This window comes from Streptococcus sp. 3167 (assembly GCF_013277175.1).
In the GTDB taxonomy this organism is placed as follows: domain Bacteria; phylum Bacillota; class Bacilli; order Lactobacillales; family Streptococcaceae; genus Streptococcus; species Streptococcus pseudopneumoniae.
Genome location: NZ_VMML01000008.1, coordinates 1 through 50,237 on the forward strand (window position 1 = coordinate 1; position 50,237 = coordinate 50,237).

44 protein-coding genes and 1 pseudogene are annotated in these 50,237 nt (G+C 39.8%); 39 read left to right on the top strand and 6 right to left on the bottom strand.

Annotation, left to right across the window (positions count from 1 at the left end):
* From HT678_RS01200 to HT678_RS01285, 19 genes and pseudogenes are all read left to right on the top strand, one after another.
* Positions 1-849, top strand: an 849-nt coding sequence (locus tag HT678_RS01200; RefSeq protein WP_172924525.1) for an Rpn family recombination-promoting nuclease/putative transposase, incomplete at its 5' end; no start/stop codon positions are given.
* Positions 850-1,997: 1,148 nt separating this feature from the next.
* A complete protein-coding gene (locus tag HT678_RS01205) occupies positions 1,998-2,450 on the top strand; it encodes a YhcH/YjgK/YiaL family protein (protein WP_000587463.1) in 453 nt (150 codons plus the stop codon).
* An 18-nt stretch (positions 2,451-2,468) separates the two neighbouring features.
* A pseudogene (locus HT678_RS01210) lies at positions 2,469-3,802 on the top strand (sugar ABC transporter substrate-binding protein).
* A gap of 78 nt (positions 3,803-3,880) precedes the next feature.
* Entirely contained in the window at positions 3,881-4,765 is an 885-nt protein-coding gene (locus HT678_RS01215) for a sugar ABC transporter permease (RefSeq protein ID WP_172924527.1), read from the top strand.
* Entirely contained in the window at positions 4,765-5,598 is an 834-nt protein-coding gene (locus HT678_RS01220) for a carbohydrate ABC transporter permease (protein ID WP_172924528.1), read from the top strand. The genes HT678_RS01215 and HT678_RS01220 overlap by 1 nt, the downstream gene beginning before the upstream one ends.
* Positions 5,599-5,829: 231 nt before the next feature.
* Positions 5,830-6,933 carry a Gfo/Idh/MocA family oxidoreductase gene (locus HT678_RS01225; protein ID WP_023940404.1) on the top strand — a complete coding sequence of 368 codons (1,104 nt, stop codon included), beginning with the start codon at positions 5,830-5,832 and terminating at the stop codon, positions 6,931-6,933.
* A 179-nt stretch (positions 6,934-7,112) separates the two neighbouring features.
* Complete coding sequence (locus HT678_RS01230) at positions 7,113-7,811, top strand: N-acetylmannosamine-6-phosphate 2-epimerase (RefSeq protein ID WP_001135655.1); 699 nt, start codon at positions 7,113-7,115, stop codon at positions 7,809-7,811.
* A gap of 19 nt (positions 7,812-7,830) precedes the next feature.
* Positions 7,831-9,348: a PTS transporter subunit EIIC gene (locus HT678_RS01235; RefSeq protein WP_031222794.1), complete on the top strand. Its 1,518-nt coding sequence runs from the start codon at positions 7,831-7,833 to the stop codon at positions 9,346-9,348.
* Positions 9,349-9,471: 123 nt separating this feature from the next.
* Positions 9,472-10,800 (top strand): ABC transporter substrate-binding protein, encoded by a 1,329-nt coding sequence (locus HT678_RS01240; protein WP_023936033.1) that lies wholly within the window; start codon positions 9,472-9,474, stop codon positions 10,798-10,800.
* Positions 10,801-11,050: 250 nt separating this feature from the next.
* Positions 11,051-11,917, top strand: a complete 867-nt coding sequence (locus HT678_RS01245) for a sugar ABC transporter permease (protein ID WP_161802645.1) — start codon at positions 11,051-11,053, stop codon at positions 11,915-11,917.
* 15 nt (positions 11,918-11,932) lie between these two features.
* Entirely contained in the window at positions 11,933-12,772 is an 840-nt protein-coding gene (locus tag HT678_RS01250) for a carbohydrate ABC transporter permease (RefSeq protein ID WP_001192006.1), read from the top strand.
* 226 nt (positions 12,773-12,998) lie between these two features.
* The gene (locus HT678_RS01255; protein WP_138705212.1) at positions 12,999-13,451 is read left to right on the top strand and encodes a YhcH/YjgK/YiaL family protein; all 453 of its coding nucleotides are present in this window, start codon (positions 12,999-13,001) and stop codon (positions 13,449-13,451) included.
* A gap of 326 nt (positions 13,452-13,777) precedes the next feature.
* Positions 13,778-14,122: a hypothetical protein gene (locus tag HT678_RS01260; RefSeq protein ID WP_025170608.1), complete on the top strand. Its 345-nt coding sequence runs from the start codon at positions 13,778-13,780 to the stop codon at positions 14,120-14,122.
* Between the two features lie 33 nt (positions 14,123-14,155).
* On the top strand, positions 14,156-14,350 hold the full coding sequence (locus HT678_RS11385; protein ID WP_001810112.1) for a hypothetical protein: 195 nt from the start codon (positions 14,156-14,158) through the stop codon (positions 14,348-14,350).
* Positions 14,351-14,432: 82 nt separating this feature from the next.
* Entirely contained in the window at positions 14,433-15,077 is a 645-nt protein-coding gene (locus HT678_RS01265; protein WP_023940409.1) for a YesL family protein, read from the top strand.
* 169 nt (positions 15,078-15,246) lie between these two features.
* Entirely contained in the window at positions 15,247-16,164 is a 918-nt protein-coding gene (locus tag HT678_RS01270) for a dihydrodipicolinate synthase family protein (protein ID WP_172924529.1), read from the top strand.
* Positions 16,165-16,181: 17 nt separating this feature from the next.
* Positions 16,182-17,066 (top strand): ROK family protein, encoded by an 885-nt coding sequence (locus HT678_RS01275; RefSeq protein ID WP_023933715.1) that lies wholly within the window; start codon positions 16,182-16,184, stop codon positions 17,064-17,066.
* Positions 17,067-17,162: 96 nt separating this feature from the next.
* A complete protein-coding gene (locus tag HT678_RS01280) occupies positions 17,163-17,450 on the top strand; it encodes a hypothetical protein (RefSeq protein ID WP_000150673.1) in 288 nt (95 codons plus the stop codon).
* A complete protein-coding gene (locus HT678_RS01285) occupies positions 17,440-17,790 on the top strand; it encodes a type II toxin-antitoxin system RelE/ParE family toxin (RefSeq protein ID WP_000384969.1) in 351 nt (116 codons plus the stop codon). Before HT678_RS01280 ends, HT678_RS01285 begins: the two co-directional genes overlap by 11 nt.
* A 61-nt stretch (positions 17,791-17,851) precedes the next feature.
* On the opposite strand, the gene HT678_RS01290 is transcribed toward HT678_RS01285, so the two are convergent.
* Positions 17,852-18,703 (bottom strand): MurR/RpiR family transcriptional regulator, encoded by an 852-nt coding sequence (locus HT678_RS01290; protein ID WP_000360337.1) that lies wholly within the window; start codon positions 18,701-18,703, stop codon positions 17,852-17,854.
* Positions 18,704-19,006: 303 nt separating this feature from the next.
* Between HT678_RS01290 and pbp2b the strand changes: the two genes are divergently transcribed.
* The 17 genes from pbp2b (at position 19,007) to HT678_RS01375 (ending at position 39,174) form a co-directional block, all read left to right on the top strand.
* On the top strand, positions 19,007-21,064 hold the full coding sequence (gene pbp2b / locus HT678_RS01295) for a penicillin-binding protein 2B (protein ID WP_079251558.1): 2,058 nt from the start codon (positions 19,007-19,009) through the stop codon (positions 21,062-21,064).
* Between the two features lie 10 nt (positions 21,065-21,074).
* A complete protein-coding gene (gene recR / locus HT678_RS01300; RefSeq protein ID WP_000966761.1) occupies positions 21,075-21,671 on the top strand; it encodes a recombination mediator RecR in 597 nt (198 codons plus the stop codon).
* Between the two features lie 175 nt (positions 21,672-21,846).
* Positions 21,847-22,890, top strand: coding sequence for a D-alanine--D-alanine ligase (locus HT678_RS01305; RefSeq protein ID WP_000814626.1), 1,044 nt, complete (start codon positions 21,847-21,849; stop codon positions 22,888-22,890).
* Between the two features lie 83 nt (positions 22,891-22,973).
* Positions 22,974-24,347 (top strand): UDP-N-acetylmuramoyl-tripeptide--D-alanyl-D-alanine ligase, encoded by a 1,374-nt coding sequence (murF, locus tag HT678_RS01310; protein ID WP_023940415.1) that lies wholly within the window; start codon positions 22,974-22,976, stop codon positions 24,345-24,347.
* Positions 24,334-24,945 (top strand): NUDIX hydrolase, encoded by a 612-nt coding sequence (locus tag HT678_RS01315; RefSeq protein ID WP_000804584.1) that lies wholly within the window; start codon positions 24,334-24,336, stop codon positions 24,943-24,945. Before murF ends, HT678_RS01315 begins: the two co-directional genes overlap by 14 nt.
* Positions 24,946-25,035: 90 nt before the next feature.
* Positions 25,036-25,740 (top strand): TIGR02206 family membrane protein, encoded by a 705-nt coding sequence (locus HT678_RS01320; RefSeq protein ID WP_023940416.1) that lies wholly within the window; start codon positions 25,036-25,038, stop codon positions 25,738-25,740.
* A gap of 219 nt (positions 25,741-25,959) precedes the next feature.
* A complete protein-coding gene (ftsA, locus tag HT678_RS01325) occupies positions 25,960-27,333 on the top strand; it encodes a cell division protein FtsA (RefSeq protein WP_050107773.1) in 1,374 nt (457 codons plus the stop codon).
* A 16-nt stretch (positions 27,334-27,349) separates the two neighbouring features.
* The gene (gene ftsZ, locus HT678_RS01330; RefSeq protein WP_000144272.1) at positions 27,350-28,609 is read left to right on the top strand and encodes a cell division protein FtsZ; all 1,260 of its coding nucleotides are present in this window, start codon (positions 27,350-27,352) and stop codon (positions 28,607-28,609) included.
* A 4-nt stretch (positions 28,610-28,613) separates the two neighbouring features.
* Positions 28,614-29,285: a YggS family pyridoxal phosphate-dependent enzyme gene (locus HT678_RS01335; protein ID WP_050389749.1), complete on the top strand. Its 672-nt coding sequence runs from the start codon at positions 28,614-28,616 to the stop codon at positions 29,283-29,285.
* A gap of 9 nt (positions 29,286-29,294) precedes the next feature.
* The gene (locus HT678_RS01340) at positions 29,295-29,834 is read left to right on the top strand and encodes a cell division protein SepF (protein WP_000053381.1); all 540 of its coding nucleotides are present in this window, start codon (positions 29,295-29,297) and stop codon (positions 29,832-29,834) included.
* The gene (locus HT678_RS01345) at positions 29,834-30,097 is read left to right on the top strand and encodes a YggT family protein (RefSeq protein WP_023940419.1); all 264 of its coding nucleotides are present in this window, start codon (positions 29,834-29,836) and stop codon (positions 30,095-30,097) included. The genes HT678_RS01340 and HT678_RS01345 overlap by 1 nt, the downstream gene beginning before the upstream one ends.
* Positions 30,094-30,879: an RNA-binding protein gene (locus tag HT678_RS01350; protein WP_023940420.1), complete on the top strand. Its 786-nt coding sequence runs from the start codon at positions 30,094-30,096 to the stop codon at positions 30,877-30,879. The genes HT678_RS01345 and HT678_RS01350 overlap by 4 nt, the downstream gene beginning before the upstream one ends.
* An 8-nt stretch (positions 30,880-30,887) precedes the next feature.
* Complete coding sequence (locus HT678_RS01355) at positions 30,888-31,769, top strand: DivIVA domain-containing protein (RefSeq protein ID WP_001123177.1); 882 nt, start codon at positions 30,888-30,890, stop codon at positions 31,767-31,769.
* 252 nt (positions 31,770-32,021) lie between these two features.
* Positions 32,022-34,814 carry an isoleucine--tRNA ligase gene (gene ileS / locus HT678_RS01360; RefSeq protein ID WP_172924530.1) on the top strand — a complete coding sequence of 931 codons (2,793 nt, stop codon included), beginning with the start codon at positions 32,022-32,024 and terminating at the stop codon, positions 34,812-34,814.
* A gap of 145 nt (positions 34,815-34,959) precedes the next feature.
* On the top strand, positions 34,960-35,652 hold the full coding sequence (locus HT678_RS01365; RefSeq protein ID WP_000240129.1) for a phosphoglycerate mutase: 693 nt from the start codon (positions 34,960-34,962) through the stop codon (positions 35,650-35,652).
* A gap of 110 nt (positions 35,653-35,762) precedes the next feature.
* Complete coding sequence (locus HT678_RS01370) at positions 35,763-36,464, top strand: ABC transporter ATP-binding protein (RefSeq protein ID WP_050971298.1); 702 nt, start codon at positions 35,763-35,765, stop codon at positions 36,462-36,464.
* Position 36,465: 1 nt separating this feature from the next.
* Positions 36,466-39,174 carry an FtsX-like permease family protein gene (locus HT678_RS01375; protein WP_172924531.1) on the top strand — a complete coding sequence of 903 codons (2,709 nt, stop codon included), beginning with the start codon at positions 36,466-36,468 and terminating at the stop codon, positions 39,172-39,174.
* Between the two features lie 209 nt (positions 39,175-39,383).
* Here HT678_RS01375 and tpx read toward each other — a convergent pair whose 3' ends face one another.
* From tpx to HT678_RS11390, 5 genes are all read right to left on the bottom strand, one after another.
* On the bottom strand, positions 39,384-39,875 hold the full coding sequence (gene tpx, locus HT678_RS01380) for a thiol peroxidase (RefSeq protein WP_000256028.1): 492 nt from the start codon (positions 39,873-39,875) through the stop codon (positions 39,384-39,386).
* A gap of 122 nt (positions 39,876-39,997) precedes the next feature.
* Complete coding sequence (gene psaA, locus HT678_RS01385; protein WP_000733056.1) at positions 39,998-40,927, bottom strand: metal ABC transporter substrate-binding lipoprotein/adhesin PsaA; 930 nt, start codon at positions 40,925-40,927, stop codon at positions 39,998-40,000.
* Positions 40,928-40,958: 31 nt separating this feature from the next.
* Entirely contained in the window at positions 40,959-41,807 is an 849-nt protein-coding gene (locus HT678_RS01390) for a metal ABC transporter permease (protein WP_000559786.1), read from the bottom strand.
* Complete coding sequence (locus HT678_RS01395) at positions 41,804-42,526, bottom strand: metal ABC transporter ATP-binding protein (protein WP_172924532.1); 723 nt, start codon at positions 42,524-42,526, stop codon at positions 41,804-41,806. Before HT678_RS01395 ends, HT678_RS01390 begins: the two co-directional genes overlap by 4 nt.
* 472 nt (positions 42,527-42,998) lie before the next feature.
* Positions 42,999-43,904: a ThiF family adenylyltransferase gene (locus tag HT678_RS11390; RefSeq protein WP_240153446.1), complete on the bottom strand. Its 906-nt coding sequence runs from the start codon at positions 43,902-43,904 to the stop codon at positions 42,999-43,001.
* A 376-nt stretch (positions 43,905-44,280) separates the two neighbouring features.
* Here HT678_RS11390 and pepO point away from each other — a divergent pair, with 376 nt between their 5' ends.
* From pepO to HT678_RS01420, 3 genes are all read left to right on the top strand, one after another.
* Positions 44,281-46,173: an endopeptidase PepO gene (gene pepO, locus HT678_RS01410; RefSeq protein WP_172923688.1), complete on the top strand. Its 1,893-nt coding sequence runs from the start codon at positions 44,281-44,283 to the stop codon at positions 46,171-46,173.
* 182 nt (positions 46,174-46,355) lie between these two features.
* Positions 46,356-46,979: a recombinase family protein gene (locus tag HT678_RS01415; protein ID WP_000078994.1), complete on the top strand. Its 624-nt coding sequence runs from the start codon at positions 46,356-46,358 to the stop codon at positions 46,977-46,979.
* A gap of 427 nt (positions 46,980-47,406) precedes the next feature.
* Positions 47,407-50,037 carry an LPXTG cell wall anchor domain-containing protein gene (locus HT678_RS01420; protein WP_172924533.1) on the top strand — a complete coding sequence of 877 codons (2,631 nt, stop codon included), beginning with the start codon at positions 47,407-47,409 and terminating at the stop codon, positions 50,035-50,037.
* Positions 50,038-50,237: the final 200 nt, after the last annotated feature.

The following is a 50,237-nucleotide window of genomic DNA, read 5'->3' on the forward strand; positions in this document are numbered from 1 at the left end:
ATTTTGGAGGGAAGTAACATTCACGTCTTGCCTTCCCTGCCCTACTCGGCGCAGGATTTCTATACCAGTATAGACGTCTTGGCGGAGTTGGATAATGGCACTCAAGTAATCATTGAAATCCAAGTCCATCATCAGAATTTTTTCATCAATCGTTTATGGGCTTACCTGTGCAGTCAGGTCAATCAAAATCTTGAAAAAATTCGCCAGCAAGAAGGCAATACTCACCAGAGCTACAAACACATCGCACCAGTATACGCTATTGCAATTGTGGATAGTAATTATTTTCAAGATGATTTGGCTTTCCACAGTTTTAGCATGCGAGAGGACACGACAGGTGAGGTCTTAACCATCACAAATAACGGTCAGGAAAACCATCTGGTTAAGATGGCTTTCTTGGAACTAAAAAAATACAGAGAAACCAGCAAAGACAAGGTTCGTAAACCATGGTTAGAGTTTTTCGGGAATAAACCCTTTACCCAGCAGCCCGAGCGAGCCATCAGCCAAGCAGATCAACTGCTGGACTACAAGAGCTGGTCCGAGGAGGATAGGAAAATGTTTAGTGAACAACGCAGGCGAGAAGAACAAGCCTTATTAGCACAGGACTATGCTTTGGAGCAAGCTGAGGAAAAAGGTTTAGAGAGAGGTCTTGAACGTGGTCGCGCAGAGGGGATTGAACAAGGCATCGAAAAAGGTTTAGAACAAGGACTTGAACGTGGGAAAGTTGAAGGAAGTTTGTCTATGCTACTAAATCTAGTTCGTCAAGGTCTTCTGACTTCCGAGATTGCCAGTAAGCAGTTGGGAATGACTGTCGCTGAGTTTGAAGTATTATTGAAAGACCATCATAAATAAGAATGTTGAATCTCAAATTCAAGTTAGGCAGAGAGAAGAAATTTTCAGAGAGATTTGCGATCCAACTATTTTTTAGGACAATCATTGCTTCACCTCTCGATGAAGGCAACTTTTTTAGAAGTCGTTTTTTTAGGTAAGAGGATTGACTTTAGGAAATCATCTACGAGTCAGTTTTTTTAAGTCCTCATATAGAGACTCTAGGCATAAAATCTTAAAAATCACAAACACGCATAGTATCAGGTAATTAAAAAAACTTGATATTATGCGTTTTATAGTGCATTGAATCTATATTAGGACACAACAATTCTTAAATCATTGTTAGAAATTGGTTTGAATTTTCCAATCAATTTGTTCGATTTTTACATCATTGCATTATATCATGTGACTATTAACCTTGTTTTCTCCTAAAATTGACTTTCTTGTTTTCTTATCTTGTCCACTCGAAACAAGTATTGTAAGAATTTGATTATTTTTGAAAGTACTTTTAATATATTTGATATAGTTAAAAAAGATTTGAAACTAAATTCCAAATTAGAAAAAGACTTGAAATACTAAAAAAAAAAAGTATACTCTAATTGGAAACGGTAACAAAACTAATTTAGAGAATGAAATATAGAGTATTTCTCTCTTAAAAGTTTTTGGTGAAACGAGATGTAGAAAGGAGATTTAGCCAAAGAGTCTATTAGTGCTAGAATAATAGATTAGAATTATTTTAGAAAAACGAAGTGAGCAGCTTATAAATTCAAGTCCCCAAATAGATTCATACTAGTATCTTTTGCAAAAAATAAAGGGCGGACTTCCTTCATGAATATCAATTTCATCTATAAGGAAGGTAGCTCATTGAACTAACTTATTTATTCTGTTTGTCGCTAGAAAAATCAGACCTCCTTGTGAAGATTGAGGAGATACTGAATGAAAATCAAAGAAGAAACTAGCAAGCTAGCAGTAGATTGCCCAAAACACCGCTTTGAGGTTGTAGATAAGACTGACCTATATAATCCAAGGTGAAGCGACTGTGGTTTGAAGAGATTTTCAAAGAGTATAGGTTAGAGAGTGTAGTGTTTTTATGTCCTTCTAGTAGAAAATGCTAGACAGAAGAATGGGGAACTTGGATAGGAAAAATAGATTGAGAAAGGAGGTTAGAAGAGATGATTATTACAAAAATTAGCCGTTTAGGAACTTATGTGGGAGTAAATCCACATTTTGCAACATTAATAGATTTTCTAGAAAAAACAGGACTAGAAAATTTAACAGAAGGTTCGATTGCTATCGATGGTGATCGATTGTTTGGGAATTGCTTTACTTATCTAGCAGATGGTCAAGCAGGGGCTTTCTTTGAAACACACCAAAAATATTTGGATATTCATTTAGTTTTGGAAAACGAAGAAGCCATGGCTGTTACGTCGCCGAAAAATGTAAGCGTTACCCAAGAGTATGATGAAGAGAAGGATATTGAATTATACACAGGGAAAGTGGAACAGTTGGTTCATTTGAGAGCTGGCGAATGCCTCATCACTTTTCCAGAAGATTTACATCAACCCAAGGTTCGTATAAATGATGAACCTGTGAAAAAAATTGTCTTTAAAGTTGCGATTTCTTAATGTAGAAAGGGAAGAACGATGAAAAAAATGAGAAAGTTTTTATGTCTAGCTGGAGTTGCGCTAGCAGCCGTTGCCTTGGTAGCTTGTTCAGGAAAGAAAGTACAACTAGTACTGAACCACCGACAGAATTATCTGGTGAGATTACAATGTGGCACTCCTTTACTCAAGGACCACGTTTAGAAAGTATTCAAAAATCAGCAGATGCTTTCATGCAAAAGCATCCAAAAACGAAAATCAAGATTGAAACATTCTCTTGGAATGACTTCTATACTAAATGGACTACAGGTTTAGCAAATGGAAATGTGCCAGATATTAGTACAGCTCTTCCTAACCAAGTAATGGAAATGGTCAACTCAGATGCTTTGGTTCCGCTAAATGATTCTATCAAGCGTATTGGACAAGATAAATTTAACGAAACTGCCTTAAATGAAGCAAAAATCGGAGATGATTACTACTCTGTTCCTCTTTATTCACATGCACAAGTCATGTGGGTTAGAACAGATTTGTTAAAAGAACATAATATTGAGGTTCCTAAAACTTGGGATCAACTCTATGAAGCTTCTAAAAAATTGAAAGAAGCTGGAGTTTATGGCTTGTCTGTTCCGTTTGGAACAAATGACTTAATGGCAACACGTTTCTTGAACTTCTACGTACGTAGTGGTGGAGGAAGCCTCTTAACAAAAGATCTTAAAGCAGACTTGACAAGCCAACTTGCTCAAGATGGTATTAAATACTGGGTTAAATTGTATAAAGAAATCTCACCTCAAGATTCTTTGAACTTTAATGTCCTTCAACAAGCTACCTTGTTCTATCAAGGAAAAACAGCATTTGACTTTAACTCTGGCTTCCATATCGGAGGAATTAATGCCAACAGTCCTCAATTGATTGATTCGATTGATGCTTATCCTATTCCAAAAATCAAAGAGTCTGATAAAGACCAAGGAATTGAAACCTCAAACATTCCAATGGTTGTTTGGAAAAATTCAAAACATCTAGAAGTTGCTAAAGCATTCTTAGAAGCACTTTATAATGAAGAAGACTACGTTAAATTCCTTGATTCAACTCCAGTAGGTATGTTGCCAACTATTAAGGGGATTAGCGATTCTGCAGCCTATAAAGAAAATGAAACTCGTAAGAAGTTTAAACATGCTGAAGAAGTAATTACTGAAGCTGTTAAAAAAGGTACTGCTATTGGTTATGAAAATGGACCAAGTGTACAAGCTGGTATGTTGACTAACCAACACATTATTGAACAAATGTTCCAAGATATCATTACAAATGGAACAGATCCTATGAAAGCAGCAAAAGAAGCAGAAAAACAATTAAACGATTTATTTGAGGCTGTTCAGTAGATGTAAAAGACTAGAAAATAGGTGGGCTAGTGAGCTGAAAAGCTCTAGCCCAATCTTGTAAAAGAAGGGAGAAGGAGAATGGTTAAAGAACGTAATTTAACTAGCTGGATATTTGTTTTGCCAGCTATGATTATCGTAGGATTACTCTTTGTTTATCCGTTTTTCTCGAGTATTTTTTATAGCTTTACCAATAAGCATTTGATTATGCCTAATTATAAATTTGTTGGTTTGGCTAACTATAAAGCTGTGCTATCAGATCCCAACTTCTTTAATGCGTTCTTTAATTCAATTAAGTGGACCGTTTTCTCATTAGTTGGTCAAGTTTTAGTAGGGTTTGTATTGGCTTTAGCTCTTCACAGAGTACGCCACTTCAAGAAATTATATAGGACCTTATTGATTGTTCCTTGGGCATTTCCTACCATCGTTATTGCCTTCTCTTGGCAGTGGATTCTAAACGGGGTTTATGGCTACTTACCTAATCTAATCGTAAAATTAGGTTTAATGGAACATACACCTGCATTTTTGACAGATAGTACATGGGCATTCCTATGTTTGGTGTTTATCAACATTTGGTTTGGAGCACCAATGATTATGGTTAATGTGCTTTCAGCTTTGCAAACAGTACCAGAAGAACAATTTGAGGCTGCTAAGATAGATGGTGCTTCAAGTTGGCAGGTGTTCAAGTTTATCGTCTTTCCACATATTAAAGTGGTTGTAGGACTTCTAGTTGTTTTGAGAACTGTATGGATCTTTAATAACTTTGACATTATCTACCTCATTACTGGTGGTGGACCAGCCAATGCTACAACGACGCTTCCAATTTTTGCTTACAACCTGGGCTGGGGAACTAAATTGTTGGGTCGTGCTTCAGCAGTTACAGTATTGCTCTTTATCTTCTTGGTGGCGATTTGCTTTATCTACTTTGCTATCATCAGTAAGTGGGAAAAGGAGGGTAGAAAATAATGAAGAAGAAATCCAGTATTTATTTAGATATTCTCTCACATGTACTTTTAGTTGGTGCGACCATCGTTGCAGTTTTCCCATTGGTATGGATTATCATATCTTCTGTCAAAGGGAAAGGGGAATTAACTCAGTATCCAACACGATTTTGGCCTGAACAGTTTACATTAGATTATTTCACTCATGTTATCAACGATTTGCACTTCATTGATAACATTCGAAACAGTTTAATCATTGCCTTGGCTACAACCCTTATTGCGATTATTATTTCTGCTATGGCAGCCTATGGTATTGTTCGATTCTTCCCTAAATTGGGAGCAATCATGTCGAGACTACTCGTCATTACCTACATTTTCCCACCAATTTTGTTAGCAATTCCCTATTCAATTGCCATTGCTAAAGTTGGGTTAACAAATAGTTTATTTGGCTTGATGATGGTTTATCTATCTTTTAGTGTTCCATATGCAGTTTGGCTCTTAGTTGGATTTTTCCAAACAGTTCCAATTGGAATTGAAGAAGCGGCTAGAATTGATGGTGCAAATAAATTTGTTACGTTTTATAAAGTTGTGCTACCGATTGTAGCACCAGGTATTGTAGCAACAGCTATTTATACATTTATCAATGCTTGGAATGAATTCCTGTATGCCTTGATTTTGATTAACAATACAGGAAAGATGACAGTAGCAGTAGCCCTTCGTTCACTTAATGGTTCAGAAATACTAGACTGGGGAGATATGATGGCAGCGTCTGTTATTGTAGTTCTTCCATCAATCATTTTCTTCTCTGTCATCCAAAATAAGATTGCAAGTGGATTGTCAGAAGGATCTGTGAAGTAATACTCAATGAAAATCAAAGAGCAAACTAGCCGCAGGCTGCTCAAAGTACAGCTTTGAGGTTGCAAATAAAACTGACGAAGTCAGCTCAGAACACGTTTTTGAGGTTGTAGATGAAGCTGACGAAGTCAGTAACCATACGCACAGTAAGGCGACGTTGACTCGGTTTGAAGAGATTTTTGAAGAGTATAAGTTAAAATTAGAAAGTTTATTCAATAATAAAGGAGAAAAAACATGGTTAAATACGGTGTTGTTGGAACAGGGGATTTTGGAGCTGAATTGGCTCGTTATATGCAAAAGAATGATGGAGCAGAGATTACTCTTCTCTATGATCCAGATAATGCAGAAGTAATTGCAGAAGAATTGGGAGCAAAAGTAGCAAGTTCCCTAGATGAGTTGGTTTCTAGCGATGAAGTAGATTGTGTTATCGTCGCAACTCCAAATAATCTTCATAAAGAACCAGTTATCAAGGCCGCACAACATGGTAAAAATGTTTTCTGTGAAAAACCAATTGCGCTTTCTTATCAAGATTGTCGCGAGATGGTAGATGCATGTAAAGAAAACAATGTGACCTTTATGGCAGGACATATTATGAACTTCTTCAATGGTGTCCATCATGCAAAAGAACTCATTAATCAAGGAGTTATCGGAGACGTTCTATATTGTCACACAGCTCGTAATGGTTGGGAAGAACAACAACCGTCAGTATCATGGAAAAAAATTCGTGAAAAATCAGGTGGTCACTTGTATCACCACATCCATGAGTTGGATTGCGTTCAATTCCTTATGGGGAGCATGCCTGAAACTGTAACCATGACAGGTGGAAATGTGGCCCATGAAGGTGAACATTTCGGTGATGAAGATGATATGATTTTTGTCAATATGGAATTTTCTAGTAAGCGTTTTGCCTTGTTAGAATGGGGTTCAGCTTATCGTTGGGGTGAACATTATGTCTTAATCCAAGGAACCAAAGGTGCCATTCGCTTAGACTTATTCAACTGTAAAGGAACTCTTAAGCTAGATGGACAAGAAAGTTATTTCTTGATTCACGAATCGCAAGAAGAAGATGATGATCGGACTCGTATCTATCATAGTACAGAGATGGATGGAGCAATTGCTTATGGTAAACCAGGTAAACGTACTCCATTATGGCTATCATCTGTCATTGATAAAGAAATGCGCTATCTGCATGAGATTATGCAAGGAGCTCCAGTATCAGAAGAATTTGCAAAACTTTTGACAGGTGAAGCTGCCCTAGAAGCAATTGCTACTGCAGATGCTTGTACCCAGTCTATGTTTGAAGATCGCAAAGTAAAATTGTCAGAAATTGTAAACTAAATTTTGGTATTCTCCTATTATAGGTCGACTTGCTCCTCTGAAAGTACTTTTAGAGGAGCTGTTTGACTTGGCTAGTTTTTGAAACTGAAATCTATTATACTACAAACTCTTGAAAGCGTTTTAATTTTAAGGTATAATAATCTCATAGAAATAAAGAAAAAAGAAAGGGAGGAAAGAGGATGCCACAGATTAGTAAAGAAGCCTTGATTGAACAAATCAAAGATGGAATCATCGTTTCTTGTCAGGCTCTTCCTCATGAACCGCTTTATACAGAAGCGGGAGGGGTGATTCCCTTGCTGGTCAAAGCGGCTGAGCAAGGTGGAGCAGTCGGTATCCGAGCCAATAGTGTTCGCGATATCAAGGAAATTAAGGAAGTCACCAAACTTCCGATTATTGGGATAATCAAACGAGATTATCCGCCACAAGAACCCTTCATCACGGCTACTATGAAAGAAGTTGATGAATTGGCAGAACTGGACATCGAGGTGATTGCTCTGGATTGTACCAAGCGTGAACGCTACGATGGTTTGGAAATTCAAGAGTTCATTCGTCAGGTCAAGGAGAAATATCCTAACCAGCTCTTGATGGCGGACACCAGTACTTTTGAAGAAGGATTGGCAGCGGTCGAAGCAGGAATTGACTTTGTCGGAACAACCTTATCAGGCTACACATCCTACAGTCCAAAAGTGGATGGTCCAGATTTTGAACTCATCAAAAAACTCTGTGATGCCGGTGTAGATGTCATTGCAGAAGGAAAAATTCATACACCAGAACAAGCCAAACAAATCCTTGAATACGGAGTGCGAGGCATCGTTGTTGGTGGCGCTATTACTAGACCAAAAGAGATTACAGAACGCTTCGTTGCTGGTCTTAAATAAGATGTGAGGGGGGAGTTTTATATTTAAAGTTTTACAAAAAGTTGGAAAAGCTTTTATGTTACCTATAGCTATACTTCCTGCAGCAGGTCTACTTTTGGGGATTGGTGGTGCACTTTCAAACCCAACCACGATAGCAACTTATCCAATACTAGACAATAGTATTTTTCAATCGATATTCCAAGTAATGAGCTCTGCAGGAGAGGTTGTATTCAGTAACTTGTCACTACTTCTCTGTGTGGGATTATGTATTGGCTTAGCGAAACGAGATAAAGGAACCGCTGCGTTAGCAGGAGTAACTGGTTACTTAGTTATGACTGCAACGATCAAAGCTCTGGTAAAACTTTTTATGGCAGAAGGATCTGCAATTGATACTGGAGTTATTGGAGCATTAGTTGTCGGAATAGTTGCCGTATATTTGCACAACCGATATAGCAATATTCAATTACCTTCCGCTTTAGGATTCTTTGGAGGTTCACGCTTCGTTCCTATTGTTACATCGTTCTCTTCTATCTTAATTGGCTTTGTCTTCTTTGTTATTTGGCCACCTTTCCAACAACTTCTTGTTTCTACAGGTGGATATATTTCTCAGGCAGGTCCAATTGGAACTTTTCTATATGGATTTTTAATGAGACTTTCTGGAGCAGTAGGCTTACATCATATGATTTATCCTATGTTTTGGTATACTGAACTTGGTGGTGTTGAAACTGTTGCAGGACAAACAGTGGTTGGAGCTCAAAAAATATTTTTTGCTCAATTAGCCGATCCGGCTCATTCTGGATTATTTACAGAAGGAACAAGGTTTTTTGCAGGTCGTTTCTCAACAATGATGTTCGGTTTACCGGCTGCCTGTTTAGCGATGTACCATAGTGTTCCTAAGAATCGTCGTAAAAAATACGCGGGTTTGTTTTTTGGAGTTGCTTTAACATCTTTTATTACCGGTATTACAGAACCAATTGAATTTATGTTTCTATTCGTCAGTCCGGTTCTATATGTTGTTCACGCATTCCTTGATGGTGTCAGCTTCTTTATTGCAGACATCTTAAATATTTCAATAGGAAACACATTTTCAGGAGGTGTAATCGATTTCACTTTATTTGGAATTTTGCAGGGGAACGCTAAGACGAATTGGGTTCTTCAGATTCCATTTGGACTTATTTGGAGTGTTTTGTATTATATTATTTTTAGATGGTTCATTACTCAATTCAACGTTCTAACGCCAGGAAGAGGAGAAGAAGTAGATTCTAAAGAAATTTCTGAATCCGCAGATTCAACTTCAAATACTGCGGATCATTTAAAACAGGATAGCCTACAAATTATCAGAGCGTTGGGTGGATCAAATAATATAGAAGATGTAGATGCTTGTGTGACACGTTTACGTGTAGCTGTAAAAAAAGTTAATCAAGTTGATAAAGCACTTTTAAAACAAATTGGTGCAGTTGATGTCTTAGAAGTGAAGGGTGGCATTCAAGCAATCTATGGAGCAAAAGCAATCTTATATAAAAATAGTATTAATGAAATTTTAGGTGTAGATGATTAAGTACTTACTGACTTAATAAAAAATAGAGGAGAGTGATTGATGAGTAGGAAAAAATGAAAACGTATATAAATGCAAAGAACTCATTATCCAAGTTGGATACGCTTATAAAATAGGAGAATACAAATGAAATTTAGAAAATTAGCTTGTACAGTACTTGCGGGTGCTGCGGTTCTTGGTCTTGCTGCTTGTGGCAATTCTGGCGGAAATAAAGATGCTGGTAAATCAGGTGGTGACGGTGCCAAAACAGAAATCACTTGGTGGGCATTCCCAGTATTTACCCAAGAAAAAGCTGGTGACGGTGTTGGAACTTATGAAAAATCAATCATCGAAGCGTTTGAAAAAGCAAATCCAGATGTAAAAGTGAAATTGGAAACCATCGACTTCAAGTCAGGCCCTGAAAAAATCACAACAGCCATCGAAGCAGGAACAGCTCCGGACGTACTCTTTGACGCACCAGGACGTATCATCCAATACGGTAAAAATGGTAAATTGGCTGAGTTGAACGACCTTTTCACAGATGAATTTGTTAAAGATGTCAATAACGAAAACATCATACAAGCAAGTAAAGCTGGAGACAAGGCTTACATGTATCCAATTAGTTCTGCCCCATTCTACATGGCAATGAACAAGAAAATGCTAGAAGATGCTGGAGTGGCAAACCTTGTAAAAGAAGGTTGGACAACTGATGATTTTGAAAAAGTATTGAAAGCACTCAAAGACAAGGGCTACACACCAGGTTCATTGTTCAGTTCTGGTCAAGGGGGAGACCAAGGAACACGTGCCTTTATCTCTAACCTTTATAGCGGTTCTGTAACAGATGAAAAAGTTAGCAAATATACAACTGATGATCCTAAATTCGTCAAAGGTCTTGAAAAAGCAACTGGCTGGATTAAAGACAATTTGCTCAATAATGGTTCACAATTTGACGGTGGGGCAGATATCCAAAACTTTGCCAACGGTCAAACATCTTACACAACCCTTTGGGCACCAGCTCAAAATGGTATCCAAGCTAAACTGTTAGAAGCAAGTAAGGTAGAAGTAGTAGAAGTACCATTCCCATCAGACGAAGGTAAACCAGCTCTTGAATACCTTGTAAACGGATTTGCAGTATTCAACAATAAAGACGACAAGAAAGTCGCTGCATCTAAGAAATTCATCCAGTTTATCGCAGATGACAAAGAGTGGGGACCTAAAGACGTAGTTCGTACAGGTGCTTTCCCAGTCCGTACTTCATTTGGAAAACTTTATGAAGACAAACGCATGGAAACAATCAGCGGCTGGACTCAATACTACTCACCATACTACAACACTATTGATGGATTTGCTGAAATGAGAACACTTTGGTTCCCAATGTTGCAATCTGTATCAAATGGTGACGAAAAACCAGCGGACGCTTTGAAAGCCTTCACTGAAAAAGCGAACGAAACAATCAAAAAAGCTATGAAACAATAGTCCTTAGTTATTCTATAAAAAGTAGTTTTTAAAGAAGCTAAGAGTGTATACCCCCTTTTCCCTCTACACAGATAGTGTAAGAAAAGGGGGCTTTTGTTTAAAATGTAAGAAACTGTCACGAAATTAAAATGAAGTTCTTACATAAGCGAATCATAAAAAATTTCATTTTGATTTTAAAACAGTTCAAGAAAGTCAAAAAATTATTCTATTTGAAAGAGAGGTGCCGACTGTGAAAGTCAATAAAATTCGTATGCGGGAAACAGTGATTTCCTATGCTTTCCTAGCACCAGTGTTGTTCTTCTTTATTATCTTTGTTTTAGCACCAATGATTATGGGCTTCATCACAAGTTTCTTTAACTATTCTATGACTAGTTTCCAATTTGTGGGCTTAGATAACTATGTCCGTATGTTTAAAGATCCTGTCTTTGCAAAATCTCTGATTAACACAGTTATTTTGGTTATTGGATCTGTGCCAGTTGTTGTTCTATTTTCACTCTTTGTAGCATCGCAAACCTATCACCAAAATGCTATTGCCAGATCCTTCTACCGTTTTGTCTTCTTCCTTCCTGTTGTAACAGGTAGTGTTGCCGTAACGGTTGTATGGAAATGGATCTATGATCCATTATCAGGTATCTTGAACTTTGTGCTTAAATCAAGTCATATCATTACTCAAAACATTTCATGGCTTGGTGATAAGCACTGGGCATTGATGGCGATTATGATTATTCTCTTGACCACTTCAGTTGGTCAGCCCATCATCCTTTATATCGCTGCTATGGGGAATATTGATAATTCACTGGTTGAAGCGGCGCGTGTTGATGGTGCAACTGAGTTTCAAGTTTTCTGGAAGATTAAATGGCCAAGCCTTCTTCCAACAACTCTTTATATTGCAATCATCACAACAATTAACTCCTTCCAGTGTTTCGCCTTGATTCAGCTTTTGACATCTGGTGGTCCAAACTACTCAACAAGTACCTTGATGTACTACCTGTACGAAAAAGCCTTCCAATTGACAGAATACGGCTATGCCAACACAATTGGTGTCTTCTTGGCAGTCATGATTGCTATCGTAAGCTTTGTTCAATTTAAAGTACTTGGAAACGACGTAGAATACTAAAGAAAGGAGACAGTTATGCAATCTACAGAAAAAAAACCATTAACAGCCTTTACTGTTATTTCAACAATCATTTTGCTCTTGTTGACTGTGCTGTTCATCTTTCCATTCTACTGGATTTTGACAGGGGCATTCAAGTCACAGCCTGATACCATTATGATTCCGCCACAATGGTTCCCTAAAATGCCAACCATGGAAAACTTCCAACAACTTATGGTGCAGAACCCTGCCTTGCAATGGATGTGGAACTCAGTATTTATCTCATTGGTAACCATGTTCTTAGTCTGTGCAACCTCATCTCTAGCAGGTTATGTATTGGCTAAAAAACGTTTCTATGGTCAACGCATTCTATTTGCTATCTTTATCGCTGCTATGGCGCTTCCAAAACAAGTTGTCCTTGTACCATTGGTACGTATCGTCAACTTCATGGGAATTCATGACACTCTTTGGGCAGTTATTTTGCCTTTGATTGGATGGCCATTTGGGGTCTTCCTCATGAAACAGTTCAGTGAAAATATCCCTACAGAATTGCTCGAATCAGCTAAGATTGACGGTTGTGGTGAGATTCGTACCTTCTGGAGCGTAGCCTTCCCAATTGTAAAACCAGGGTTTGCGGCTCTTGCAATCTTTACCTTCATCAATACTTGGAATGACTACTTCATGCAGTTGGTAATGTTGACTTCACGTAACAATTTGACTATTTCACTTGGGGTTGCGACCATGCAGGCTGAAATGGCAACCAACTATGGTTTGATTATGGCAGGAGCTGCCCTTGCAGCCGTGCCAATCGTAACAGTCTTCCTTGTCTTCCAAAAATCCTTCACACAGGGTATTACTATGGGAGCGGTCAAAGGATAATACTCTGCGAAAATCGAATGCAAACTAGGTCAGCGTCACCTTGCCATACTTAAGTATTGCCTGCGGTTAGCTTCCTAGTTTGTTCTTCAATTTTCATTGAGTATAAGAGAATATAGAGTTATAAGTGTCTACAAAATGTTGGGTATTTGCTTACCATAAAGATTTTGTCAGACACTTATCAACTTAAGAATGGTTTTAGTTAACTATCAGAAACGAAGGAAAGAGTATGATTTTTGACGATTTGAAAAACATCACCTTTTACAAAGGGATTCATCCTAATTTAGACAAGGCTATCGACTATCTCTACCAACACCGTAAGGATTCTTTCGAATTAGGAAAGTATGATATTGATGGAGATAAAGTCTTTCTAGTTGTTCAGGAAAATGTCCTCAATCAAGCTGAAAATGATCAATTTGAACACCATAAGAACTATGCAGACTTGCATTTGCTGGTAGAAGGACATGAATATTCGAGCTACGGTTCACGTATCAAAGACGAGGCAGTAGCATTCGACGAAGCGAGTGACATTGGCTTTGTTCATTGTCATGAACACTCCCCACTCTTATTGGGTTATCACAATTTTGCGATTTTCTTCCCAGGTGAGCCACATCAGCCAACTGGCTATGCAGGCATGGAAGAAAAGGTTCGAAAATATCTCTTTAAAATTTTGATTGATTAAAAATAGGATGAATTGTTTTTTTGTAAAGCTTTGATAATACTCTACCATGAAATTGATCTTTGTGAGGTAGAGAAATGAGAATAAAATATTTAAAAATTGGTATCTTCTTGTCAGTCTGTTTATTGCTAATGAGTAATATTTTACCTTCAATTGTGTATGCGAATGAAGTCTCGCATATCCAAACTATACAGTCAGAAATGGATCGAATAGATGCAAAATTATCTCAAAATTACTTGCTAACTGAACAAGAAATTAAGGATTTGGTGGAAGATAGCAAAGGAGTCTATCCAGACATATCAGATGAACGTAAAATTGAATTGCTAGAAATGGTATCTTCTAAGTATGCTGCAAGAGCTAGTTTCTTAGATGGAAAGGGAATTACAGTTAATGAGATGGCTTGGATAATTAAGGGCATTGTGACTGGATTGATTGGTAAATACATAAAATTAGGTACTTATGCGGCTAAGTATGGTATTAGTATGGCGCGCTCGATCTTAAGTAGGGCAGCTGCAACTGCAGCAGCAAGAGTAGGATTATTGACCAAGATTTCTGGATGGATTTTACAAATAGCTGTGAATGTAGCTGATGTATATGGTAATTTTGCCTACAATATTGCTGCAGCTTGGGATGCACATGATAAAATCCCTAACAATGGTCGTATAAACTTTTAAAATGTGAGAATGAAAGCACTTTGTATTTTTTTATTGAAAGCACTTTGTATTTTTTTATTGAATATGTTAGCTTGGACAGTGCTTGCAATGATAATCCGTGGAGGGCTAGATGGATTTAATGAGCATACTTGGAGTACTATTTTAATTGCTTCGCTGTCCGGGATATATATAGATTATATGTCCATAGATAAAAGTAGAAAAAAGTCCAAAAGAAAAAAGAAAAAATAGATTTGTTCATGGTAGGGACTTATGAAAGCTTTACTGACAAAAAAGAAAACAGTTTACAAAGAAAAATGATGGAGGAGCAAACATGGCACAAAAAGGAGTAAGCCTTATCAAGGCAGCATTTGATACAGACAACTTTCTCATGCGTTTCAGTGAGAAAGTCTTGGACATCGTGACAGCCAATCTTCTTTTTGTCGTCTCTTGTTTGCCCATCGTGACGATTGGAGTGGCTAAAATCAGCCTCTACGAGACCATGTTTGAGATTAAGAAGAGCAGACGGGTGCCTGTTTTTAAAATCTATCTAAGATCTTTCAAGCAAAATCTGAAACTAGGTCTTCAGCTGGGTTTAATGGAGTTAGGAATTGTATTTCTTACCTTTTCAGATCTCTATCTTTTCTGGGGTCAAACAGCTCTGCCCTTCCAATTGCTGAAAGCCATTTGTTTAGGTATTCTGATGTTTCTTACTATCGTGATGCTGGCTAGTTACCCTATCGCGGCACGTTATGACCTATCTTGGAAAGAAATTCTTCAAAAAGGATTGATGTTGGCTAGTTTTAACTTTCCTTGGTTCTTCCTCATGTTAGCCATTCTTGTCCTCATTGTGATGGTTCTTTATCTGTCCGCCTTCAGTCTACTCTTAGGTGGCTCAGTCTTCCTACTTTTTGGGTTTGGACTATTGGTCTTTATCCAGACTGGATTGATGGAGAAAATTTTCGCAAAATATCAATAGGAGTCTTATTTCTGAAACTACTTTCAAAGGCTTCAAACGCTATTCTATAAGCTAGAAACTAAAATCTAAGTGTCTATAAGATATTGAAAGCCTTTTCGGTAAAGTGTATACTAAAGAAGTAAAGAAAGAATCTGCTTTAGCAGAAAATAAAAATAATAGGAGAAAATCTATGTCAGATTTGAAAAAATACGAAGGTGTCATTCCAGCCTTCTACGCATGTTATGATGATCAAGGAGAAGTAAGTCCAGAGCGTACACGTGCCTTGGTTCAATACTTCATTGATAAAGGTGTTCAAGGTCTTTATGTCAATGGTTCTTCTGGTGAATGTATCTACCAAAGTGTAGAAGACCGCAAGTTGATTTTGGAAGAAGTCATGGCAGTTGCTAAAGGTAAATTAACTATTATTGCCCATGTTGCTTGCAACAATACCAAAGATAGTATGGAACTGGCTCGCCACGCTGAAAGCTTGGGAGTAGATACCATTGCAACAATTCCACCAATTTACTTCCGCTTGCCTGAATACTCAGTTGCCAAATACTGGAACGATATCAGTTCTGCAGCTCCAAACACAGACTACGTGATCTACAACATTCCTCAATTGGCAGGGGTTGCTTTGACTCCAAGTCTTTATACCGAAATGTTGAAGAATCCTCGTGTTATCGGTGTGAAGAACTCTTCTATGCCAGTTCAAGATATCCAAACCTTTGTCAGCCTTGGTGGGGAAGACCATATCGTCTTTAACGGTCCAGATGAACAGTTCCTAGGTGGTCGCCTCATGGGTGCCAAAGCTGGTATCGGTGGTACTTATGGTGCTATGCCAGAACTCTTCTTGAAACTCAACCAATTGATTGCGGATAAAGATTTAGAAACAGCGCGTGAGTTACAGTATGCTATCAACGCTATCATTGGTAAATTGACTGCTGCACATGGAAATATGTACGGTGTCATTAAAGAAGTCTTGAAGATCAATGAAGGATTGAATATTGGTTCTGTTCGTTCACCATTGACGCCAGTAACGGAAGAAGATCGTCCAGTTGTAGAAGCAGCTGCAGCCTTGATTCGTGAAACCAAGGAGCGCTTCCTCTAATCCATAAGGAGGTATTTATGACACACTACGTTGCAATTGATATAGGTGGAACCAACATCAAGTATGGTTTGGTTGATCAAGAGGGGCAACTTCTTGAATCGCATGAAATGCCAACTGAAGCGTATAAGGGTGGACCTCATATCTTACAAAAAACCAAAGATATTGTAGCCAGCTATTTAGAAAAAGGCCCAGTAGCAGGTGTTGCCATTTCTTCTGCAGGAATGGTGGATCCTGATAAGGGGGAAATTTTCTACGCTGGACCTCAGATTCCAAATTATGCAGGAACCCAGTTCAAGAAGGAAATCGAAGAAAGCTTTGCTATTCCTTGTGAGATTGAAAATGATGTCAACTGTGCAGGTCTGGCTGAGGCAGTATCTGGTTCAGGTAAGGGAGCAAGTGTCACCCTTTGCTTGACCATTGGAACAGGTATCGGTGGTTGCTTGATTATGGATGGGAAAGTCTTCCATGGTTTTAGCAATTCGGCCTGTGAAGTCGGGTATATGCATATGCAAGATGGAGCTTTTCAGGATCTCGCTTCTACCACAGCCTTGGTGGAGTATGTAGCAACATCTCATGGAGAAGATGTTGATCAGTGGAATGGCCGACGCATTTTCAAGGAAGCCACTGAAGGCAATAAACTCTGCATGGAAGGTATTGACCGCATGGTAGACTATCTAGGAAAAGGTCTGGCAAATATTTGCTACGTTGCCAATCCAGAAGTGGTTATTCTTGGTGGTGGTATCATGGGGCAAGAGGCTATCCTCAAACCTAAGATCCGCACAGCCTTGAAAGAGGCTTTGGTACCAAGTTTAGCAGAAAAAACACGATTAGAATTTGCCCATCACCAGAATACAGCAGGTATGCTTGGTGCATATTATCATTTTAAGACAAAACAATCCTAGTTTGGCTCAGCCAAACTAGGATTTTCTAATCAAATTCCCTTGACTTTCTTTATAATTGTGAGATAATAAATAAAATATATAAAGGAATTATATAAAATGACTATAGCGAATTCAAGTAAGATTGTGACCTTCCAAGCTAATAGAGAATTAGTAAATGATGCCATGGAAGTGTTAAAAGAAAAAAATCTCTCTCTTTCATCAGCACTCAGATTATTTTTAAAGAATGTTGCCGTAACAAATGAAGTAGATTTACTGAGTGAAGAGGAATTAGAGAAGGAGTATTTGTTTAGACAATTACAAGCAGAAGTTCAAGAAAGTTATGCCAAGATTGAGGCTGGAAATTACTTGACAGATGAGGATGTCGTGACACGCTATGGATTATAAAAGATATAGGATTTTGTATTCTCCTAGAGTGATTGATAGTCTGGATAAAATATATCAGTATATAGCGGAGGAAATCGGTTCTGTAGAGGCTGCGAGACGAAAAGTAGCCAATATTAGAAAAGATATTAATCGGCTAGAAATTTTCCCCCAAGCTGGATTTGATGCTGATGAAAAATTTGGTAAGAAATTAGACCCTCGCTACCAAACGCGAGGATGGACCTTGAGTAAGGATTACATTGTATTGTATACAATTGTTGAGGATACCGTCAGACTTGCTTATTTACTCCCTTCAAAAAGTGATTACATGAAATTATTCAAGACTAAGTCAAGATATGACTAATTCATAATCTTGAAGAGGTATGTTTGGTGATGAATAAAAATCCTAGTTTGGCTTAGCCAAACTAGGATTTTCTGACACGTTTTTGTCTACGATAGCCGTTGAGTTTCTTATTTTCCCAGTAGCTATTAAAGATTTTTTCCTTGCTTTCGCGATTGATTTCCAAAAAGTAGGCATAAATCAAATCGATAAAGAAGAGCATAGGAAGTTGAGCGGATATTCGTTGGATATAGGAAGGCTGGCTGTGGGTGGCTACAAGAACAGTCTCTGTGTAGGCCTGGCTATCTTTATTGGGAACACTTGAAAAGAGTACAGTCTTTGCCCCCATCTCCTTGGCATCTAATAGACTATCTAAAATAGAAGGTGTTGTACCAGAAAGTGAGAAGCCCAGTACGAGACAATTTTCCTCCATAATGCTGGTTGTCCATGCAAAGCCATCTTGATCGGTCAAGGCTTCGCAGACCACACCCAGACGCATGAACCGCAATTTCATTTCACGGGCGACGAGGCCAGAACTCCCTGTTCCGAAGAAGTAGACACGCTCAGCATCTTCGATTAGCTGGGCAATTCGTTCTAGTTGGATTTCGTCAATCAAGTCTTGTGTTTGTTCCCTCATATTGCTATAACTTCTGAGGACTCGTTTGGTCAGTGGACTGTGCTTGGAGACTTGGTTGGCTTGATTTTCTGCCTGATGTTGGTATTGGAAAATAAATTCTCGGTAGCCAGTAAAGCCACACTTTTTAGCAAAGCGGGTCAAAGCAGCTTGAGAAATATGTAATTTTTGGGTGACTTGTTGAGAAGATAAATCATCTGTAATCGTTTCAGCTTGCAAAAAATAGCGAGCGATTTCTTGCTCTAGGTCTGTCATTTCTTCAAAATGTGAATCAATGATAGTTGCGATATCTGGTTTGTCCATAGGGAAAGCTCCTTTACATGAGTCATACTGGAAGACTAGATCAGGGAATAGTCACACTTCATTATAACACATAATATAAGGATAGATAAATAAAAACGCATCTCTGTTTTAAAAACGAAAAAGTCGAAAAAGCTTCTTACTTTTCCATAATTTTCTACTCAAATTGTGGTACAATTAAGAGTAAGATTTTAATTATACTCTTCGAAAATCTCTTCAAACTACGTCATCGTTGCCTTGCCGTACTCAAGTACAGCCTGCAGCTAGCTTCCTAGTTTGCTCTTTGATTTTCATTGAGTATTAGAAATGAGACTGATTTGTATGAGAAAATTTAACAGCCATTCGATTCCGATTCGGCTTAATTTATTGTTTTCAATCATCATTTTACTCTTTATGACCATTATTGGTCGTTTGTTGTATATGCAGGTTTTAAACAAGGATTTTTACGAAAAAAAGCTAGCATCAGCTAGTCAGACCAAGGTCACAAGCAGTTCTGCCCGTGGGGAAATTTATGATGCTAGTGGGAAACCTTTGGTAGAAAATACGCTAAAGAAGGTTGTTTCCTTTACGCGTAGCAATAAAATGACGGCTACAGACTTAAAAGAAACAGCTAAAAAGTTACTGACTTATGTGAGCATCAGCTCTCTAAATTTGACAGAACGCCAGCTGGCGGATTACTATTTGGCTGATCCTGAAATCTATAAACAGACAGTGGAGGCTCTCCCAAGCGAGAAACGCTTGGATTCAGATGGCAATCGCCTATCCGAATCAGAACTGTATAACAATGCGGTCGATAGTGTCCAAACGAGTCAACTAAACTATACAGAGGATGAAAAGAAAGAAATCTATCTTTTTAGTCAGTTAAATGCTGTTGGAAACTTTTCGACAGGTACCATTGCGACAGATCCTTTAAATGATTCTCAGGTGGCTGTTATTGCCTCTATTTCAAAGGAGATGCCTGGCATTAGTATTTCTACTTCTTGGGATCGAAAGGTTTTGGAAACTTCTCTTTCTTCTATAGTAGGGAGTGTATCCAGTGAAAAAGCTGGTCTCCCAGCGGAAGAAGCAGAAGCCTATCTTAAAAAAGGCTATTCTCTAAATGATCGTGTAGGAACCTCCTATTTGGAAAAGCAATATGAAGAGACCTTGCAAGGAAAACGCTCGGTAAAAGAAATCCATCTGGATAAATATGGTAATATGGAAAGCGTGGATACAATTGAGGAAGGTAGTAAGGGAAACAATATCAAGCTGACCATTGATTTGGCCTTCCAAGATAGCGTGGATGCTCTGCTGAAAAGTTATTTCAATTCCGAGCTAGGAAATGGAGGAGCCAAGTATTCTGAAGGTGTCTATGCAGTCGCCCTTAACCCCAAAACAGGTGCTGTTTTGTCTATGTCAGGACTCAAACATGACCTGAAAACGGGAGAGTTGACGCCTGATTCCTTGGGAACGGTAACCAATGTCTTTGTCCCAGGTTCGGTTGTCAAGGCTGCGACCATCAGCTCTGGCTGGGAAAATGGAGTCTTGTCAGGAAACCAGACCTTGACAGACCAGTCCATTGTCTTCCAAGGTTCAGCTCCCATCAATTCTTGGTATACTCAGGCTTACGGTTCATTCCCTATCACAGCAGTCCAAGCTCTGGAGTATTCATCCAATACTTATATGGTCCAAACAGCCTTAGGTCTTATGGGGCAAACCTACCAACCCAATATGTTTGTCGGCACCAGCAAGCTAGAGTCAGCTATGGGGAAATTGCGTTCAACCTTTGGTGAATATGGCTTGGGCTCTGCGACTGGGATTGACCTACCAGATGAATCTACTGGATTTGTTCCCAAAGAGTATAGCTTTGCTAATTACATTACTAATGCCTTTGGGCAGTTTGATAACTATACGCCCATGCAGTTGGCTCAGTATGTAGCAACTATTGCAAATGATGGTGTTCGTGTGGCTCCTCGTATTGTTGAAGGCATTTATGGTAATAATGATAAGGGAGGACTGGGTGACCTGATTCAGCAACTGCAACCGACAGAGATGAATAAGGTCAATATATCCGACTCCGATATGAGCATCTTGCACCAAGGTTTTTATCAGGTTGCTCATGGGACTAGCGGATTGACAACTGGACGTGCCTTTTCAAACGGTGCCTTGGTATCCATTAGCGGAAAAACGGGTACAGCCGAAAGCTATGTGGCAGATGGTCAGCAAGCAACCAATACTAATGCGGTGGCCTATGCCCCGTCTGATAATCCCCAAATCGCTGTTGCAGTGGTCTTTCCTCATAATACCAATTTAACAAATGGTGTAGGACCTTCCATTGCGCGTGATATTATCAATTTGTATCAAAAATACCATCCAATGAACTAGAAAGGAAATTATGCTTTATCCAACACCCATTGCCAAGCTGATTGACAGCTATTCTAAGTTACCAGGTATCGGGATTAAGACGGCTACGCGTTTGGCCTTTTATACGATTGGGATGTCTGATGACGATGTCAATGAATTTGCAAAAAATCTCCTTTCTGCTAAGAGAGAATTGACCTACTGTTCCGTTTGTGGACGTTTGACAGACGACGACCCTTGCTCTATCTGTACCGATCCGACTCGTGACCAGACAACGATTTTGGTGCTAGAGGATAGTCGTGATGTGGCAGCTATGGAAAATATCCAAGAATACCACGGGCTCTATCATGTCTTGCATGGCCTCATTTCCCCTATGAATGGTATCAGTCCAGATGATATCAATCTCAAGGGGCTCATGACTCGTCTGATGGATAGTGAGGTTTCAGAAGTAATCGTAGCAACCAATGCCACAGCAGATGGGGAAGCAACTTCCATGTATCTTTCCCGCTTACTCAAGCCAGCTGGGATCAAGGTTACGCGCTTGGCACGAGGTCTTGCTGTGGGAGCAGATATCGAGTATGCGGACGAAGTCACACTCTTACGGGCTATTGAAAATCGAACAGAGTTGTAAGTGTAGACAAATTTACGAACTCCATTCATTTATAAAAAATCAAGGAGGCTGAAAATCGTTCCTATCGGCCTCTTTTTGTATAGTGTGATGAGTAGGATCAGGTTCAAGTTTTAAAAAACCAAGCAAATATGATATACTAAAGAGCGAGTATTCTAGTAGAATTAGGACAAATAATATGAAACAAACGATTATTCTTTTATATGGTGGAAGGAGTGCGGAACGTGAAGTCTCTGTCCTTTCAGCTGAGAGTATCATGCGTGCGGTTAACTACGACCGTTTCACAGTCAAGACTTTCTTTATCAGTCAGTCAGGTGACTTTATCAAAACGCAGGAATTTAGTCAGACTCCAGGTCAAGAGGACCGTCTCATGACCAATGAAACCATTGATTGGGATAAGAAAGTTGCACCAAGTGCTATCTATGAAGAAGGGGCAGTGGTCTTTCCAGTTCTTCATGGTCCGATGGGAGAAGATGGCTCTGTTCAAGGATTCCTTGAAGTTTTGAAATTGCCTTATGTCGGTTGCAATATCTTGTCATCCAGTCTTGCCATGGATAAAATCACGACTAAGCGTGTGTTAGAATCTGCTGGCATTGCACAAGTTCCCTATGTGGCTATCGTTGAAGGGGATGATGTGACTGCTAAAATCGCTGAAGTGGAAGAAAAATTGACTTATCCAGTCTTCACTAAGCCGTCAAACATGGGTTCTAGTGTCGGTATTTCTAAGTCTGAAAATCAAGAAGAACTTCGTCAAGCTTTGGAACTTGCCTTTCAATATGACAGCCGTGTCTTGGTAGAGCAAGGGGTCAATGCCCGTGAAATCGAGGTTGGTCTCTTGGGAAACTACGATGTCAAAAGCACGCTACCAGGAGAAGTAGTCAAGGATGTTGCCTTTTATGACTACGATGCCAAGTATATTGATAACAAGATTACCATGGACATCCCAGCCAAAATCAGTGATGATGTGGTAGCTGTCATGCGTCAAAATGCAGAGACGGCCTTCCGTGCCATTGGAGGCCTCGGTCTCTCTCGTTGCGATTTCTTCTATACAGATAAGGGAGAGATTTTCCTAAACGAGCTCAATACCATGCCAGGTTTCACCCAGTGGTCAATGTATCCACTACTTTGGGACAATATGGGAATCAGCTACGCAGAACTAATCGAGCGTTTGGTTGACCTTGCCAAGGAAAGCTTTAACAAGCGCGAAGCGCATTTGCTATAAAATGAAAGAGAGGGTAGAAGCCAGAACCATCACTGCCAGGTGACTAGAGTTCTCGGGCTTCGACCCTTTTTAAAGGAGTAGAAATGAAATTAACAATCCATGAAGTTGCCCAAGCTGTTGGAGCTAAAAATGATGTTAGTCTTTTTGCGAACGCCCAGTTAGAAAAGGCTGAGTTTGACAGTCGATTGATTGGGACTGGAGATTTATTTGTGCCACTCAAAGGTGCGCGTGATGGTCATGACTTTATCGAAACAGCCTTTGAAAATGGTGCGGTAGCAACCCTGTCTGAGAAAGAAATCGCAAATCATCCCTACATTCTAGTAGACGACGTGTTGACTGCATTTCAAAAACTAGCTGCCTACTATCTTGAAAAAACGACTGTTGATGTCTTTGCTATTACGGGTTCAAATGGTAAGACAACGACCAAGGATATGTTGGCACATTTGCTGTCAACAATCTACAAAACCTACAAAACTCAAGGAAACTACAATAACGAGATTGGTCTTCCTTACACAGTTCTCCATATGCCTGAAGGAACAGAAAAGTTGGTTTTGGAGATGGGACAGGATCACTTGGGAGATATTCATCTCTTGTCTGAATTGGCTCATCCAAAGATAGCCATCGTGACCTTGGTTGGAGAAGCCCATTTGGCCTTTTTCAAAGACCGTTCGGAGATTGCCCAAGGAAAAATGCAAATTGCAGATGGCATGGCTTCGAATTCCTTGCTTTTGGCCCCAGACGACTCCATTGTAGAGGCCTACTTGCCAACTGATAAAAAGGTGGTTCGTTTTGGGCAAGGAGCAGAGTTGGAAATCACAGACTTGGTTGAGCGTAAGGACAGTCTGACCTTTAAAGCTAATTTCTTGGAACAAGCCCTTGATTTGCCAGTGACTGGTAAGTACAATGCCACTAATGCTATGATTGCTGCTTATGTGGCCCTACAAGAAGGAGTTTCAGAAGAACAAATTTGTCAGGCCTTCCAAAATCTTGAATTGACGCGTAACCGTACCGAGTGGAAGAAAGCAGCCAATGGAGCAGACATCTTGTCAGATGTTTACAATGCCAATCCAACTGCTATGAAGCTGATTTTAGAGACCTTCTCTGCCATTCCAGCCAATGAAGGGGGCAAGAAAATTGCGGTTTTAGCGGACATGAAGGAACTGGGTAACCAGTCAGTTCAACTCCATAATCAGATGATTTTGAGCCTTTCTCCAGATGTGCTGGATACCGTGATTTTCTACGGAGAAGACATTGCTGAATTGGCCCAACTTGCCAGTCAAATGTTCCCAATTGGCCACGTTTACTATTTCAAGAAAACAGAAGACCAAGACCAATTTGAAGACCTAGTCAAGCAGGTCAAGGAAAGCCTCAGTGCCAATGATCAAATCTTGCTCAAGGGCTCTAACTCTATGAACCTAGCCATGTTGGTAGAAAGTTTAGAAAATGAAACCAAGTGATTTTGTTAAGTATCTGCAAAGAATGATTGCCCTTACAGATACTGGCTTAACCTTTACAAAAGATCCTTTTGACTGTGAGCGCTACGAAGACTTGCGAAGTCTGTTATCTGAAATGTTGAATCAGGTATCAGACCTTGATGCAGACGAAGTGGCAGAACTCTTGAAACCGACCTCCGCTTATGCGACTCCCTTAATGGACGTCCGTGCTTGGATTGTTGAGGATGAGAAGATTTGTCTGGTTAGGGGACAAGGAGAGGATAGTTGGGCTTTGCCAGGTGGCTTTGGTGAAGTCGGCTATTCTCCAACTGAAAATATTCTCAAGGAAATTGAAGAAGAAACCGGTTTTAAAGCCAAAGTTGAAAGACTGCTAGCTGTTTTTGATACCAATCGTTTCCAACTACAGAGCAAACAATATGCAAAGTTTGTTTTTGAATGTAAGCTTCTCGATGGACAATTCCAAGAAAATCAAGAAATCGCTGACCTTCAATTTTTTGCAATTGACCAACTGCCGAATTTATCTGAAAAACGCATTACCAAGGAGCAAATCGAGATTCTTTGGCAGGTTTATCAAGGTCAGAGGGAGCAATATCTTGACTAAGAAGATGATTATCGTATTTCTAAATCCATTTTTGACAAATAGCATGGTATAATAATATGCAGGAAAATTTTGAATTATGAGGAAGACTAGATGAATTTATGGGATATTTTTTTTACAACTCAGCCAACAGAACCACCTAAATTTGACCTTTTTTGGTATGTTAGCCTATTTACGCTCTTAGCCTTGACCTTTTATACAGCCTATCGCTATCGTGAAAAGAAGGTTTACCAACGATTTTTCCAGATTTTACAGGCCGTTCAGTTGATCCTTCTTTATGGTTGGTACTGGGTCAATCATATGCCATTGTCAGAAAGCCTACCCTTTTACCATTGCCGTATGGCTATGTTTGTGGTACTCTTGCTTCCTGGTCAGTCCAAATATAAACAATACTTTGCATTATTGGGAACATTTGGGACATTAGCAGCCTTTGTTTATCCAGTGCCAGATGCTTACCCTTTTCCACATATCACCATTTTATCCTTTATCTTTGGTCATTTAGCACTCTTGGGGAACTCTCTAGTTTATCTATTGAGACAGTATAGTGCGAAATTGCTGGATGTGAAGGGAATTTTTCTCATGACCTTTGCCCTAAATGCCTTGATTTTTGTGGTCAATTTGGTAACAGGTGGGGATTACGGATTCTTGACAAAACCGCCATTGGTTGGAGATCACGGCTTAGTAGCTAATTATTTAATCGTTTCCCTGGCCTTGGCAGCGGCGATTGCGTTGACAAAGAAAATTTTGGAACTATTTTTAGAACAAGAAGCAGAAAAAATGATTGCAAAGAAAGCTTAGAAATGAGCTTTCTTTTTTGTACAATAGACAGATTGTTGACAAAGTTTACAGTGAATGAATTTCTGAACAGAAAAACTCAAAAATTGGCTGGGAAATTTAGGAAAAAAGCAAGCATGATTAAATTTTTTGTGTTATAATATTCTGTGAATAGCTATGCCTAAGTTTAGCTATGGAATAATACGAAGTGCGAAACTTGGAAGATAGAGAGGATGCGATGTAATGGCTAGAGAAGGCTTTTTTACAGGTCTAGATATTGGAACAAGCTCTGTCAAGGTGCTTGTAGCCGAGCAGAGAAATGGTGAATTAAATGTAATTGGCGTGAGTAATGCCAAAAGTAAAGGTGTAAAGGATGGAATTATTGTTGATATTGATGCAGCAGCAACTGCTATCAAGTCAGCCATTTCCCAAGCAGAAGAAAAGTCAGGCATTTCGATTAAATCAGTGAATGTCGGCTTGCCTGGTAATCTTTTGCAGGTAGAACCAACTCAAGGGATGATTCCAGTAACATCTGATACCAAGGAAATTACGGATCAAGATGTTGAAAATGTTGTCAAATCAGCTTTGACAAAGAGTATGACACCTGACCGTGAAGTCATTACCTTTATTCCTGAAGAATTTATTGTGGATGGTTTCCAAGGGATTCGTGACCCACGTGGCATGATGGGGGTTCGCCTTGAAATGCGTGGTTTGCTTTATACAGGACCTCGTACTATCTTGCACAATTTGCGTAAGACGGTTGAGCGTGCAGGTGTTCAGGTTGAAAATGTTATCATTTCACCACTAGCAATGGTTCAGTCTGTTTTGAACGAAGGGGAACGTGAATTTGGTGCTACAGTGATTGATATGGGGGCAGGTCAAACGACTGTCGCTACAATCCGTAATCAAGAACTCCAGTTCACACATATTCTCCAAGAAGGTGGAGATTATGTAACTAAAGATATCTCCAAGGTTTTGAAAACCTCTCGCAAATTAGCGGAAGGCTTGAAACTGAATTACGGGGAAGCCTATCCGCCTCTTGCAAGCAAAGAAACCTTCCAAGTAGAGGTTATTGGAGAAGTAGAAGCAGTCGAAGTGACGGAAGCCTACTTGTCAGAAATTATTTCTGCACGAATCAAGCACATCCTTGAACAAATCAAGCAAGAATTAGATAGAAGGCGTCTATTGGACCTCCCTGGTGGTATTGTCTTAATCGGTGGGAATGCCATTTTACCAGGTATGGTTGAGCTTGCTCAGGAAGTCTTTGGCGTCCGTGTCAAGCTTTATGTTCCAAATCAAGTTGGTATCCGTAATCCAGCCTTTGCGCATGTGATTAGTTTATCAGAATTTGCGGGTCAATTAACAGAAGTTAATCTTTTGGCTCAAGGAGCGATAAAAGGTGAGAATGACTTAAGTCATCAGCCAATTAGTTTTGGTGGGATGCTGCAAAAGACAGCTCAGTTTGTACAATCAACGCCTGTTCAACCAGCTCCTGCTCCAGAAGTAGAGCCGGTGGCGCCTACAGAACCAATGGCGGATTTCCAACAAGCTTCACAAAATAAACCGAAATTAGCAGATCGTTTCCGTGGCTTGATCGGAAGCATGTTTGACGAATAAAGAGGAAAAATAAATTATGACATTTTCATTTGATACAGCTGCTGCTCAAGGTGCAGTGATTAAAGTAATTGGTGTCGGTGGAGGCGGTGGCAATGCCATCAACCGCATGGTCGACGAAGGTGTTACAGGCGTAGAATTTATCGCAGCAAACACAGATGTACAAGCATTGAGCAGTACAAAAGCTGAGACTGTTATTCAGTTAGGCCCTAAATTGACTCGCGGTTTGGGTGCAGGAGGTCAACCTGAGGTTGGTCGTAAAGCTGCTGAAGAAAGCGAAGAAACACTGACGGAAGCTATCAGTGGTGCAGATATGGTCTTCATCACTGCTGGTATGGGAGGAGGCTCTGGAACTGGAGCTGCTCCTGTTATTGCTCGTATCGCCAAAGATTTGGGTGCTCTTACAGTTGGTGTTGTAACACGTCCCTTTGGTTTTGAAGGAAGTAAGCGTGGACAATTTGCCGTTGAAGGAATCAACCAACTTCGTGAGCATGTAGATACTCTATTGATTATTTCAAACAACAACTTGCTTGAAATTGTTGATAAGAAGACACCACTTTTGGAGGCTCTTAGCGAAGCAGATAACGTTCTTCGTCAAGGTGTTCAAGGAATTACCGATTTGATTACCAATCCAGGATTGATTAACCTTGACTTTGCCGATGTGAAAACGGTGATGGCAAATAAAGGAAATGCTCTTATGGGGATTGGTATCGGTAGTGGAGAAGAACGTGTTGTTGAAGCAGCGCGTAAGGCAATTTACTCTCCACTTCTTGAAACAACAATTGATGGAGCAGAAGATGTGATTGTCAACGTAACTGGTGGTCTCGACTTAACCTTGATTGAGGCAGAAGAGGCTTCACAAATTGTGAATCAAGCAGCAGGTCAAGGAGTGAACATCTGGCTCGGTACTTCAATTGATGAAAGTATGCGTGATGAAATTCGTGTAACAGTTGTCGCAACGGGTGTTCGTCAAGACCGCGTAGAAAAGGTTGTGGCTCCACAAGCTAGACCGACTACTAACTACCGTGAGACAGTGAAACCAGCTCATTCACATGGCTTTGATCGTCATTTTGATATGGCAGAAACAGCTGAATTGCCAAAACAAAATCCACGTCGTTTGGAACCAACTCAGGCATCTGCTTTTGGTGATTGGGATCTTCGCCGTGAATCGATTGTTCGTACAACAGATTCAGTCGTTTCTCCAGTTGAACGCTTTGAAGCCCCAACATCACAAGATGAAGATGAATTGGATACACCTCCATTTTTCAAAAATCGTTAAGTAAATGAATGTAAAAGAAAATACAGAACTTGTTTTTCGAGAAGTCGCAGAGGCTAGTCTGAGTGCTCATCGAGAGAGTGGTTCAGTCTCTGTCATTGCAGTTACCAAGTATGTAGATGTACCGACAGCGGAAGCCTTGCTTCCGCTAGGTGTTCATCATATCGGTGAAAATCGTGTCGATAAGTTTCTGGAAAAATATGAATCTTTAAAAGATCGAGATGTGACTTGGCATTTGATTGGTACCTTGCAAAGACGTAAGGTGAAAGATGTCATTCAATACGTTGATTATTTCCATGCCTTGGATTCAGTAAAGCTAGCGGAGGAAATCCAAAAAAGAAGTGACCGAGTCATCAAGTGTTTCCTTCAAGTAAATATTTCTAAAGAAGAAAGCAAGCACGGTTTTTCGAGAGAGGAACTGCTGGATATCTTGCCAGAGTTAGCCAGACTAGATAAGATTGAATATGTTGGTTTAATGACGATGGCACCTTTTGAGGCTAGCAGTGAGCAGTTGAAAGAAATTTTCAAGGCGACCCAAGATTTACAAAGAGAAATCCAAGAAAAACAAATTCCAAATATGCCTATGATCGAGTTAAGTATGGGAATGAGTCGTGATTATAAAGAAGCGATTCAATTCGGTTCCACCTTTGTTCGTATAGGTACAGCATTTTTTAAGTAGGAGAGAACCATGTCTTTAAAAGATAGATTCGATAGATTTATAGATTATTTTACGGAGGATGAGGATTCAAGTCTCCCTTATGAAAAAAGAGATGAGCCTGTGTTTACTCCAGTAAATTCTTCACAGGAACCGGCTCTCCCAATCACTCAAACTCCACAATCAGCTGGAACAAAGGAGAACAATATCACCAGACTTCATGCAAGACAACAGGAATTGGCAAATCAGAGTCAGCGTGCAACTGATAAGGTCATTATAGATGTTCGTTATCCTAGAAAATATGAAGACGCAACAGAAATTGTTGATTTATTGGCAGGAAACGAAAGTATCTTGATTGATTTTCAATATATGACTGAAGTGCAGGCTCGTCGTTGTTTGGATTACCTGGATGGGGCTTGCCATGTTCTAGCTGGAAGTCTGAAAAAAGTAGCTTCTACCATGTATCTGTTGACACCAGTGAATGTTATTGTGAATGTAGAAGATATTCGTTTGCCAGATGAAGATCAACAGGGTGAGTTTGATTTTGATATGAGACGAAATAGAGTACGATAATGATTTTTTTAATTCGTATGATTTATAATGCAGTGGATATTTACTCCCTGATTTTGGTAGCCTTTGCTGTCATGTCTTGGTTTCCAGGCGCCTACGAATCCAGTTTGGGTCGTTGGATTGTAGCGTTGGTAAAACCAGTGCTTGCTCCCTTGCAACGCCTGCCTTTACAGATAGTGGGCCTTGATTTATCTGTTTGGGTTGCGATTGTTTTGGTTCGATTTTTAGGAGAAAACCTAGTCCGTTTTCTGGCGATGATAGGATGAATAAAGGGATTTATCAGCATTTCTCCATAGAAGATCGTCCCTTTCTTGACAAGGGAATGGAATGGATAAAGAAGGTAGAAGATAGCTATGCTCCTTTTTTAACTCCTTTTATCAATCCTCATCAGGAGAAGCTATTAAAGATTTTGGCCAAAACCTATGGTCTTGCTTGTAGCAGTAGTGGGGAATTTGTCTCGAGTGAGTATGTTCGAGTTTTATTATACCCAGATTATTTCCAACCAGAGTTTTCAGATTTTGAAATATCTCTTCAGGAAATTGTGTATTCCAATAAATTTGAACATTTAACGCATGCTAAGATTTTAGGGACAGTCATCAATCAATTAGGGATTGAACGGAAACTTTTTGGAGATATCCTAGTAGATGAAGAACGGGCGCAGATTATGATTAATCAGCAGTTTCTTCTTCTCTTTCAAGATGGATTAAAGAAAATTGGCCGTATACCTGTTTCGCTGGAGGAACGTTCTTTCGCCGAGAAAATAGATAAGCTAGAACAGTATCGAGAACTGGATTTATCTGTGTCTAGTTTTCGATTAGATGTTCTTTTATCAAATGTTTTGAAACTATCTAGGAATCAAGCAAACCAGTTGATTGAAAAGAAACTTGTCCAAGTAAATTATCATGTGGTAGACAAATCAGATTACACTGTTCAAGTTGGAGATTTGATTAGTGTGAGAAAATTTGGTCGCTTGAGATTACTTCAAGATAAGGGACAAACGAAAAAAGAGAAGAAAAAAATAACCGTCCAGTTATTATTAAGTAAGTGAGGAATAGAATGCCAATTACATCATTAGAAATAAAGGACAAGACCTTTGGAACTCGATTCAGAGGCTTTGATCCAGAAGAAGTCGATGAATTTTTAGATATTGTGGTTCGTGATTACGAAGATCTTGTTCGTGCGAATCATGATAAAGATTTGCGTATTAAGAGTTTAGAAGAGCGTTTGTCTTACTTTGACGAAATGAAAGATTCATTGAGCCAGTCTGTATTGATTGCCCAAGACACAGCTGAGCGAGTGAAACAAGCAGCACATGAACGTTCAAACAATATCATTCATCAAGCAGAGCAGGATGCGCAACGCTTGTTGGAAGAAGCTAAATATAAGGCAAACGAGATTCTTCGTCAAGCAACAGACAATGCTAAGAAAGTTGCTGTTGAAACAGAAGAATTGAAGAATAAGAGCCGTGTCTTCCACCAACGTCTCAAATCTACAATTGAGAGTCAGTTGGCTATTGTTGAATCTTCAGACTGGGAAGATATTCTTCGCCCAACAGCTACTTATCTTCAAACCAGTGATGAAGCCTTTAAAGAAGTGGTTAGCGAGGTACTTGGAGAACCGATTCCAGCTCCAATTGAGGAAGAACCAATTGATATGACACGTCAGTTCTCTCAAGCAGAAATGGCAGAGTTACAGGCTCGTATTGAAGCAGCCAATAAAGAATTGGCTGAATTTGAAGCTCAGACTAAACAGGAAGTGGAAGCTCCAACTCCTGTAGTGGGTCCTCAAATGGAAGAAGAACCTGCTCATCCAGTTGGTCCAATGTATGAAGAGCCAGAAGTAGCTCCAGTACATCCTTCGGCTCCAACACCAGCTACAGAAACATTTGATTCAGCACCAGGATTTGAAGCACCGCAAGAATCCGTTACAATTTTATAAGAAATATTCTGAGAACAATATCTTATCCTTATATTTCCAGCGAGCAGGAGATGGTGTGAGTCCTGTAATCCCTATTGATAAGATTATCCTCTCAAAAACTCAAGTCTGAATGGAGTAAGATTTGACGTTCCCCACGTTACGGGATAAGAGGGAGAAAGACTAAATCTTTTTCCGAATAAAGGTGGTACCACGATTTTCGTCCTTTTTGGCAGTCGTGGTTTTTAATTTGTTATTATTTATAAAGGAGATACCATGAAACTCAAAGATACTCTTAATCTTGGTAAAACAGCTTTCCCAATGCGTGCAGGCCTTCCGACCAAAGAGCCAGTTTGGCAAAAGGAATGGGAAGATGCAAAACTTTACCAACGTCGTCAAGAATTGAACCAAGGAAAACCTCATTTCACCTTGCATGATGGCCCTCCATACGCGAACGGAAATATCCACGTTGGACACGCTATGAACAAGATTTCAAAAGATATCATTGTTCGCTCAAAATCTATGTCAGGTTTTTACGCACCATTTATCTCAGGTTGGGATACTCATGGTCTGCCAATCGAGCAAGTTTTGGCAAAACAAGGTGTCAAACGTAAAGAAATGGACTTGGTTGAGTACTTGAAACTTTGTCGCGAATACGCTCTTTCTCAAGTAGATAAACAACGTGAAGACTTTAAACGTTTGGGTGTTTCTGGTGACTGGGAAAATCCATATGTGACTTTGACTCCTGACTATGAAGCAGCCCAAATCCGTGTATTTGGTGAGATGGCTAATAAAGGCTATATCTACCGTGGTGCCAAGCCAGTTTACTGGTCTTGGTCATCTGAGTCAGCCCTTGCTGAAGCGGAGATTGAATACCATGACTTGGTTTCAACTTCCCTTTACTATGCCAACAAGGTAAAAGAAGGAAAAGGTGCCCTTGATACAGACACTTATATCGTTGTTTGGACAACGACTCCATTTACCATCACAGCTTCTCGTGGTTTGACGGTTGGAGCAGATATTGATTACGTTTTAGTTCAACCTGCTGGTGAAACTCGTAAGTTTGTCGTTGCTGCAGAATTGTTGACTAGCTTGTCTGAGAAATTTGGTTGGGCTGATGTTCAAGTGTTGGCAACTTACCGTGGTCAAGAACTCAACCACATCGTGACAGAACACCCATGGGATACTGCAGTAGATGAGCTCGTTATCCTTGGTGACCACGTTACCACTGACTCTGGTACTGGTATCGTCCATACAGCCCCTGGTTTTGGTGAGGACGACTACAATGTTGGTATTGCTAATGGTCTTGAAGTCGCAGTGACTGTTGACGAACGTGGTATCATGATGAAGAATGCTGGTCCTGAGTTTGAAGGTCAATTCTATGAAAAGGTAGTTCCAACTGTTATCGAGAAACTTGGTAACCTCCTTCTTGCCCAAGAAGAAATCTCTCACTCATACCCATTTGACTGGCGTACTAAGAAACCAATCATCTGGCGTGCAGTACCACAATGGTTTGCTTCAGTTTCTAAATTCCGCCAAGAAATCTTGGACGAAATTGAAAAAGTGAAATTCCACTCAGAATGGGGTAAAGTCCGTCTTTACAATATGATTCGTGACCGTGGTGACTGGGTTATCTCTCGTCAACGTGCTTGGGGTGTTCCACTTCCTATCTTCTATGCTGAAGATGGTACAGCAATCATGACTGCTGAAACTATTGAACACGTGGCTCAACTCTTTGAGGAACATGGTTCAAGCATTTGGTGGGAACGTGATGCCAAAGACCTCTTACCAGAAGGATTTACTCATCCAGGTTCACCAAATGGTGAGTTCAAAAAAGAAACAGATATCATGGACGTTTGGTTTGACTCAGGTTCATCATGGAATGGAGTTGTAGTAAACCGTCCTGAGTTGACTTACCCAGCAGACCTTTACCTAGAAGGTTCTGACCAATACCGTGGTTGGTTCAACTCATCACTCATCACATCTGTTGCCAATCATGGCGTAGCACCTTACAAACAAATCTTGTCACAAGGTTTTGCCCTTGACGGTAAAGGTGAGAAGATGTCTAAATCTCTTGGAAATACCATTGCTCCAAGCGATGTTGAAAAACAATTTGGTGCTGAAATCTTGCGTCTTTGGGTAACAAGTGTAGACTCAAGCAATGACGTACGTATCTCTATGGATATCTTGAGCCAAGTCTCTGAAACTTACCGTAAGATTCGTAACACTCTTCGTTTCTTGATTGCCAATACATCTGACTTTAACCCAGCTCAAGATGTAGTCGCTTACGATGAACTTCGTTCAGTTGATAAGTACATGACAATTCGCTTTAATCAGCTTGTGAAAACGATTCGTGATGCTTATGCAAACTTTGAATTCTTGACAATCTATAAGGCCTTGGTGAACTTTATCAACGTTGATTTGTCAGCCTTCTACCTTGATTTTGCCAAAGATGTTGTTTATATCGAAGGTGCCAAATCACTCGAACGCCGTCAAATGCAGACTGTTTTCTATGACATTCTTGTGAAAATCACCAAACTCTTGACACCAATCCTTCCTCACACTGCGGAAGAAATCTGGTCATACCTTGAGTTTGAAGCAGAAGACTTCGTTCAATTGTCAGAATTGCCAGAAGCGGAAACTTTTGCTAATCAAGAAGAAATCTTGGATACATGGGCAGCCTTCATGGACTTCCGTGGACAAGCTCAAAAAGCCTTGGAAGAAGCTCGTAATGCAAAAGTTATCGGTAAATCACTTGAAGCACACTTGACAGTTTATCCAAATGAAGTGGTGAAAACTCTACTCGAAGCAGTAAACAGCAATGTAGCTCAACTTTTGATTGTGTCTGAATTGACCATCGCAGAAGGACCAGCTCCGGAAGCTGCCCTTAGCTTCGAAGATGTCGCCTTCACAGTTGAACGTGCTGCAGGCCAAGTATGTGACCGTTGCCGTCGCACCGACCCAACAACAGCAGAACGCAGCTACCAGGCAGTCATCTGTGACCACTGTGCAAGCATCGTAGAAGAAAACTTTGCGGACGCAGTCGCAGAAGGATTTGAAGAGAAGTAAGGTTGTTGTCTGATACTAAGAAGGAAAAGGATTGCCAAACAGTCCTTTCCTTTTTGGTTTTGACTAGCTTTTTTGTGAAAAATTGTGTAGAATAGAATAGATAAACGAGGGGAAACCTCGGAAAATTTGAAGGAGAATCCATCTAATGGTAAAATTGGTTTTTGCTCGCCACGGTGAGTCTGAATGGAACAAAGCTAACCTTTTCACTGGTTGGGCTGATGTTGATTTGTCTGAAAAAGGTACACAACAAGCGATTGACGCTGGTAAATTGATCAAAGAAGCTGGTATCGAATTTGACCAAGCTTACACTTCAGTATTGAAGCGTGCGATCAAAACAACGAACTTGGCTCTTGAAGCTTCTGACCAATTGTGGGTTCCAGTTGAAAAATCATGGCGCTTGAACGAACGTCACTACGGTGGTTTGACTGGTAAAAACAAAGCTGAAGCTGCTGAGCAATTTGGTGATGAGCAAGTTCACATCTGGCGTCGTTCATACGATGTATTGCCTCCAAACATGGACCGTGATGATGAGCACTCAGCTCACACAGACCGTCGTTACGCTTCACTTGACGACTCAGTAATCCCAGATGCTGAAAACTTGAAAGTGACTTTGGAACGTGCCCTTCCTTTCTGGGAAGATAAAATCGCTCCAGCTCTTAAAGATGGTAAAAACGTATTCGTAGGAGCTCACGGTAACTCAATCCGTGCCCTTGTAAAACACATCAAAGGTTTGTCAGATGACGAGATCATGGACGTGGAAATCCCTAACTTCCCACCATTGGTATTCGAATTCGACGAAAAATTGAACGTAGTTTCTGAATACTACCTTGGAAAATAAAAAAATGTAAGTCTAGAATTGATTTCTAGGCTTTTTGTTTTTGTTCCCAGTTTCCAATGGCTTGAAAAAGCGATATAATGATAGTAAATATGAAAGAAAGAGAAACAGATATGGCTTATATTGAGATGAAACACTGTTACAAGCGTTATCAGGTTGGGGACACGGAGATTGTGGCCAATCGCGATGTGAATTTTGAGATTGAAAAGGGTGAATTGGTAATTATTCTAGGTGCATCTGGTGCAGGCAAGTCAACGGTTCTTAACCTTCTTGGGGGAATGGATACCAATGATGAGGGGGGAATCTGGATTGATGGTGCCAATATTGCAGATTATAGTTCCCACCAGAGAACCAATTATCGTAGAAATGATGTGGGGTTTGTTTTTCAGTTTTATAATCTAGTTTCCAATTTGACTGCTAAGGAAAATGTGGAGTTGGCTTCTGAAATCGTGACAGATGCTTTGGATCCTGAGCAGGTTTTGACAGATGTAGGTCTGGCTCATCGTCTCAATAATTTTCCAGCCCAGCTTTCTGGAGGGGAGCAACAGCGAGTCTCCATTGCACGCGCAGTAGCCAAAAATCCTAAAATCCTCCTTTGTGATGAACCGACTGGAGCCTTGGATTATCAGACAGGCAAGCAAGTCTTGAAGATTCTCCAAGACATGTCTCGTCAAAAGGGAGCGACGGTGATTATCGTGACTCACAATGGAGCTTTGGCGCCCATTGCTGATCGCGTGATTCATATGCACGATGCCAGTGTCAAGGATGTGGTGATGAACCAGCATCCTCAGGATATCGACAGTTTGGAGTACTAGCATGATGAAGCGAAAAACCTATTGGAAGGACTTAATTCAGTCCTTCACAGGCTCCAAGGGACGTTTTTTATCTATCTTGACCTTGATGATGTTGGGCTCTCTAGCCCTAGTAGGTCTCAAAGTAACTAGCCCCAACATGGAGGCGACAGCTAATGCTTATTTAACAACTGCTCAAACCTTGGATTTGGCAGTTATGTCTAATTATGGTTTGGATCAAGAAGATCAAGAAGAACTAAAACAGACGCAGGGCGCAGAGGTTGAGTTTGGCTATTTGACAGATGTGACTATGGAAAATGGGCAGGATGCCATTCGGCTGTACTCCAAACCAGAGCGAATTTCAACCTTTCAGCTAAGAGAAGGGCGACTTCCGCAGTCAGACCAGGAAATCGCTTTGGCAAGTCATCTGCAGGGTCAATACAGTGTAGGACAGGAGATTAGCTTTAAAGAAAAAGAAGGCAGTCATTCCTCTTTAAAAGACCATACATATACCATTACTGGTTTTGTGAATTCAGCTGAAATCCTTTCCCAGCGAGATATGGGCTATGCAGGAAGTGGAAGTGGGACTCTGACAGCCTATGGGGTAATTTTACCTAGTCAGTTTGATCAGAAAGTCTATAATATAGCACGCTTGAAATATCAAGATTTAGCAGGTTTAAATGCCTTTTCATCAGCTTATGAAGAAAGATCCAAGCAACATCAGGAAGACCTTGAACAAGCTTTATCAGATAATGGCAAGGCACGTCTGCAAGTCTTGAAAAAAGAAGGGCAAGAGTCTCTCGATAAGGGGCAAGAGACTCTTGACAAGGCTCAGGCTAATTTGCAGGAAGGCAAGCGTCGTTTAGCAGTTGCTCAAGCTCGTATACAGGCTCAGGAAAGTAAACTAGCCTTGTTTCCTCAAGCTCAGAGAGAGCAAGCTAGTGCTCAACTTACCCAAGCCAAGCAGGAATTGAGCAAGGAAGAAGATAAACTAAAGCAAGCTGAAGAGAATTTAGCTCAAGAAAAGGAAAAATTAGAAAAACATCAGCAAGTCTTGGATGAATTAGCTGAGCCCAAGTATCAAGTCTATAATCGTCAGACCATGCCTGGCGGTCAGGGCTATCTCATGTACAGTAATGCTTCAGCCAGTATTCGGGCAGTGGGCAATATCTTTCCTGTAGTACTTTATGCCGTAGCAGCTATGGTAACCTTTACAACTATGACTCGCTTTGTGGATGAAGAGCGAACACATGCAGGTATCTTTAAGGCCTTGGGTTATCGTAGCAAGGATATTATCACTAAATTTCTCCTTTATGGTCTAGTAGCTGGGACTGTCGGAACAGCTCTAGGTAGTATACTTGGCCATTATTTACTAGCTAGTGTGATTTCAAGTGTCATTACAAAAGGCATGGTGGTGGGAGAAACCCAGATTCAGTTCTATTGGACCTATAGCTTACTGGCTCTTGTCTTGAGTTGGTTGGCGAGTGTGTTACCAGCCTACTTGGTAGCTCGTAGGGAACTTCATGACGAAGCCGCCCAGCTTTTACTGCCTAAACCACCTGTTAAAGGAGCTAAAATCTTACTGGAGCGCATCGGTTTTATCTGGCGTCGTCTCAGTTTTACCCATAAGGTAACAGCCCGCAATATCTTTCGTTATAAGCAACGGATGTTGATGACGATCTTTGGTGTGGCTGGTTCTGTAGCCCTTCTCTTTGCAGGTTTGGGAATCCAATCCTCTGTGGCAGGAGTTCCGTCCAGACAGTTTCAACAAATCCAACAGTATCAGATGATTGTTTCTGAAAATCCTAGTGCGACCAATCAGGACAAGAAAGAGCTAGAAGGAGTGTTGAAAGGGCAGGACATCAAAGCCTATCAGAAAATCTATTCTAAAACGCTAGACAAGGATTTCAAAGATAAGGCTGGTCTTCAAACCATTACGCTTATGATGACAGAGAAGGAGGATTTGACTCCCTTTATTCATCTGCAAGACCATCAGCAAGAGTTGACATTAAAAGATGGAGTTGTCATCACAGCTAAACTCGCCCAGTTGGCAGGTGTCAAGCTTGGACAAACTTTAGAAATTGAAGGTAAGAAGCTAAAGGTCGCTGCCATTGCTGAGAACTACGTTGGGCACTTTATTTATATGAGTCAGGCTAGCTATGAGCAACTTTACGGACAGCTACCCCAAGCCAATACTTATCTGGTCTCGTTAAGGGATACCAGTGTTACTAGTATAGAAAGACAGGCAGGTTTACTTATGAATCAAGCTGCGGTGTCCAGTGTTGTCCAGAATGCTTCCGCTATTCGGCTCTTTGACTCCGTCGCTAGCTCACTCAATCAGACCATGACTATCTTAGTTATCGTGTCGGTTCTATTGGCTATTGTTATCCTCTACAATTTGACCAATATCAACGTAGCTGAAAGAATCCGTGAACTCTCCACTATCAAGGTTCTCGGTTTTCACAATAATGAAGTCACCCTCTACATTTATCGTGAGACGATTGTGCTGTCCCTTGTGGGAATCGTACTTGGTCTGGTATCAGGTTTCTATTTACACCAATTTTTGATTCAAATGATTTCACCTGCGACTATTCTCTTTTATCCACAGGTAGGTTGGGAAGTCTATGTAATTCCAGTGGCAGCAGTAAGCATCATTTTGACCTTGCTTGGTTTCTTTGTCAATCGCCATCTGAGAAAGGTTGATATGCTTGAAGCCTTGAAATCTGTAGAGTAATACTCAATGAAAATCAAAGAGCAAACTAGGAAGCAAGCCGTAGGTTGCTCAAAGCACCGCTTTGAGGTTGAAGATAAAGCTGACGTAGTTTGAAGAGATTTTCGAAGAGTATAAGGTAGTTGTTTTTATCTGATTGAACTTATATTTACTCGTAAACAAAAATCCTCCGTTTCAAAGAGCAGGGAACTCTTTGTGACAGAGGATTTTTTCTATAGGGCTTTAGCAGCTGCAATTGCGGCTTCGAAGTTTGGCTCAGAATTGATATTATCCACGTATTCAACGTAGCGAATCGTATTGTCAGTATCGAGGACAAAGACTGCGCGTGCTAATAGGTGCCATTCGTTGATCAAGAGGGCATAATCGCGCCCGAAAGAATGGTCAAAGTAGTCTGAAAGCATAATGGCATTGTCAAGGCCTTCAGCACCGCACCAACGTTTTTGAGCAAAAGGTAGGTCCATTGAAACAGTCAATACGACCGTGTTGTCCAGTCCAGCCAATTCTTCATTAAAACGACGTGTTTGAGTTGAGCAGATGCCTGTATCGATAGAAGGAACGACACTCAAGACTTTTTTCTTGCCATCAAAATCAGCCAGAGATTTTTTAGAAAGATCTGTTGTAGTAAGAGAAAAATCAAGCGCCTTGTCGCCGACTTGTAGTTGTTTACCTGTAAAGCTCACAGGATTTCCGAGAAAAGTTACCATAGGATACTCCAATCTTTTTTCTTCCATTGTATCTGAAACAGTCAGAATTTTCCAATGATTTGACCGGAAATGTGGGCATAGAAAAAACGCCAGCTCACATGAGAATGACGTTTTTCAGAGGCTTATTTTGCCAATCCTTCAGCAATCTTGTCAAGGTTGTATTTCATCATGCTGTAGTAGCTGTCGCCTTCTTTACCTTGTTCTGCGATAGAGTCAGTAAAGATTTGTGCGTAGATTGGGATGTTTGTGTCTTGAGAAACAGTTTTCATTGGACGGTCATCCACACTTGATTCTACAAAGAGTGATGGAACTTTTGTTTGGCGAAGTTTTTCAACCAAGGTCTTGATTTGTTCAGGAGTTCCTTCTTCTTCAGTATTGATTTCCCAGATGTAGGCACTTGGGACACCATAGGCTTTAGAGAAGTATTTGAATGCTCCTTCGCTGGTTACAATGAGTTTCTTTTCAGCAGGAATCTTATTAAATTTATCCTTACTTTCTTTATCAAGTTTGTCTAACTTATCAGTATATTCTTTGAGATTTTTTTCATAGAATTCTTTATTGTTAGGGTCTTTGGCGCTCAATTGTTTGGCGATATTTTTAGCAAAAATAATACCGTTTTCAAGGTTAAGCCAAGCGTGTGGGTCTTCTTTTCCTTTTTCATTTTGACCTTCAAGGTAGATAACATCAACGCCGTCGCTGACTGCGAAGTAGTCTTTGTTTTCAGTTTTCTTGGCATTTTCTACCAATTTTGTAAACCAAGCATTGCCACCTGTTTCAAGGTTGATACCGTTATAGAAAATCAAATCAGCCTCAGAAGTTTTCTTAACGTCTTCAGGAAGTGGTTCGTATTCGTGTGGGTCTTGCCCAATCGGAACGATACTATGAAGGTCAATTTTGTCACCAGCAATATTTTTAGTAATATCAGCGATGATTGAGTTTGTAGCAACAACTTTTAGTTTTTGACCAGAAGTTGTATCTTTTTTTCCGCTAGCACATGCTACAAGAATGATTGCAGAAAGAAAGAGAACGAGTAATGTACCTAATTTTTTCATTAGATCCTCCAATTTATTAGGGCTTTGCCCCTTATTTTAACAAATGTTTATTTTTCAGTTTCAAATATCGTTGTTTGGGAGCGATAAAGAAGCTAATGAGAAAGAAACTAGCAGCTGTAAGCACGATACTAGAACCTGCCGCAACATTAAAACTATAGCCAATAAAGAGTCCCAAAACTGAAGCTGTCGCTCCAAAGGTTGAGGATAGGAAAATCATACTTTTCAGGCTATTAGCATACAGATAAGCAGTCGCGGCTGGGGTAATCAGCATGGCTACAATCAGGATAGTTCCGACACTTTGCATGGCTGTCACAGACACGAGAGTCAAGAGTACCATGAGAAGGTAGTGATAGAAATTGACAGGCATTCCCATGGCTTTAGCCAAGAGTTCATCAAAGGAAGTTATCAAGAGTTGCTTGAAGAAAATCCAGATTAACAAGAGAATGGCTGCACCAACACCCATAGTAATAAACATATCCGTATCTTGGACGGCTAGGATATTACCAAAAAGGATATGGAAAAGGTCAGTTGAACTTTTAGCGACACTAATCAAGATGATACCGAGGGCTAAGAAAGAAGAAAAGGTAATGCCGATGGCGGTATCGCTTTTGATAATCGAGTTTCCCTTGATGTAGGTAATGATGATGGCAGCTAGCAATCCAAAGACAATGGCTCCGATAAAGAAGTCAAGGCCCAAGATGAAGGAGAGGGCTACACCTGGCAAGACAGCATGTGAAATGGCATCTCCCATGAGTGACATCCCGCGTAGAATGATGAAACATCCTACAGCTCCAGCTACGACCCCGACGACAATGGCTGTTATCAAGGCATTTTGTAAGAAATGGAATTTTTGCAATCCATCGATAAATTCTGCAATCATAGGTCACCTCCATTGAAAAAGAGTCGATTACCGTAAGCTTCTTTGAGATTGGCTTCGGTAAAGGTTTCTTTGGTTGGACCAAAGGCAATCACTTCTCGATTGACAAGCAAGACTTGATCGAAGTAGTGGGGAACCTTGCTGAGGTCGTGGTGGACGATGAGAACCGTCTTCCCAGCTTTTTTCAAATCTCTCAGCGTATTCATGATGATTTCCTCACTGACTGAGTCAATCCCAACAAAGGGTTCATCCAAGAGGATATAGTCGGCTTCCTGAACCAAACATCTGGCAATCAAGACCCGCTGGAATTGACCTCCAGACAATTGACTGATTTGCCGTTCTGCGTAGTCAGCTAGGCCGACGATTTCAAGGGCTTCTTGCACTTTCTTCCAATGTTTAGCCTTTAAACTTCGAAAGAGAGGGATAGAGGGAAAGAGTCCTAGCAAGACGCATTCCTTGACCTTGATGGGAAAGTTGTAGTCGATATTGATCTTTTGTTCGACATAGGCGATTCGATGTAAGGATTTTTTAACTTCCTTGTCATCGAGAAATGCCTGACCTTGATGTGGGATAATTCCCAGCATCCCTTTTAATAATGTTGATTTTCCAGCACCGTTTGGGCCAATGATACCTGTAATTATCGGTCCATGGAGCACTAGTGAAATATCCTTAAGTGCCAACGTTTCTTTGTAGGAGACACTGAGGTTTTCGATACGTATCATAAACTTATATTCCTCCTGTCTCTTAATATACATTAAAAAAAAAATTAAGTCAAGTTAATTTTTAAAAAAATTAAAATAAGTCATTAAAAAATCTTTACACATCACACAAGGGAATCAATATATAGTGGATTGAATTTGGAATAGTCCACCGAGTTTTTTAAAACATTGTTAGAAATTCAAAGTAAATTATAAAAATGCCTTAGAAGCAGCATTGTACTACTCCAGCTCCAACTAACTCTATTTTGCTATATATTTAGTAGGAGGTCTAATAAAACGCATAATCTCAAGGTTTATACACCTGATATTATGCGTTTTTATGATTTTAAAGATTCTTTAATTAGATTTACTATCTGTACTTCAAAAAGTGTTTTAATCTATCCATGGATAACCCCTTAGTTTACCCTTTGATTTTTGTTGAGTATGAGCGATTCTTTGATGAATTATTTTGAATCAGTATATCACACTTTAAACATCAATAGTTTTTACTTTTGGTTAATGGACTAAAGTAACTAAATCCCCCTGCAAGAAATCTTATAGTACCTGCTAATATTAGAATACTTATGATAGTTAAGTTATGTGAAACAAGTATCCCTCCAAGGTATGCTCCTAAGGGGATAGAAGCAAATGAGATCATTCTAGTAATACTAACAACACGTCCCAACATTTCTTTTTTGACAACTTTTTGTCGTAACGTAAAATATGTAATGGCATTGATATTGCCAAACATATTACTCAAACCTAAAAATACTCCCATATATATATAGTTTGTGTTAATTGATAGCAACATAGTAGATAGACCAGCTAGCATTGTACTGATGGAGAGGATTTTTCCATATCTAAACTTTTTAATTAATTCAGGGGCAAGAATAGCACCTAATATAGCTCCTACACCTTCAACAGCTTTTATTTCTCCTATACCTAAGCCAGCTAAGTCATATATAATGTGAGAGCCTAATCCGCCTAATCCAATAATTCCAATTTTTGAATCAATTAATTTTTTTTGAGAAATATATTTATTTTCACTTAAAGTTGCGTAAGATGAAAAAAAGTTGATGTTTCTGTGATAACGTTCTAATTCATACTTGGATAATATTTTAGAACCAGTAAGATTTAAATCCTCGATAAATCGTTCTTTACTGATTTCATCAATAGCTTCCATTACATCAGATGGTGATAGTTCACTGTAGGTTTCTGAAACTTCTCTTATGATTTTTTCGACGGTATTAATTCCATCCATTTTTTTGAGCATGTATTCAATAGCTCCGCTAGGGTCTTCATATTCTATAATTTCTCCAACCCCACCTATATAGACCGATCCGTCTTTATATACTACTGGGTAAGCCTTTTTTAGTTTTGGACGAGCTTTTAGTAGATCCATTATATCTCCTTATATCAATTAAAAGAAAAGGTAACTAGAGAAAGTCTAGTTACCAGCCTCGGTGAAGAAAGTATTACTATCCTTCTACTGCGATTCCTGCAATACTTACAGAATGAACACGTTTTTGCTTAAGCATAAAATCTACCTCCTAATATTTAAATTTCAAGTAGCAAAGCTATGAGATAGATAGAATTTTATCATTTTATATATTTTTTGTCAATTCATTTTTCAGACAATTAATTTTTTTGTGAATTTTTAAAAAATTGAAATAATAACTGAAAAATGATAGAAAAGGAAAGTTCATTTTTAATTGCATTCCCTAGTGATTTTTGTTAAGATAAAGACAAATACAAATACAAATGAAAGCGAGAACAAGATGACACGTTATCAAGATGATTTTTATGATGCTATCAATGGAGAATGGCAACAGACAGCTGAAATCCCAGCAGATAAGTCTCAAACAGGAGGTTTTGTTGATTTAGATCAGGAAATTGAAGACTTGATGCTGGCGACAACAGACAAGTGGTTAGCAGGTGAAGAGGTGCCTGAGGATGCTATCTTGGCAAACTTTGTCAAATACCACCGCCTAGTTCGTGATTTTGACAAGAGAGAAGCTGACGGTATCACACCTGTCTTACCACTCCTTAAAGAATTCCAAGAGTTGGAGACTTTTGCGGATTTTACAGCTAAACTAGCAGAGTTTGAGCTTGCAGGAAAACCAAACTTCCTTCCTTTTGGTGTATCGCCAGACTTTATGGATGCTAGAATTAATGTTCTATGGGCTAGCGCTCCAAGCACGATCCTGCCAGATACGACCTACTATGCAGAAGAACATCCTCAGCGCGAAGAGCTCTTGACTCTTTGGAAAGAAAGCAGCGCAAATCTCCTCAAGGCTTATGATTTCTCTGATGAAGAAATTGAAGACTTGCTAGAAAAAAGACTTGAATTGGACCGTCGAGTTGCGGCAGTGGTGCTCTCTAATGAAGAAAGTTCAGAATATGCCAAACTCTACCATCCATATTCTTACGAAGATTTCAAGAAATTCGCGCCTGCCCTACCTTTGAATGACTTCTTCCAAGCTGTTCTTGGACAAGTACCAGACAAGGTTATTGTAGACGAGGAACGTTTCTGGCAAGCAGCAGATCAATTCTATAGTGAAGAGGCATGGCCTCTTCTCAAAGCAAACTTAATTTTAAGTGTAGTCAATCTTTCAACCAGCTATTTAACAGAAGAAATCCGTGTCTTGTCAGGTGCCTATAGCCGTGCGCTTTCAGGAGTTCCAGAAGCCAAAGACAAGGTCAAGGCAGCTTATCAACTAGCACAAGGTCCTTTCAAACAAGCCTTAGGTCTTTGGTATGCCCATGAAAAATTCTCTCCAGAAGCTAAGGCGGACGTGGAGAAAAAAGTGGCAACCATGATTGATGTCTATAAGGAACGCTTGGCTAAGAATGACTGGCTGACTCCTGAAACTCGTGACAAGGCCATCGTCAAACTCAATGTCATCAAGCCTTATATCGGTTATCCAGAAGAATTGCCAGCACGCTACAAAGACAAGGTAGTGGATGAGACTGCTAGTCTTTTTGACAATGCTCTAGCCTTTGCGCGTGTGGAAATCAAACACAGTTGGAGCAAGTGGAACCAACCTGTAGACTACAAGGAATGGGGCATGCCTGCTCACATGGTCAATGCCTACTACAATCCACAGAAGAATCTGATTGTCTTCCCAGCGGCTATTTTACAGGCACCTTTCTATGACTTGCATCAGTCATCTTCTGCTAATTACGGTGGTATTGGGGCGGTTATTGCTCATGAAATTTCCCACGCCTTTGATACCAACGGAGCTTCCTTTGACGAAAATGGTAGCCTCAAGGATTGGTGGACAGAGAGCGACTATGCTGCCTTCAAGGAGAAAACACAAAAAGTCATTGACCAATTTGATGGACAGGATTCTTATGGAGCAACCATTAACGGTAAATTGACTGTATCAGAAAACGTGGCTGACTTGGGAGGAATCGCAGCAGCGCTTGAAGCAGCTAAGAGAGAAGCAGACTTCTCAGCAGAAGAGTTCTTCTACAACTTCGGTCGCATCTGGCGCATGAAAGGTCGTCCAGAATTTATGAAACTTTTGGCTAGTGTCGATGTGCACGCGCCAGCCAAACTTCGTGTCAATGTACAAGTGCCAAACTTCGATGATTTCTTTACAACCTATGATGTCAAAGAAGGTGACGGAATGTGGCGTTCACCAGAAGAGCGCGTGATTATTTGGTAATACAAAGAGACAAGTAAAACTCCTATAATTACACCTTCCCTATCTATGTACACCCTAAAAAGTTAGATAGAATAATCTAGCTTTTGGGGTGTAGTTCATAGGGATTATGAAATTGAAGTCTTTTCTTATTTTAAAATTCATAGTAAAATATCCCTCTGTATCAAGATAACAGGAGGATTTTTATGTCTCAAAAGACTATCAACATAGGCTACGCCCGTGTATCTACTCATAAGCAAGACCTAGGATTGAAAGTGCAAATCGAAGCTCTCAAACATTGCGATAAACTTTTTATAGAAAAGGAATCTGGTGCAAATAACACTCGTCCTGAACTTACAAAAGCCTTAAAACTGGCCTCTGACTTTTCGAAAGATGGCAAGCAGGTTACTTTCACTATCTATAAGTTAGATAGACTGACTCGATCTATGTTTAAGCTACTAGAACTTATTGAACAATTTAATGAATATCATATTCAGCTAGTCAGTTTGCATGAAAAACTAGAAACAGACTCTCTTATTGGCAGGTTACTTTGCGTCATTTTAGGCTTTGTGGCAGAAAATGAGCTGGAAAATCTGAGGTTTCGCACAAAAGAAGGACTTCGAAAAGCTAAGGAAAATGGTGTTAGATTAGGAGCAAAACGGATTTCAAAAGAAAAGGAGGAGCGGATACTTAACAAATATCTACATTCAAATATAAGCATACGTAATATTGCAAAAGCTGAACAAATTTCTACATCAACCCTATATAAAGTGTTAGAACGCAATAAAGTGGCGAACAATCGTCAAAAAAAAACGGAAAATCATTGCTAAAAATAGGGAAAAATGGTAGAATGAAGCTGTAAATTTGTTTCGATTAACGACCGTTTGATGAAACAGTCAAAACAACAATATGAATATTTAAAAAATACGAGTTTAACAGTGTTTTTAACCTGTATTAGACTGGTATTTTTTGTGTATCGTTTAACGGTCGTTACGCGATACACTTAGTTCCCTATCTCTAAAGTAGTTAGCGAGCTTATGGTAACAAAAAATTTAAAAATTATTAAGATATGTAATAGTGTAATAGCTGTATTGTTCAGTTAATGGATAAAGGTTCATTTAAGGCTTCTATCAAGAACATTAAATGTTTAGAGAATGAGTTGGCTCAAAATTTTGCTTTTGTGGTCTTGAAAGGAAGTTGATTTTGTTATTTTATAAGCCTAAAAAGGCAATTTTACATTCCCAAGGAGGAAAAATTATGAATAAACTAACTAAACTAGGTATTGTCACTTTCTCTGCTGTAACTCTTAGTGCTGCCGTGCCAACTTTGGTGCGTGCCGAGGAAAACGTTGCGCCGCAGCCAAATGTTGCTGCTAAACCTAATGTTGCTCAACCAACACCTGCACCAAAACCTAATGGTAGCTGGGTTGATTTCAGTATGCTCGACCCAATCGCTAAACCAAAACCAAAGCTAGACAAAGAAGTTTCAAAACCTGCTGAAAAGCCAGTAGAAGAGCCCGCTCCTGTCGAAAAACCTTCGACCGAGGGCAACATTCTTGCAAACGGAACAGATGAGGCTATCGCAGAGGACAAGAAAAATGCTGAGATCGAGAAAAAATACAACGTCGATCCAACCAATCAGCTACCCGAGCCAGGTCTACCAATCATAACACCTGAGCCAGAACAACCTATAACAGATTCTAAAGAGATGAAGAAGATGGTAGCAGAGGATTTAGCCTATAAGAAAGGAGCAGCTAAGACTCAAGAAGAGTACAATAAACTGATAGCTGAGGCTAATGAGAAGCTTTGGGCTGCTGACGGAGTTGATATGGATGAACTGATCCATAGACTAATCCCAGAAAAACCTGGAGCCGTGCCAGCATTCTCAGATATAAGCGTTCGAAAATATGAAATCCAAGCAGATTTCTTAGATGCTGATCTTGTCCAAAAACATGGATACACTACTGAATCAAGAATTGATAGTCCAAAACAAGCAGAAGTTAGCTCTACATGGAACGTACATGACAAAGATAGCGCAGATGGAATACTAACAGCAAAAAAATTCTCCGACTACACTTTTAGCCACGTTGTAAAAGCCGCTGCAGATCATCCAGATATTGATCCAGATCCAAAGGTTGTCAGAGTTAGTTATGATGCAGCCTATGCTTTGCGTGGTTCTGGTTACAAAAATGGTAAAGGAGATAATCTTTTCCGCTACTATTTTATTTACACTAAAAATAAACCAGTAGAAGAAAAACCGAAAGATCCGCAACCAGCGGAAACGGAAAAACCTGCTGAAGTTTCGAAACCAGCGGAGACAGTTGAACCAACTGTGCAGCCGAAACCAGCTGAGAACAAGCCGGTTAAAACTCCAATTCCGAATCCAAAACCAGCAGAAAACCCTCAACCAGAGGTTAAACCAGCAGAGCAACCACAACCTGCTAAACCAGTAGAACCAGCTGAAAATGCTGGATTGCCAAAGGTTCCTTATCGAAACGACCAGCCAAAACGTTGGTTTAATAACGGAACAGGTCGTCCTACTCTAACAACAAACGACCTTGCGGCTCCACTTCCTGCTGAAAATGTAGAAAAAACATCTTACGGTTGGTGGACAGCTGAATCAGACTTGCTTCATGCAGGCTCTCATATAAAAGTAAATACTTTTAATTCGAATTTCAATAATCCGATGTTCGAAAATGGTAAAGAGATAAAATTTAAAGGTAGCGGATTTGGAGATATGGACAGTAGGCTTAAACCTGCTCTTGTTCGAGTAAAAGTTCCAGAGTTGGAAGGAATGAACTACGAAGCTTATACAATCTTCTATGAAGTTCCTAATAAAAATGGAAATCCAACTTACGGAACAAATCGAACTCTCCAAGGTGGTGGAATCTCTTTGAGTATCAAATCGAAAGAGAAACAAGAGGATATCCAGGTTTATACATTAACTAAGGATAAAAAACTAGAAGAACTCTATTATCCAGGATTCCCAAGTGAGGACAAAAATCGCTATGATGCGAAAACTAAAACTCATTCATACAATCTATTTGGTGAAACCTACGATACTTATGTTTTCTTCTTTAAGAACCCTGCTGAAAAACAAGCTGAGCAAGTAAAACCTGAAGTTAAGCCAAGTGAGCAACCTAAGCCAGACAAGCAACCAAGTGTTCCTACTGTTCCAGCTGAGCAACCACAACCTGCTAAGCCAGAGAAACCAACTGAACAACCTGTGAATCCAGTTGCTCCAATAACACCGATAACTCCCGTAACGCCTACGCTTAATCCAGCCATCCCAAACAATACTCGTGTTCTTTCGAACAAAGCTGGAAGCGTTCAAGTGCATGGTTCAGAAGCAACACTCAAAAATGTCAGCTATATCAAGGTAGAAGAAACCAAGCCGACTTCACTTGAATCAAAAGACTACAAGGCATTTGACATTCATCTATATGACGCGAATGGTAAAGCTATCCAGCCAAATGGCATGGTTCTAGTAAGTCTTTCTGCTGATAAGCCAGTTGAAAATGTTTACTATGTTGCTCCAGATGGTACTTTACAGGCATTGAAGTTCAAACAAGATACAGATAAGGTTACTTTTGAAACCAATCACTTCAGTATCTATGCTATGACCTTCAAAGTTGCCGCAAGCCGTGATAACGGAGGTAGTACAACTCCTGTTCCAGTTGTAAATAGTAGTAATACTGAACAAAAAGGAAATGACGCAAGTAGTACAAAAACTCAAGCTGAGTCGTTAGCAACTAAGACTGAAACTATTTCGAAACAAGTAGCTAAGACTTTGCCAAATACTGGAGAAAATCACTCAATTCTCGCCACCCTATTTGGAATGTTAACTCTAACTGCTGGATTATTTAGCTTTCGTAAGGAGTCAGAATAACTCCAATTCATAGTTTATCTATCAAATATTTTAGACTGTGAAAAAATCAATTTGAGGAGATGATTTAGAAAATCTTTTCATGATAAAACGCATAATATCAAATTATCTACATCTGATATTATGCGTTTTTTATAATTCTAATACTCTTCGAAAATCTCTTCAAACCACGTCAGCTTCGCCTTGCCGTATGTATATGTTAC

What these genes read in the sequence shown, in the direction of transcription:
- psaA (WP_000733056.1), bottom strand. Translation starts at nt 40,927, where the DNA reads ATGAAAAAATTAGGTACATTACTCGTTCTCTTTCTTTCTGCAATCATT.
- HT678_RS01350 (WP_023940420.1), top strand. Translation starts at nt 30,094, where the DNA reads ATGAATAAAGGGATTTATCAGCATTTCTCCATAGAAGATCGTCCCTTT.
- HT678_RS01395 (WP_172924532.1), bottom strand. Translation starts at nt 42,526, where the DNA reads ATGATACGTATCGAAAACCTCAGTGTCTCCTACAAAGAAACGTTGGCA.
- HT678_RS01280 (WP_000150673.1), top strand. Translation starts at nt 17,163, where the DNA reads ATGACTATAGCGAATTCAAGTAAGATTGTGACCTTCCAAGCTAATAGA.
- HT678_RS01220 (WP_172924528.1), top strand. Translation starts at nt 4,765, where the DNA reads ATGAAGAAGAAATCCAGTATTTATTTAGATATTCTCTCACATGTACTT.
- pepO (WP_172923688.1), top strand. Translation starts at nt 44,281, where the DNA reads ATGACACGTTATCAAGATGATTTTTATGATGCTATCAATGGAGAATGG.
- HT678_RS01315 (WP_000804584.1), top strand. Translation starts at nt 24,334, where the DNA reads ATGAAACCAAGTGATTTTGTTAAGTATCTGCAAAGAATGATTGCCCTT.
- HT678_RS01255 (WP_138705212.1), top strand. Translation starts at nt 12,999, where the DNA reads ATGATTTTTGACGATTTGAAAAACATCACCTTTTACAAAGGGATTCAT.
- HT678_RS01320 (WP_023940416.1), top strand. Translation starts at nt 25,036, where the DNA reads ATGAATTTATGGGATATTTTTTTTACAACTCAGCCAACAGAACCACCT.
- HT678_RS01305 (WP_000814626.1), top strand. Translation starts at nt 21,847, where the DNA reads ATGAAACAAACGATTATTCTTTTATATGGTGGAAGGAGTGCGGAACGT.
- recR (WP_000966761.1), top strand. Translation starts at nt 21,075, where the DNA reads ATGCTTTATCCAACACCCATTGCCAAGCTGATTGACAGCTATTCTAAG.
- HT678_RS01250 (WP_001192006.1), top strand. Translation starts at nt 11,933, where the DNA reads ATGCAATCTACAGAAAAAAAACCATTAACAGCCTTTACTGTTATTTCA.
- HT678_RS01390 (WP_000559786.1), bottom strand. Translation starts at nt 41,807, where the DNA reads ATGATTGCAGAATTTATCGATGGATTGCAAAAATTCCATTTCTTACAA.
- HT678_RS01245 (WP_161802645.1), top strand. Translation starts at nt 11,051, where the DNA reads ATGCGGGAAACAGTGATTTCCTATGCTTTCCTAGCACCAGTGTTGTTC.
- HT678_RS01225 (WP_023940404.1), top strand. Translation starts at nt 5,830, where the DNA reads ATGGTTAAATACGGTGTTGTTGGAACAGGGGATTTTGGAGCTGAATTG.
- HT678_RS01355 (WP_001123177.1), top strand. Translation starts at nt 30,888, where the DNA reads ATGCCAATTACATCATTAGAAATAAAGGACAAGACCTTTGGAACTCGA.
- HT678_RS01375 (WP_172924531.1), top strand. Translation starts at nt 36,466, where the DNA reads ATGATGAAGCGAAAAACCTATTGGAAGGACTTAATTCAGTCCTTCACA.
- HT678_RS01265 (WP_023940409.1), top strand. Translation starts at nt 14,433, where the DNA reads ATGGCACAAAAAGGAGTAAGCCTTATCAAGGCAGCATTTGATACAGAC.
- HT678_RS01285 (WP_000384969.1), top strand. Translation starts at nt 17,440, where the DNA reads ATGGATTATAAAAGATATAGGATTTTGTATTCTCCTAGAGTGATTGAT.
- HT678_RS01420 (WP_172924533.1), top strand. Translation starts at nt 47,407, where the DNA reads ATGAATAAACTAACTAAACTAGGTATTGTCACTTTCTCTGCTGTAACT.
- HT678_RS01270 (WP_172924529.1), top strand. Translation starts at nt 15,247, where the DNA reads ATGTCAGATTTGAAAAAATACGAAGGTGTCATTCCAGCCTTCTACGCA.
- ftsZ (WP_000144272.1), top strand. Translation starts at nt 27,350, where the DNA reads ATGACATTTTCATTTGATACAGCTGCTGCTCAAGGTGCAGTGATTAAA.
- HT678_RS01415 (WP_000078994.1), top strand. Translation starts at nt 46,356, where the DNA reads ATGTCTCAAAAGACTATCAACATAGGCTACGCCCGTGTATCTACTCAT.
- ileS (WP_172924530.1), top strand. Translation starts at nt 32,022, where the DNA reads ATGAAACTCAAAGATACTCTTAATCTTGGTAAAACAGCTTTCCCAATG.
- HT678_RS01230 (WP_001135655.1), top strand. Translation starts at nt 7,113, where the DNA reads ATGCCACAGATTAGTAAAGAAGCCTTGATTGAACAAATCAAAGATGGA.
- HT678_RS11390 (WP_240153446.1), bottom strand. Translation starts at nt 43,904, where the DNA reads ATGGATCTACTAAAAGCTCGTCCAAAACTAAAAAAGGCTTACCCAGTA.
- HT678_RS01260 (WP_025170608.1), top strand. Translation starts at nt 13,778, where the DNA reads ATGGTATCTTCTAAGTATGCTGCAAGAGCTAGTTTCTTAGATGGAAAG.
- HT678_RS01215 (WP_172924527.1), top strand. Translation starts at nt 3,881, where the DNA reads ATGGTTAAAGAACGTAATTTAACTAGCTGGATATTTGTTTTGCCAGCT.
- tpx (WP_000256028.1), bottom strand. Translation starts at nt 39,875, where the DNA reads ATGGTAACTTTTCTCGGAAATCCTGTGAGCTTTACAGGTAAACAACTA.
- HT678_RS01335 (WP_050389749.1), top strand. Translation starts at nt 28,614, where the DNA reads ATGAATGTAAAAGAAAATACAGAACTTGTTTTTCGAGAAGTCGCAGAG.
- HT678_RS01240 (WP_023936033.1), top strand. Translation starts at nt 9,472, where the DNA reads ATGAAATTTAGAAAATTAGCTTGTACAGTACTTGCGGGTGCTGCGGTT.
- pbp2b (WP_079251558.1), top strand. Translation starts at nt 19,007, where the DNA reads ATGAGACTGATTTGTATGAGAAAATTTAACAGCCATTCGATTCCGATT.
- HT678_RS01205 (WP_000587463.1), top strand. Translation starts at nt 1,998, where the DNA reads ATGATTATTACAAAAATTAGCCGTTTAGGAACTTATGTGGGAGTAAAT.
- HT678_RS01290 (WP_000360337.1), bottom strand. Translation starts at nt 18,703, where the DNA reads ATGGACAAACCAGATATCGCAACTATCATTGATTCACATTTTGAAGAA.
- ftsA (WP_050107773.1), top strand. Translation starts at nt 25,960, where the DNA reads ATGGCTAGAGAAGGCTTTTTTACAGGTCTAGATATTGGAACAAGCTCT.
- HT678_RS01340 (WP_000053381.1), top strand. Translation starts at nt 29,295, where the DNA reads ATGTCTTTAAAAGATAGATTCGATAGATTTATAGATTATTTTACGGAG.
- murF (WP_023940415.1), top strand. Translation starts at nt 22,974, where the DNA reads ATGAAATTAACAATCCATGAAGTTGCCCAAGCTGTTGGAGCTAAAAAT.
- HT678_RS01345 (WP_023940419.1), top strand. Translation starts at nt 29,834, where the DNA reads ATGATTTTTTTAATTCGTATGATTTATAATGCAGTGGATATTTACTCC.
- HT678_RS01370 (WP_050971298.1), top strand. Translation starts at nt 35,763, where the DNA reads ATGGCTTATATTGAGATGAAACACTGTTACAAGCGTTATCAGGTTGGG.
- HT678_RS01275 (WP_023933715.1), top strand. Translation starts at nt 16,182, where the DNA reads ATGACACACTACGTTGCAATTGATATAGGTGGAACCAACATCAAGTAT.
- HT678_RS01365 (WP_000240129.1), top strand. Translation starts at nt 34,960, where the DNA reads ATGGTAAAATTGGTTTTTGCTCGCCACGGTGAGTCTGAATGGAACAAA.